Origin of the sequence: Aquabacterium sp., assembly GCF_044226965.1 — a bacterium.
GTDB lineage: Bacteria > Pseudomonadota > Gammaproteobacteria > Burkholderiales > Burkholderiaceae_C > Pseudaquabacterium.
Genome location: NZ_JBGAGA010000031.1, coordinates 1 through 54919 on the forward strand (window position 1 = coordinate 1; position 54919 = coordinate 54919).

The 54919-nt window shown below is 68.9% G+C and carries 55 protein-coding genes, 1 rRNA gene and 1 pseudogene (1 of these 57 cut by a window edge); 20 read left to right on the top strand and 37 right to left on the bottom strand.

The genetic code is table 11. The annotated features are described in order from the left end of the window. Together ACILR4_RS15120 and ptsP are read right to left on the bottom strand one after the other, a co-directional pair. Positions 1-397: ribosomal RNA gene (locus ACILR4_RS15120) — 16S ribosomal RNA — on the bottom strand; the annotation flags it as partial. Between the two features lie 449 nt (positions 398-846). Next, positions 847-2616 (bottom strand): phosphoenolpyruvate--protein phosphotransferase, encoded by a 1770-nt coding sequence (gene ptsP, locus ACILR4_RS15125; protein WP_395701678.1) that lies wholly within the window; start codon positions 2614-2616, stop codon positions 847-849. 134 nt (positions 2617-2750) lie between these two features. On the opposite strand from ptsP, the gene ACILR4_RS15130 reads away from it, so the two are divergent. Beyond that, a complete protein-coding gene (locus ACILR4_RS15130; protein WP_395701679.1) occupies positions 2751-3551 on the top strand; it encodes a GNAT family N-acetyltransferase in 801 nt (266 codons plus the stop codon). Between the two features lie 38 nt (positions 3552-3589). Here the strand turns inward: ACILR4_RS15130 and ACILR4_RS15135 are convergent, their stop codons facing one another. From ACILR4_RS15135 to ACILR4_RS15150, 4 genes are read right to left on the bottom strand one after another with little or no spacing between them, the layout of a single operon-like run. Then, on the bottom strand, positions 3590-3859 hold the full coding sequence (locus tag ACILR4_RS15135) for an HPr family phosphocarrier protein (RefSeq protein ID WP_395701680.1): 270 nt from the start codon (positions 3857-3859) through the stop codon (positions 3590-3592). Continuing rightward, positions 3828-4277, bottom strand: a complete 450-nt coding sequence (locus tag ACILR4_RS15140; protein WP_395701681.1) for a PTS sugar transporter subunit IIA — start codon at positions 4275-4277, stop codon at positions 3828-3830. The genes ACILR4_RS15135 and ACILR4_RS15140 overlap by 32 nt, the downstream gene beginning before the upstream one ends. A gap of 24 nt (positions 4278-4301) precedes the next feature. After that, the gene (locus ACILR4_RS15145) at positions 4302-5570 is read right to left on the bottom strand and encodes an MFS transporter (RefSeq protein ID WP_395701682.1); all 1269 of its coding nucleotides are present in this window, start codon (positions 5568-5570) and stop codon (positions 4302-4304) included. Next, positions 5567-6136, bottom strand: coding sequence for a hypothetical protein (locus ACILR4_RS15150; RefSeq protein WP_395701683.1), 570 nt, complete (start codon positions 6134-6136; stop codon positions 5567-5569). The genes ACILR4_RS15145 and ACILR4_RS15150 overlap by 4 nt, the downstream gene beginning before the upstream one ends. Positions 6137-6304: 168 nt before the next feature. Here ACILR4_RS15150 and ACILR4_RS15155 point away from each other — a divergent pair, with 168 nt between their 5' ends. Then, a complete protein-coding gene (locus tag ACILR4_RS15155; protein ID WP_395701684.1) occupies positions 6305-7351 on the top strand; it encodes a hypothetical protein in 1047 nt (348 codons plus the stop codon). 26 nt (positions 7352-7377) lie between these two features. Here the strand turns inward: ACILR4_RS15155 and ACILR4_RS15160 are convergent, their stop codons facing one another. Continuing rightward, complete coding sequence (locus ACILR4_RS15160; protein WP_395701745.1) at positions 7378-8055, bottom strand: DUF4197 domain-containing protein; 678 nt, start codon at positions 8053-8055, stop codon at positions 7378-7380. 15 nt (positions 8056-8070) lie between these two features. Here ACILR4_RS15160 and ACILR4_RS15165 point away from each other — a divergent pair, with 15 nt between their 5' ends. After that, entirely contained in the window at positions 8071-8586 is a 516-nt protein-coding gene (locus tag ACILR4_RS15165) for a TlpA family protein disulfide reductase (protein ID WP_395701685.1), read from the top strand. Between the two features lie 16 nt (positions 8587-8602). Here the strand turns inward: ACILR4_RS15165 and lipA are convergent, their stop codons facing one another. The 11 genes from lipA to ACILR4_RS15220 form a co-directional block, all read right to left on the bottom strand. Further along, entirely contained in the window at positions 8603-9595 is a 993-nt protein-coding gene (lipA, locus tag ACILR4_RS15170; protein ID WP_395701686.1) for a lipoyl synthase, read from the bottom strand. Between the two features lie 28 nt (positions 9596-9623). Next, positions 9624-10313, bottom strand: coding sequence for a lipoyl(octanoyl) transferase LipB (gene lipB, locus ACILR4_RS15175; RefSeq protein ID WP_395701687.1), 690 nt, complete (start codon positions 10311-10313; stop codon positions 9624-9626). A 43-nt stretch (positions 10314-10356) separates the two neighbouring features. Further along, positions 10357-11193 carry a cupin domain-containing protein gene (locus ACILR4_RS15180; protein ID WP_395701688.1) on the bottom strand — a complete coding sequence of 279 codons (837 nt, stop codon included), beginning with the start codon at positions 11191-11193 and terminating at the stop codon, positions 10357-10359. Positions 11194-11221: 28 nt separating this feature from the next. Further along, entirely contained in the window at positions 11222-11929 is a 708-nt protein-coding gene (locus ACILR4_RS15185; protein ID WP_395701689.1) for a sigma-70 family RNA polymerase sigma factor, read from the bottom strand. Positions 11930-12195: 266 nt separating this feature from the next. Beyond that, complete coding sequence (locus ACILR4_RS15190; RefSeq protein ID WP_395701690.1) at positions 12196-12471, bottom strand: DUF493 family protein; 276 nt, start codon at positions 12469-12471, stop codon at positions 12196-12198. A gap of 19 nt (positions 12472-12490) precedes the next feature. Continuing rightward, entirely contained in the window at positions 12491-13366 is an 876-nt protein-coding gene (locus ACILR4_RS15195; protein ID WP_395701691.1) for a D-amino acid aminotransferase, read from the bottom strand. Between the two features lie 98 nt (positions 13367-13464). Further along, on the bottom strand, positions 13465-14616 hold the full coding sequence (locus ACILR4_RS15200; RefSeq protein ID WP_395701692.1) for a D-alanyl-D-alanine carboxypeptidase family protein: 1152 nt from the start codon (positions 14614-14616) through the stop codon (positions 13465-13467). A 6-nt stretch (positions 14617-14622) separates the two neighbouring features. After that, entirely contained in the window at positions 14623-15240 is a 618-nt protein-coding gene (locus ACILR4_RS15205) for an alpha/beta hydrolase (RefSeq protein WP_395701693.1), read from the bottom strand. A 15-nt stretch (positions 15241-15255) separates the two neighbouring features. Next, positions 15256-15582 (bottom strand): (2Fe-2S) ferredoxin domain-containing protein, encoded by a 327-nt coding sequence (locus tag ACILR4_RS15210; RefSeq protein WP_395701694.1) that lies wholly within the window; start codon positions 15580-15582, stop codon positions 15256-15258. Positions 15583-15619: 37 nt separating this feature from the next. Further along, the gene (locus ACILR4_RS15215; RefSeq protein WP_395701695.1) at positions 15620-16738 is read right to left on the bottom strand and encodes a VanZ family protein; all 1119 of its coding nucleotides are present in this window, start codon (positions 16736-16738) and stop codon (positions 15620-15622) included. Between the two features lie 30 nt (positions 16739-16768). After that, complete coding sequence (locus ACILR4_RS15220) at positions 16769-17209, bottom strand: CopD family protein (protein WP_395701696.1); 441 nt, start codon at positions 17207-17209, stop codon at positions 16769-16771. Between the two features lie 292 nt (positions 17210-17501). Between ACILR4_RS15220 and hemB the strand changes: the two genes are divergently transcribed. Further along, entirely contained in the window at positions 17502-18506 is a 1005-nt protein-coding gene (hemB, locus tag ACILR4_RS15225) for a porphobilinogen synthase (protein WP_395701697.1), read from the top strand. A gap of 19 nt (positions 18507-18525) precedes the next feature. Here hemB and ybeY read toward each other — a convergent pair whose 3' ends face one another. Together ybeY and ACILR4_RS15235 are read right to left on the bottom strand one after the other, a co-directional pair. After that, entirely contained in the window at positions 18526-18984 is a 459-nt protein-coding gene (gene ybeY / locus ACILR4_RS15230; RefSeq protein WP_395701698.1) for an rRNA maturation RNase YbeY, read from the bottom strand. Continuing rightward, positions 18981-19940 carry a PhoH family protein gene (locus ACILR4_RS15235; protein WP_395701699.1) on the bottom strand — a complete coding sequence of 320 codons (960 nt, stop codon included), beginning with the start codon at positions 19938-19940 and terminating at the stop codon, positions 18981-18983. The genes ybeY and ACILR4_RS15235 overlap by 4 nt, the downstream gene beginning before the upstream one ends. 107 nt (positions 19941-20047) lie before the next feature. Here ACILR4_RS15235 and ACILR4_RS15240 point away from each other — a divergent pair, with 107 nt between their 5' ends. From ACILR4_RS15240 to ruvB, 4 genes are read left to right on the top strand one after another with little or no spacing between them, the layout of a single operon-like run. Further along, complete coding sequence (locus ACILR4_RS15240; RefSeq protein WP_395701700.1) at positions 20048-21919, top strand: ATP-binding protein; 1872 nt, start codon at positions 20048-20050, stop codon at positions 21917-21919. 41 nt (positions 21920-21960) lie between these two features. Beyond that, on the top strand, positions 21961-22608 hold the full coding sequence (locus ACILR4_RS15245; protein ID WP_395701701.1) for a response regulator: 648 nt from the start codon (positions 21961-21963) through the stop codon (positions 22606-22608). 52 nt (positions 22609-22660) lie between these two features. After that, positions 22661-23236: a Holliday junction branch migration protein RuvA gene (gene ruvA, locus ACILR4_RS15250; RefSeq protein WP_395701702.1), complete on the top strand. Its 576-nt coding sequence runs from the start codon at positions 22661-22663 to the stop codon at positions 23234-23236. A gap of 53 nt (positions 23237-23289) precedes the next feature. Then, positions 23290-24357 carry a Holliday junction branch migration DNA helicase RuvB gene (gene ruvB, locus ACILR4_RS15255; RefSeq protein WP_395701703.1) on the top strand — a complete coding sequence of 356 codons (1068 nt, stop codon included), beginning with the start codon at positions 23290-23292 and terminating at the stop codon, positions 24355-24357. Here the strand turns inward: ruvB and ACILR4_RS15260 are convergent. From ACILR4_RS15260 to ACILR4_RS15300, 9 genes are all read right to left on the bottom strand, one after another. After that, positions 24354-24758: a hypothetical protein gene (locus tag ACILR4_RS15260; RefSeq protein ID WP_395701704.1), complete on the bottom strand. Its 405-nt coding sequence runs from the start codon at positions 24756-24758 to the stop codon at positions 24354-24356. The two genes, ruvB and ACILR4_RS15260, sit on opposite strands and share 4 nt — an antisense overlap. Before the next feature lie 97 nt (positions 24759-24855). Beyond that, complete coding sequence (locus ACILR4_RS15265; protein WP_395701705.1) at positions 24856-26133, bottom strand: GNAT family N-acetyltransferase; 1278 nt, start codon at positions 26131-26133, stop codon at positions 24856-24858. Positions 26134-26155: 22 nt separating this feature from the next. Beyond that, a complete protein-coding gene (locus ACILR4_RS15270; RefSeq protein WP_395701706.1) occupies positions 26156-27115 on the bottom strand; it encodes a branched-chain amino acid ABC transporter permease in 960 nt (319 codons plus the stop codon). After that, a complete protein-coding gene (locus ACILR4_RS15275) occupies positions 27115-27999 on the bottom strand; it encodes a branched-chain amino acid ABC transporter permease (RefSeq protein WP_395701707.1) in 885 nt (294 codons plus the stop codon). The genes ACILR4_RS15270 and ACILR4_RS15275 overlap by 1 nt, the downstream gene beginning before the upstream one ends. 101 nt (positions 28000-28100) lie before the next feature. After that, positions 28101-29315, bottom strand: coding sequence for an ABC transporter substrate-binding protein (locus ACILR4_RS15280; RefSeq protein ID WP_395701708.1), 1215 nt, complete (start codon positions 29313-29315; stop codon positions 28101-28103). 43 nt (positions 29316-29358) lie between these two features. After that, on the bottom strand, positions 29359-30063 hold the full coding sequence (locus ACILR4_RS15285; RefSeq protein ID WP_395701709.1) for an ABC transporter ATP-binding protein: 705 nt from the start codon (positions 30061-30063) through the stop codon (positions 29359-29361). Positions 30064-30065: 2 nt separating this feature from the next. Beyond that, positions 30066-30842 (bottom strand): ABC transporter ATP-binding protein, encoded by a 777-nt coding sequence (locus tag ACILR4_RS15290; RefSeq protein ID WP_395701710.1) that lies wholly within the window; start codon positions 30840-30842, stop codon positions 30066-30068. After that, positions 30839-31663, bottom strand: a complete 825-nt coding sequence (locus tag ACILR4_RS15295) for an IclR family transcriptional regulator (RefSeq protein ID WP_395701711.1) — start codon at positions 31661-31663, stop codon at positions 30839-30841. Before ACILR4_RS15295 ends, ACILR4_RS15290 begins: the two co-directional genes overlap by 4 nt. Before the next feature lie 127 nt (positions 31664-31790). Next, positions 31791-32885 carry a sterol desaturase family protein gene (locus ACILR4_RS15300; protein ID WP_395701712.1) on the bottom strand — a complete coding sequence of 365 codons (1095 nt, stop codon included), beginning with the start codon at positions 32883-32885 and terminating at the stop codon, positions 31791-31793. A 317-nt stretch (positions 32886-33202) separates the two neighbouring features. Here ACILR4_RS15300 and ACILR4_RS15305 point away from each other — a divergent pair, with 317 nt between their 5' ends. From ACILR4_RS15305 to ACILR4_RS15330, 6 genes are read left to right on the top strand one after another with little or no spacing between them, the layout of a single operon-like run. Then, positions 33203-33634 carry a type IV pilin protein gene (locus ACILR4_RS15305; protein ID WP_395701713.1) on the top strand — a complete coding sequence of 144 codons (432 nt, stop codon included), beginning with the start codon at positions 33203-33205 and terminating at the stop codon, positions 33632-33634. Then, positions 33622-34098, top strand: coding sequence for a GspH/FimT family pseudopilin (locus tag ACILR4_RS15310; RefSeq protein WP_395701714.1), 477 nt, complete (start codon positions 33622-33624; stop codon positions 34096-34098). The genes ACILR4_RS15305 and ACILR4_RS15310 overlap by 13 nt, the downstream gene beginning before the upstream one ends. Then, positions 34095-34541, top strand: a complete 447-nt coding sequence (locus ACILR4_RS15315; protein WP_395701715.1) for a pilus assembly protein PilV — start codon at positions 34095-34097, stop codon at positions 34539-34541. Before ACILR4_RS15310 ends, ACILR4_RS15315 begins: the two co-directional genes overlap by 4 nt. A gap of 7 nt (positions 34542-34548) precedes the next feature. Next, on the top strand, positions 34549-35628 hold the full coding sequence (locus ACILR4_RS15320; RefSeq protein ID WP_395701716.1) for a PilW family protein: 1080 nt from the start codon (positions 34549-34551) through the stop codon (positions 35626-35628). A 10-nt stretch (positions 35629-35638) separates the two neighbouring features. Then, positions 35639-36199 carry a hypothetical protein gene (locus ACILR4_RS15325; RefSeq protein WP_395701717.1) on the top strand — a complete coding sequence of 187 codons (561 nt, stop codon included), beginning with the start codon at positions 35639-35641 and terminating at the stop codon, positions 36197-36199. A gap of 46 nt (positions 36200-36245) precedes the next feature. Next, on the top strand, positions 36246-39674 hold the full coding sequence (locus tag ACILR4_RS15330) for a pilus assembly protein (RefSeq protein WP_395701718.1): 3429 nt from the start codon (positions 36246-36248) through the stop codon (positions 39672-39674). A gap of 31 nt (positions 39675-39705) precedes the next feature. Here the strand turns inward: ACILR4_RS15330 and ACILR4_RS15335 are convergent, their stop codons facing one another. The 6 genes from ACILR4_RS15335 to ACILR4_RS15360 all read right to left on the bottom strand — a co-directional run bounded on the left by ACILR4_RS15335 (position 39706) and on the right by ACILR4_RS15360 (position 46086). Continuing rightward, on the bottom strand, positions 39706-40347 hold the full coding sequence (locus tag ACILR4_RS15335; protein WP_395701719.1) for a histidine phosphatase family protein: 642 nt from the start codon (positions 40345-40347) through the stop codon (positions 39706-39708). Then, positions 40344-40970, bottom strand: a complete 627-nt coding sequence (locus ACILR4_RS15340) for a YbhB/YbcL family Raf kinase inhibitor-like protein (RefSeq protein ID WP_395701720.1) — start codon at positions 40968-40970, stop codon at positions 40344-40346. Before ACILR4_RS15340 ends, ACILR4_RS15335 begins: the two co-directional genes overlap by 4 nt. Positions 40971-40987: 17 nt before the next feature. After that, positions 40988-41311, bottom strand: coding sequence for a DUF1840 domain-containing protein (locus ACILR4_RS15345; RefSeq protein ID WP_395701721.1), 324 nt, complete (start codon positions 41309-41311; stop codon positions 40988-40990). Continuing rightward, a complete protein-coding gene (locus ACILR4_RS15350) occupies positions 41308-42561 on the bottom strand; it encodes a class I SAM-dependent methyltransferase (RefSeq protein ID WP_395701722.1) in 1254 nt (417 codons plus the stop codon). Before ACILR4_RS15350 ends, ACILR4_RS15345 begins: the two co-directional genes overlap by 4 nt. A gap of 97 nt (positions 42562-42658) precedes the next feature. Next, positions 42659-44773 (bottom strand): putative bifunctional diguanylate cyclase/phosphodiesterase, encoded by a 2115-nt coding sequence (locus tag ACILR4_RS15355; RefSeq protein ID WP_395701723.1) that lies wholly within the window; start codon positions 44771-44773, stop codon positions 42659-42661. After that, entirely contained in the window at positions 44770-46086 is a 1317-nt protein-coding gene (locus tag ACILR4_RS15360) for an HD-GYP domain-containing protein (protein WP_395701724.1), read from the bottom strand. Before ACILR4_RS15360 ends, ACILR4_RS15355 begins: the two co-directional genes overlap by 4 nt. A 176-nt stretch (positions 46087-46262) precedes the next feature. Here ACILR4_RS15360 and ACILR4_RS15365 point away from each other — a divergent pair, with 176 nt between their 5' ends. The 4 genes from ACILR4_RS15365 to ACILR4_RS15380 all read left to right on the top strand — a co-directional run bounded on the left by ACILR4_RS15365 (position 46263) and on the right by ACILR4_RS15380 (position 50909). After that, entirely contained in the window at positions 46263-46958 is a 696-nt protein-coding gene (locus ACILR4_RS15365) for a 3-oxoacid CoA-transferase subunit A (RefSeq protein WP_395701725.1), read from the top strand. Beyond that, the gene (locus ACILR4_RS15370; RefSeq protein WP_395701726.1) at positions 46955-47614 is read left to right on the top strand and encodes a 3-oxoacid CoA-transferase subunit B; all 660 of its coding nucleotides are present in this window, start codon (positions 46955-46957) and stop codon (positions 47612-47614) included. Before ACILR4_RS15365 ends, ACILR4_RS15370 begins: the two co-directional genes overlap by 4 nt. A gap of 28 nt (positions 47615-47642) precedes the next feature. Continuing rightward, complete coding sequence (pcaF, locus tag ACILR4_RS15375; RefSeq protein WP_395701727.1) at positions 47643-48851, top strand: 3-oxoadipyl-CoA thiolase; 1209 nt, start codon at positions 47643-47645, stop codon at positions 48849-48851. Positions 48852-49241: 390 nt separating this feature from the next. Beyond that, positions 49242-50909, top strand: coding sequence for a PEP-CTERM sorting domain-containing protein (locus ACILR4_RS15380; protein ID WP_395701728.1), 1668 nt, complete (start codon positions 49242-49244; stop codon positions 50907-50909). A 116-nt stretch (positions 50910-51025) separates the two neighbouring features. Here the strand turns inward: ACILR4_RS15380 and ACILR4_RS15385 are convergent, their stop codons facing one another. Further along, a complete protein-coding gene (locus ACILR4_RS15385; RefSeq protein ID WP_395701729.1) occupies positions 51026-51925 on the bottom strand; it encodes a helix-turn-helix domain-containing protein in 900 nt (299 codons plus the stop codon). Between the two features lie 99 nt (positions 51926-52024). Between ACILR4_RS15385 and pobA the strand changes: the two genes are divergently transcribed. Together pobA and ACILR4_RS15395 are read left to right on the top strand one after the other, a co-directional pair. Then, positions 52025-53200 carry a 4-hydroxybenzoate 3-monooxygenase gene (gene pobA, locus ACILR4_RS15390; RefSeq protein ID WP_395701730.1) on the top strand — a complete coding sequence of 392 codons (1176 nt, stop codon included), beginning with the start codon at positions 52025-52027 and terminating at the stop codon, positions 53198-53200. A gap of 90 nt (positions 53201-53290) precedes the next feature. Then, complete coding sequence (locus tag ACILR4_RS15395; RefSeq protein ID WP_395701731.1) at positions 53291-54451, top strand: ABC transporter substrate-binding protein; 1161 nt, start codon at positions 53291-53293, stop codon at positions 54449-54451. A 20-nt stretch (positions 54452-54471) separates the two neighbouring features. On the opposite strand, the pseudogene ACILR4_RS15400 reads toward ACILR4_RS15395, so the two are convergent. After that, positions 54472-54919, bottom strand: a pseudogene (locus ACILR4_RS15400) (heavy metal translocating P-type ATPase); its annotated part runs 871 nt beyond the window's last position; the annotation flags it as partial.

Consider the following 54919-nt stretch of genomic DNA (forward strand, 5'->3'; position numbering starts at 1 on the left):
ACGCGGCATGGCTGGATCAGGCTTGCGCCCATTGTCCAAAATTCCCCACTGCTGCCTCCCGTAGGAGTCTGGGCCGTGTCTCAGTCCCAGTGTGGCTGGTCGTCCTCTCAGACCAGCTACAGATCGTCGGCTTGGTAGGCCTTTACCCCACCAACTACCTAATCTGACATCGGCCGCTCCAATAGCGCGAGGTCTTGCGATCCCCCGCTTTCACCCTTAGGTCGTATGCGGTATTAATCCGGCTTTCGCCGGGCTATCCCCCACTACTGGGCACGTTCCGATGCTTTACTCACCCGTTCGCCACTCGTCGCCAGGTTGCCCCGCGTTACCGTTCGACTTGCATGTGTAAGGCATGCCGCCAGCGTTCAATCTGAGCCAGGATCAAACTCTTCAGTTCGATCTTGAAATTACTGCTCAAAGAATTGAAGTGAACTTCACTTGCATGAAAATTCAATTCAGTGAGCGTTTAAGGTCCAGAGACCTCGAAGCCCTCATCTCGTTAAAGACTACAGCTTCTTGGCACTCGCCTTCAAACGCCCACGCTTATCGGCTGTTGATTGTTAAAGAGCTTTGCCTTTCGGCGCCGCCGATCAGTGATCAGCAGAGAGATGGGATTATGACTTGAATTTAAAACCCTTGTCAACACTCATCTTTGCTCGTTCTTGCGATCGCCGCTGCGACCGCGTTCTGAGCGAAGCCTTGGATTATGGCACGAAATTCTCGTTGCGCAACACCTTCAGCCCTGGTTTCACTTCTTTGACCTGCCTTGCGGCGCCGGTCGCGGAACAGCGAAGCCCATCATCATAGCAGCAATTTCGTTGGGGGCGACCTATCGGTCTGCGCCGGCTAGTGCACACGCCCGACGCCGCGGCTAACGATGCGCTGCCACTCTGCACAAGGATCGTCGGATGCCAGCGCTGAGTCCAATCCCAAGGCCAGGCGAGTGCTGTCTGCTCTCAGGATGCGTTGCTTGACCGCCGGCAATTGGGACGGGTGCATTGAGAAGCTGCGCAACCCCATGGCGAGCAGGAGTTCGGTGAAGCCAACGTCGCCCGCCATCTCACCGCAGACGCTGACGCTCTTGCCGGCTCGGGAACTGGTGCGGATGACGTCTGCAATCAGCCGCAACACCGCGGGATGCCAAGGGTCATAGAGGTGGGCCACCGCTTCATCCGCGCGGTCTATCGCAAGCGTGTACTGGATCAGGTCATTGGTACCGATGGACACGAAGTCGAAGTGCTTCAGGAGCATGGGCAAGGTCATAGCCGATGCCGGCACCTCGATCATGGCCCCCAATTCCACGTCGTTGAACGGCTGACCTGCCTCCTTCAGCTGCTGTTTTGCGCGGGCCAGTGCCTCGACCGTGGCGAGGATCTCGCTGCGGTGCGCCACCATCGGGATCAACAGACGCACCTTCCCGTAGGCGCTGGCGCGCAGGATGGCGCGCAGTTGCTGCCTGAACATCGCGGGCTCCGACAGGCTCCACCGGATGGCACGCAGGCCCAGCGCCGGATTCAGCGCATGCTCATGCCTCAGCTCGTGCAGGGTCAGTCGATCCAGCGGCTTGTCGGCACCAATGTCCACCGTGCGGATCGTCACCGGCAACCCATTCATCGCTTGGACCGCCGCGCGATAAGCCTCGAACTGCTCGTCCTCGTCCGGCAGGGCACCTTCGCGGTTCATGAACAGGAACTCGCTGCGAAAGAGTCCGACGCCCACCGCCCCGGCTTCGAGTGCTGCCGCAGCGTCATCGGGGAGCTCGATGTTCGCGAGCAGTTCGACGGCCTGGCCATCGACCGTGACCGAAGGCATGTGCCGCAAGCGATTCAGCCGTGCCCGCTCCAGCTCGCTTTGCCGCTGCCGGAATCGATACTCCTCCAGCACGATCGGTGACGGATTGACCACCACCACTCCGGCATCGCCATCGATGATGAGCCAGTCGTCCTGGCGCACCAGGCGGCTTGCCTCGCGCGCGCCCACCACGGCTGGAATGTCCATGCTGCGCGCAACGATGGCAGTGTGCGAAGTACGTCCGCCAACGTCCGTGACAAATCCAGTGAAGACGCCGCCCTTGAAGTGCAGCATGTCCGCCGGTGCGATGTCGTTGGCAACCAGGACCAGGGGATCTTCGCCAGCGAAGTCGCGCGCGCCCCCTTCCAGGCGGATCTTCGGCTGCCGCTTGGCCAGCGCGTCGAGCAGCCGTTCGGCGACCTGCTCGATGTCCGCCTTGCGCTCGCGCAGGTACTCGTCCTCCATCTCGTCGAACTGCCGCACCAGCACCTCGGTCTGGGCGGACACCGCCCATTCGGCGTTGTAGTGACGCTCCTGCACCCAGCGCTTGGTCGCATCGGCCAGCGTTTCGTCGTGCAGGAGCATCAAGTGCACGTCGAGCAGAGCGGCAAGTTCGCCAGGCGCCTCGCTCGGCAGATCGCGCTTCAGCGCATGCAGTTCGCCGGCCACGGCATCGCGCGCCCGGCGCAGCCGGGCGATCTCTTCGTCGGCATGCTCGGGCTCGACGAAGTAGTGGGCTACATCGACCCGGCTGGACGCCACCAGCACCGCCCGGCCAATGGCAATGCCGCGCGAAACCGGCAGGCCAAACACTTGGATGCTCATGTGCCGACTTTAGCGCCTTGGTCACGCGCCACGCACCGATGCCACGACGCGATCACGAATCCGTCATTCGCGCTTCACCGCGACGTCATCGAGCGCTTCGACGATGCGAAGCCTGACCCTTGCATCGACCCACCATGGAACTGCCAGTCCCGACACAAGCGAGCTCCGCTCCCCGCCCAGTACGGTGCGCACCGCAGTCGACCGGACTCGAGGTGATGTGGGCTCGCCATCTCGACGAAGTGCGGTCCGCGCAGCGTCTGCGCTACCAGGTCTTCTTCGAGGAGATGGGGGCAAGGCTCTCACCGACACCGGGTACACCTGCGGGCCATGACGCCGATGGCTTTGACCGCTACTGCGAGCACCTGATCGTGCGCACCCGCCAGGACGGCCAGTCGCCCGGTCGTGTGATTGGTACCTACCGGGTGCTGACACCCTGGGCCGCGCAGCGCGCAGGCGGTCTGTACAGCGACACGGAATTCGACCTGTCGCGCCTGCAAGGCCTGCGCAGTGGCATGGTGGAGCTCGGCCGCTCCTGCATCGACCCCGCCTGGCGCAATGGCGGCGTGATCCTTGCGCTGTGGGCCGCACTCGGCGAGTTCATGCAACGGCATTCACTGCACACGATGGTCGGCTGCGCCAGCATCGGCATGCGTGATGGAGGGCACGTCGCGGCCAGTCTGTGGCAACGGCTGCGCCAGTCGCACCTGGCCGACCTAGCGTTCCAGGTACGACCGCGTCTGCCCCTGCCGGTCGAGCAGTTGGAACAACACCACGAAGTTGAAGCGCCTGCGCTGATCAAGGGCTACCTGCGCTGCGGGGCAAAGCTGCTCGGGCCACCAGCCTGGGACCCTGACTTCAACACGGCCGATTTGCCGATGATGATGCGGCTGACCGACCTTTCCGACCGCTATCGCCGGCACTTCCTCGGCTGCTGATCCCGCGCCCGACGGGCTGCGCGGCGCGGGGCGCTGGGCTACTGCCCTTCGCCGAACTTGTCATCGATGAGTGCGCGCAACGCGGTCATCGCGGCCTGCTCGTCGGGGCCGTCGGTCTCGATCTCGACTTCCGCGCCCATGCCGGCGGCCAGCATCATCACCCCCATGATGCTCTTGGCGTTGATCTTGCGTCCGTTGCGGCTCATGTGGATCTCGCACTGGAAACTGCCGGCCAGCTTGGTGAGCTTGGCCGAGGCGCGCGCATGCAGGCCGAGCTTATTGCTGATGGTGATGTGAGTCCGGATCATGGGAAGCGGGTTTGAGGGCCTGGTTTTGCGGGCGCGAGCCGGCAAGCTGCATCACCCCCTGCGTGGCGCCGGCCGCGGCGACCGCGACGAGCTTGTCCAGCGGCTCATGCAGGTGGCCCAGCGCACGCCACAGCATCGGCACATTGACCCCGACCAGGACCCGGGTCGATGCGCGCTCACCGAGCCGCCGCGCCACATTGCAGGGCGTGGCGCCGAACACGTCGGTCAAGATGAGCAACTCGTCATCGCCGAAATCGGCGACCCGTGCCATCGCAAGCTGTTCGACGACTTCGGGCGATTGGTCGGCCTGCACGTCACACACGGCCATCGCAGCCGCGGCATCGGGAAAGATGTGCGCCGCCACGGCCTGCAGGGCGCTGGCCAGGGGTGCATGGGCAATCACGAGCAGGCGGGACATGATCGTCGGGAGGGCGGGCCAGGATTATCCGCGCGCAGCGGTGGACCGCCGAGACGGAGCGAGGGCATTGCGTCCGCGCCACCACATCCAGGCGAAGGACAGGGCGCATGCTGCGAGAAACAGGCCGAAGGCCATGCGGTAGGCCTCGAGCACGGACCAGCCCGCCTGCCGCAGGCCGTCGATCAACAGTCCGATGCCCCACTGCAGCGTGAACACGCCCGCAAAGATCACCAGGTTGAATGCAGACAACGCGCGGCCGGCCAACCTTGCCGGAAAGGCTTGCGCCACGGCGGGCTGGCTGAGGGAGACCACGCTGGTCAGCACGCACCACAAGGCCCAGTGACCCGCACCGGCGGCCGGCCCCGCTGCGACGATCCAGCCGAGCGCCAGCACGCCGCCTGGCCAGGCCGTGGCAATGATGCGCTCGGCGCGCCAGCCTGCCCGGTCGAGCCGCGGCATCGCCAGCCCCCAGCACAGGAAGGCCAGCAGCATGCAGAAGTTGACCAGGAACAACCCTTGCGCCGATTCTGCGGGGCTGCGCTGCGCCACCTGTGTGAGCCAGGGGCCGATCCACAGCGACTGCATTGCCACCATGCCGCCGTAGCAGCAGAAGGCCAGCGGCGCCATGCTCTGGAATCCCGGATGGCCGAAGACCTCGCGGTAGCCGCCCGCGGCCGAGGTGGCATGCGTCGCTGCTGGCGCATCGACCGGCACCGCGGCCTGGATCAGCAGTTGCGACAGCAGCAGCAGCATCGCCAGGGCCGCGAACAGGCCGCGCCAGCCGAGCAGCGGCAACAGCCACTGCACTGGCAAGGTGGAGGCCAGCATGCCGAGCGATCCTGTCATCAGCATCCACGAGTTGGCACGCAGCTGGACGCTGGGACCGAAGCGGTGCCGAAAACTCGTCAGCGGCGCCATCAGGCAGGCCGAGACCCCCAGGCCGATCAGCAGCCGTGCCAGCAACATCTGCCCAAAGTTGCGGGCGGCAGCAAAGCCCACGCAGCCGAGTACCGCCAGCGTCAGCAAGGCCAGCAGCACGCGCTTCGGACCGTAGCGGTCCAGGGCGCTGCCCAGCGGCAGCTGCGTGGCCGCAAAGCCGAGAAAGTAGGCACCGGCCATCAGGCCCAGGTCGCCTGCGCCAAGCCCAAGCTCGCCGCTGAAGGTCGGCGCCAGGGTCGCCGTGATCGCCCTCAGCAGCGCCGAGAAGAAGTAGGTGAACGCGAAGGCCAGGAACATCTGCACCGCCAGTCGCCGGCCCACGCCTCCCGCCCCGGGCGTCGGAGACCCGGTCACGGCAGCACCGCCAGCCCGTCGAAGAAGCTTCGCGCGGCATCCTCGCTGGTGGATTCGCTGACGATCGTGGCCTGATAGACCGTGGTGCCGTGCGCGAACACCAGACCCTGCGACACGATCGCCCGGCCATCCGGCAGCCGGCCCTGCATGCGCCAGCGCTGAGCCTGCGGCTGCGGCGTCATGCCCGGTACCTGTGCCGGCACCAGGACCTGGCCCTGCCCCTGCACGTTCGCCCGCGCCGCCTCGACAAGCGCGGACAAGGCTGGCGCGACACGCGCGGGGTCGGCGACATCGGCATAGGCCAAGGCGAAGGTCGCCGAGCCCACCGGGCACGCCAGCAGCCGCATCGTGACGGGAGTGCCGGCCAGCGGCACCTGGCGCTCGTGACTGGCGGGTCGACAGGGCATGGCCACGCGCACATGGGTGCCTTCGGGCCGCATCTCGCGCCAGTCCAAGGCCGGGCCGCAGGCCGCCACCAGCGACACCGCCAGCAGCGCCAGCCCCAACGGCCGCGGTACCCGTCGACGGGCTGATCGGTGCTGGCAGGTCACGAGGTACAGGGGCATGGCGCGGCATTATGGGCAGCAGCCCGCGGCGGCGCGATTCGTGACATATTTCACAAGCACAAACGGTGACGAATTGGGCCCCCGGACGCACGGGGTCGACATCCCTCGGCGGCGCGCAGAGCATCCAGCCCCACCCGCCCCTGACCCGCGCCCTGCCTGGAGCCCGGCATGAAGACCACTGCAACACCCCCTCGGACCGCCTCGCTGCACGACATCGTCGGCCAGGTTGCTGCCGAGGTGGCGGCCCCGCTGACCCGCGCGCTGGAACGTGTGCACCTGCTGGCCGCGGGCGAAACCCTGCCGCCCCAGGAGTTGCAGGCCTTGAGCGAAGAGGTAGCCCATGCGCGCCGCATCGGCATCCTCGGCCAGCAGATTGCCCGCCTGGCCGGTGGCCTGGTCCGCCAGACGCAGGAACCACTGGACCTGACCCGCACGGTGCTGGAACTGCTGGACGAGCACCGCCAGGACGCCGGTGCGGCTGGCAGCGAGATACGGGACAGCCTGTCGAATGCCACGGTCATGGGCGATGTCAGCCTGGCCGGCACCCTGCTGCGGGCGATGCTGGACTGGGCCAGCGAATGCGCCCTGACCGCGATCGACCTGCGGCTGGATGCACGGCCGGCCGCGGCGCAGGCGGTGCTGCTGTGCCGCTTCACGCCCCGCCCCCACGCCGGCGACGAGCGCGAACCGCTGTCCTGGCACCTGATGCAGTTTGCCGCCCGTGCGATGGACGTGAAAATTCAGCTGGACACCACGCCAACGCAGACACTGCTGACGATGCAGTTCGAGCGCCTGGTCGCGATGCCGGCCACCCATACCCAGGCCGCGGGCTCCGACGCCCGGCTGCTCGCCGGCCGACAGGTGCTGGTGATGGCGCCGGACCGCGACATCCGCAACCAGGTTCGGCTGGCGGTGCAGGGCCTGGACCTGATGGTCGACTACGTGACCTCGGTGGACGCCGCGCGCGACTACTGCGCCGACGGTCTGCCGCATGCGGTGGTCTATGCCTCGACCCTGGCCGGCGCGCCACTGGATCGCCTGCGCCGCTCGCTGCTGGACGAGGCCGGCGCGCCGCCGTTCATCGAGATCGCCGCGCAAGGCCACGGCTTCGAGCCCGTGGCGCCAGGCGAGACGGCCATCGCCAAGGTCGGCCTCGACGGCCTGGCCCAGGCGCTGCCGGCGGCGCTGGTGATCGAGCTGTCGCGTCGGCGCTGATAACAACCTAAAGAAGCGGCATCCCTTCAGCGGCCAAAGACCTTGCGCAGCAGCGCGCTGCCGGTACCGACCGGATCCTGGCGGATGCGGCGCTCTTCCTCGCCGATCATGAGGTAGAGACCGTCGAGCGACTTGCCGGTCACATAGCGCTGGATGTTCGCGTCGTCGCCCTTCAGCAGCCCCAGGCGCGCCGCCTTGCCGGCCACGGCGTTGAACTTGTCGGCCAGGGCCACTCGCTCGGTGGCGCGGGTGACGATGGGCAGGAACTTCTCGCCCAGCGGCTGGCGCGTCTTGCCTTCGAAGAAGCGTGTGACCGCATCGTCGGGACCGCGCACGATCTTCAACGCGTCCTCCACCGACATCGCCTTCACCGCCTGCACCAGCAAGGTCTTGGCTTCGGGTACCGCGGCCTCGGCGGCGCGGTTCATCGCCACCACGAGGTCATCCACCTTCTTTTTCTGGCCGGTGGCGCGCAGCAGCTTGGCGGCGTCCTCCAGCACGCCGGGCAGCGGGATGTGCACCTTGGGGTTGCCGAGGAAGCCATCCTTGCGCCCCAGCGACGCCACGGCCGCGATCGCGCCGCGCTCCAGCGCCTCTCGCACGCCACCCGCGGCGTCGGCTTCGCTCAGGCTGAATGCCCATGACGGCATCGACATCGAAACCAGCATGCCCGGAACCAGCGGCGTAAACTGCCTGCGCCTCATCGTGCACCCCCGATCATGAAGCTGACACGCCGCCATCTTGCCACCGCCGTCGCTGCTGCACTGGTCGTGGGCGCCGGCGGCAGCTGGTTCGCGCTGGCCGGCACGACCCGGGCCGCGGCGCCCTTGGTCGACTACACGGTGCTGGACGGCAGCCAGCACAACACCGGGCAGCTGAAAGGCAAGGTGGTGCTGGTGAACTTCTGGGCCACCAGCTGCACGACCTGCATGCACGAGATGCCGCAGGTCATCGCCACCCACGAGCAGTTCAAGTCCCGCGGCTACGACACGCTCGCGGTAGCGATGGAATACGACGCGCCGGCCGCCGTGGCCGACTATGCCGAGAGCCGCAAGCTGCCCTTCGCGGTGGCGATCGACAACACCGGCGATATCGCGCAGAGCTTCGGCGAGGTGCGGCTGACGCCGACCTCGGTGCTGATCGACAAGCGCGGCAGGATCGTCAAGCGCTTCGTTGGCGAACCGGACTTCGCCGAACTGCGTGTGCTGGTAGAGAAGCTGCTGGCCGAAGCCTGATCAGGCCTCGGCGCATTCAGACCGCGCCGCTCAGGCCCGCCTCGGCGGCCTGCTTGTCCGCGTGGTAGCTGGAACGCACCATCGCGCCGACGGCGGCATGCGTGAAGCCCATCTTGATGGCCTCGGCCTCGAACATCTTGAAGGTGTCCGGGTGCACATAGCGTCGCACCGGCAGATGGTGGCCTGAAGGCGCGAGGTACTGGCCGATGGTCAGCATGTCGATGTCGTGCGCGCGCATCTCGCGCATTACCGCCAGGATCTCGTCGTCGGTCTCGCCCAGGCCGACCATCAGGCCGCTCTTGGTCGGCACCCCGGGGTGCAGGGCCTTGAACTTCTTCAACAGGCTCAGCGAGAACTGGTAGTCGCTGCCCGGGCGCGCTTCCTTGTACAGACGCGGCACGGTTTCGAGGTTGTGGTTCATCACATCGGGCGGCGCGGCCTTCAGGATCTCGAGCGCGCGGTCGTCGCGGCCGCGGAAGTCGGGGGTCAGGATCTCGATGCGGGTGGCGGGTGACAGCGCGCGCACGCGCTCGATGCAGGCAACGAAATGGCCCGCGCCACCATCGCGCAGGTCATCGCGGTCGACGCTGGTGATGACCACGTACTTCAGCTTCAGCGCCGCGATGGTCTTGGCCAGGTTCTCGGGCTCGTTCGGGTCCAGCGGATCGGGACGGCCATGGCCGACATCGCAGAACGGGCAGCGCCGCGTGCACTTGTCGCCCATGATCATGAAGGTGGCCGTGCCATGGCCGAAGCATTCGCCGATGTTCGGGCACGAGGCCTCTTCGCACACCGTGTGCAGCTTGTGCTCGCGCAGGATCTGCTTGATCTCGTAGAAGCGCGTGGTCGGCGAGCCGGCCTTGACGCGGATCCACTCCGGCTTCTTCAGCGTCTCCGCCGCCACCACCTTGATCGGGATGCGTGCGGTCTTGGCCTGGGCCTTCTGCTTGGCGCTGGCGTCGTAGGACGCGCCGGTCTGGGCCTGGTGGACGACGTTTTCGGTGGCCATCGCGCTGCTGCTCGGGTGGTGGGGTGGATCAGGGGCTGAGGTGCTCGGCCAGCCTGTGGCCGAGTTGCCGGGCGATGCTCGCCCACTCAGTGGAAACCCCGAGTGTAGCGAGGTCGATCGTGCGCAGCCCGGGGTAACCGCAAGGGTTGATGCGCGCAAAGGGTTCGAGATCCATCGCGACGTTCAGGGCCACGCCGTGGTACGTGCAATGGCGGCTGACCTTGATGCCCAGCGCGGCGATCTTGCCCAGGCCGCGGAACGGGTCGCCCGCCGGCGCCGGGCCGGCCAGCGCCGCATGGCCCTGCGGGTCGTCCAGCCGCACGTAGATGCCGGGCGCGCCGGCGACGCGATGCCCGGTGATGCCCTGCGCCTCCAGCACCTTCAGCACGCAGTGCTCCAGGCGGTAGACGTACTCCTTCACGTAGATGCCCAGCCGTCGCAGGTCGATCAACGGATAGGCCACCACCTGGCCAGGCCCGTGGTACGTGACCTGGCCACCGCGGTTGGTGGCCACCACCGGGATGCCGGCAGCATCGAGCACATGCTCGGCCTTGCCGGCCAGACCCTGCGTGAACACCGGCTCGTGTTCGACCAGCCAGATCTCGTCAGGGGTGTCGTCGTCGCGCGCGGCGGTGAACGCACGCATCGCCTGCTCGGTGTCTGCATAGGGCCGACGGCCCAGCATCAGCACACGGGGGGCGGCGGTCGCGGTCTCCATGCCGGCACTGTAGCGCCGACGCCCTCACCGGCTGCAGCGCCGATCATTCGGGCCGCAGGTCAAGCGCCAGGTCGCCATGCGCGAACAGCAGCAGGCCGGTGTCGGTGCTGACGCCACCGTGGACCGTGCCGGCGGGCGCCAGCTGGTACTCGCCCTGGCGCAGCAGCAGGTCGTCGAGGAAGACCTCCCCCTCCAGCATCAGGCATTCCTCGTCGTGGCCGTGGCCATGGCGCGGCACCGTGGCGCCCGGCAGCGCGTGATACAGCAAGGCGGCCTCGCCCCCCGGGCCAGCCCACAGGACGCGGCGCTTGATGCCCGGCGCGAAATCGTCCCAGCCGGCCTCGGCGTCGCGCACGGTCACGGCATCGGCCGCCGGGCTGCCGGGCGCTTCGCGCAGGTAGAAGCGGGCACCGGTCGGGCTGGTCGCGACGGCCGGACCGGACGCGGCAGGGCGCAGGTGGAAGTCATGCGGCGCCAAGCGCAATTCGCCAAGCTGCAACTCGCCGGCGATGGGCAGCCACGCGGACTGCTCCGCGTCGCGCAGCTCAGGCCGCCAGCAGGCGCCGGCCGCCAGCTCGACGATGCGCACCCGACGCGGCTCGCCCGGGCGCAGCTGGCGGCTGGTGGCCTCATAGAGCGTGCGGGCGTGCACGCCGTCGGCCAGCGCATCGAGCGGCGCATCCTTCTGCCGCACGGTGACGAAGGCGCGGCTCGCGCGTGCGCTGCGGGTCACGCGGTCCAGCACCCGTTCGCGCAGGATCGCCGGACGTCCCGCCGCCTGGCACCAGGCAGCGGCAAACGGCTCGCCGAGCAGTCCGACCCACTCGTCATCCAGCGGATCGGGCGCGGGGCGCGGTGGGGGCAGGCGGTCGTGCGTCATGGTGGGCTTGGTGGCACGTGGGCGGTCGTCAACACGGGCGGCAGAGGTCGTCTTCAAGCAGTGTGCGCAATTGCAGCAGCGCCCGCCGGATCAGGGACTTCACGGTGCCCAAGGGCATCGCGGCCTGGGCAGCGATCTCCTCGTGCGTCAGGCCGCGGAAGAAGGCCAGCGCCACCAGCTGGCGCGCACGTGGCTCCAGCGCGGCGATGGCCTGGTGCACGCGCGCTTCGCCGCGGGTGGCCTCGAGCAGGTCGTGCGCCGGCAGCGCGGTGTCGGCCTCGTCCTCCAGGCTGCCTTCCTCGGGCAGGTCGGCATGCCGGAATCGCTCGTCGCGTCGCAGCGCATCGATGGCGCGCGAACGGGCCATGGCCAGCAGCCAGGTCATCACCTTGCCGCGGGCGGCCTCGAAGCGTGGCGCCTGGCGCCAGGCCTGCCAGAAGGTGTCCTCGACCACTTCCTCGGCCAGTGCGGCGCGGCGCGTGATGCGCAGCACCAGGCCGTAGACGCGGGGACTGGCGGCATCGTAGAGCGCGGCCAGCGCACGCTCGTCGCGATCGATGATGCGCTCGATCAGCGCAACCAGCGCCGTCTCGTCAAGCTCGGACACCGCGGCGCGGCGACGGGGTGGGTCATCGACCGCCGCCGGACAGCCGTCCTCGGCGCCCTCGTCGACCGTGAGCGCCTCCTCCGGCGCCGGCGCGATGAAGGACTCGAACAGCGGCAGCGCCTGCCTCATGGCGCGACCCGATGCGCCAGGCCTGGCGTCAGCTTCGTCACACGGCTCACAGCGCTCATCCGGGGATCTCCGTCGTGTTGACGCCACCGCGGCGCGACGCGGCAGTGGCACGACGTTGGGAATACGCCGCGCCGGCACGACCGGATTCAAATCCGGGTGTTGCGCTCGGGAATGCTGCAGGGGCGGCTCCTCGGTCGGCATGGCGGGGGTTCCTTCCCCCTGCCTACGGCAACCGGCCGCCCCGTGGATTCAGCCGATACCGAATCTCACAACACCACCTTCACCATCGGATGCGTGGACAGCGTGCGGTACAGCTCGTCGAGCTGCTCGCGGCTGGTGGCGGTGATGGTGATGGTCAGCCCGAGGTAGCGGCCGGCGCTGCTGGGCCGCCGCTCGATCGTCGCCGCATCGAAATCGGGGTCGAACTGCAGCGCCACTGCCGCGATGGCCTCGACGAACCCCTCCACCTGCGCGCCCATCACCTTGATCGGGAAGGCACTCGGGTAGACGATCAACGATTCTTCGGGCGGGATGTCGGGCATGGGGGGTCCGTCGGGCGGATCAGATCGATTGTTCGCGCTTGGCGCGCTGGTAGGCCTCGTACAGCCGGGCATACACCGGCCCCGGCTTGCCGCGCAGCGCGCCATGGCCCACCTGCTCGCCGTCGAGCCGGGTGACGGGCAGCACTTCCTTGCTGGCCGAGCTGAGCAGCAGTTCGTCGGCGGCCAGCACGTCGGCTTCGCTCAGGGGGCGCAGGTTGTAGGCAATGCCGCAGTCCTCGCACAGCTCGGCGAGCAGGTCGACGCGAATGCCCTCGAGCTGGTACTCGCTCTTCGGCGGGCCCAGCAGGGCGCCTTCATGCACCACCCAGACGTTGCTGGCCGAGGCCTCGGTCAGCCAGCCGTCGCGGAACAGGATGGTCTCGACCGCGCCGCGGTCGGCGGACATCTGCCGCGCCATCACGTTGCCCAACAGCGAGACGCTCTTGATGTCGCACCGCTCCCAGCGAAAGTCGCGCGCGGTGATGCAGGCCACGCCCTGGTGGCGCTGCTCGGCGGTGGGCGGCTTGGACGGGTTGCTCATCACGAAGACGGTGGGTGCGAGCCCCTCGACCATCACGTGCTCGCGCGGGGCCACGCCGCGCGTGACCTCGATGTAGAGCATCTGGTCATCGGCCGGCTGCGCGGCAACCAGCTCGCGCGCAATGGCGAGCCATTCCTCGCGGCGATGCGGATTGGCGATGCGCAGCTTGGCCAGGCTGCGTTCGAGCCGGGCCATGTGCTCGTCGAAGCGGAACAGGCGACGGCCGTAGACCGGCACCACCTCGTAGACCCCGTCGCCGAACAGGAAGCCGCGGTCCAGCACCGACACCTTGGCATCGCACAAGGGCAGGGTCCGGCCGTTCAGGTGGCACAGGGTGTCGGGCAGGCTGGGCATGGGATGCCTTTCGCGAAAGAGGGGCGACGCGGACAGCGGCTGTCGAGCTTAGCCCAACGGCGGGGGCCCCGCGCGCCTGCCGGGCACTTCGATCAGCTTCACTTGATCCAGAGCCGGATCGAGTCCCAGGCCCGGCCCAGCAGCCCGGCCTGCTCGACCGACTCCAGCACCACCAATGGCACCGCGGCCACCTGCAGGCCGCCCTGGGTACTGACCTTCAGCGTGCCGACACGCTGGCCCTTGGCGAGCGGCGCCACCAGCGGATCGGTGCGCTCCAGCGTGGTCTTGAGCTTGTCGCCTTCGCCCTTCGGCACGGTGACCACCATCGCACTGCCGGCGCCGAGCGCGGCGGTGGGCGTCTTGCCCTTCCACACCGGCACGGTGGCGGCGGGCTTGTCGGCGGCGAACAAGCGCACACCGTCCCAGGCGCTGTAGCCCCAGTTCAGCAGCTTCTGGCTCTCGCTGGCGCGCGCCTCGCGCGATCCGGTGCCGAGCACCACGCTCAGCAGCCGGCGCTTGCCATTGGGCATGTCGCGCACGGCGCTGGCGACCAGGCAGTAGCCGGCCGCGTCGGTGTAGCCGGTCTTCATGCCATCGACGCTGGGGTCGCGCCCGAGCAGCATGTTGCGGTTGTCCTGCTTGATGTTGTTGAAGGTGTAGTGGCGGATCGAGTAGTAGTTCGCGTAGTACTCGGGGAAGTCCCGCACGATGTGCGCGGCGATCACCGAGAGATCGCGGGCGCTGCTGTAGTGCCCGGCCTCGGTCAGGCCGGTGACGTTCTTGAACTGCGTGTTCTTCAGGCCCCAGGCCTGGGCCTGGCGGTTCATCTGCGCGACGAATGCGTCCAGCGAACCGGCAACGCCTTCGGCCAGCGCCACCGCCGCATCATTGCCCGAGACGGCGATCATGCCGCGCAGCAGCTCGTCGACCTTCGGCGTCATCTTCGGGTCGATGAACATCAGCGAGCCGCCGCCTTCACGCTCGGCCCAGGCGCGCAGCGAGACGGGCATCGTCTGCTCGAGCGTGATCTTCCTGGCCTTCAGCGCATCGAACACCAGCCAGGCCGTCATCAGCTTGGTCAGCGAAGCGGGGTCGGTCTGGGCGTCGGCCTGGCGCTCGGCCAGCACCTGGTTGCTGGTCTCGTCGAGCAGCAGGTAGGACTTGGACGCCACCTCGGGGGGTTGCGGCGCCTGGGCCAAGGCAGCGGCCATGCCGGCCACGGCCAGCACGAATGTCAACAGTCTTTTCATGTCGGTTCAGCGATGCCAGGCCTGCACGACCTGGTTCTTCAATAACGTCAATTGTCCGTGGAAGAAATGACCCACGCCCGGCAGCACGATCACCGGCAATGCCTGGGGCCGGGCCCAGTCCAGCGTGGCGGTGAGCGGCACCACGTCGTCCGCCTCGCCATGCACGACCACAGTGTCGGCCGGCACGGCGGGCACCTGGAAACGGCTGGTAGCCGGCGCCACCAGTGCCAGGCGCTCCACCGGCGTGCCGGCGGCGGCCAGGCGCTGCGCCGCGGTTGCCGCGACATAGCCGCCAAACGAAAAGCCGGCCAGCGCCAGCGGCAATGCCGCATCACGCTGGGCGGCCAGCACGGCCAGCGCATCGTCCACCTCGCCACGGCCTTCGTCCCAGCTGCCGGCCGAGGCACCGATGCCGCGGAAGTTGAAACGCACCGCGCGGTAGCCCCGTTGCAGGAAGGCGCGCGCCAGGGTCTGCACGACCTTGTTGTCCATGGTGCCGCCGAACTGCGGGTGCGGGTGGCAGATCACCACCACGCCGCGCGCCGCGTCTGCGGGCTCGTCGATCGCGCACTCGATCGCGCCGGCCGGACCGTCGACCAGCAGGCGCCGGGTTTCACGGTTCATCGCGGCAGGCCTTCGTCAGCGACCGACGCTCGGCGGCAGCAGCAGGCGCTCGACGACGCGGCCCTGCTTCAGGTGCGAGTCGACGATTTCGTCGATGTCGCTGCTGTCGACGAAGGTGTACCAGGTGGCCTCGGGGTAGACCACCGCCACCGGCCCGCCGGCGCAGCGGTCCAGGCAGCCGGCCTTGTTGACGCGCACGCCGCCAGGGCCGGCCAGGCCCTCGGCCTTGACGCGGGCCTTGCAGTGGTCGAACGCGGCCTGCGCATCGTGCTGGGCACAGCAGGCCTCGCCATTGCTGCGCTGGTTCAGGCAGAAGAACAGGTGGTGCTTGTAGTAGCTCATCGGGGCGGGATTGTAGAGAGCGCCCTCTGCCGGCCCTTCAATCCCGCTGCCCCAACCGTGCCAGCAGCCAGGCCATGGCCGCATAGGGCCACAGCCAGCCGACCCAGCGCGCCAGGCCGTGGAAGCGGATGAAGCGTCCCTGTTCCCAGCCCTGCAGGCTCTGTGCGAAGTAGGGATCGGTGGGCGCCTGGTGCACCAGCACGACCAGCCCCGTCAACGCCACCAGCGCCAGGCCCCCTGCCAGGCGCGGGCCGACCCACACCAGCGCCAGCGCCAAGCCGCTGGCCACCCCCAGCGTCACGGCCACCGAGGGGGTCAGCCACGCCCAGCCATGGCTCGGCCCGAAATTGAGCACGGTCGACAAGGTGGTGGCCACCACCGCGATCAGCGGCGCGCCGATCGCCAGCAGCGCACGCCGCCAGCCGGCCCGCGAGGCCGCGTACACCAGCAGGCATGGCGCGAGCAGCCCGAGGCCTGTGGCCAGCCCCTCCGAAACCACCGACAGGCGCAGTGCCGACGGGCCGGGCTCCAGCCAGGCCACGGCCGTATCGGCCCAGGGCACGTCGACCAGCGCGGCCATTGCCAGATCGCGCAGCCGGCCGCCGATCTGCCCCAGGCCCAGCGGCACCGGCGTCGGGAACAGCAGCGCCACCGGCCACAGCATCAGCAGCACGACGGCGCCGGCCCCGCCGCTGTCCAGCCACCGGTCGTGCGTGCGCGACCAGCGCTGCGGCAGCCCGGTGGCGCCCAGCAGCACGGCGGCCAGTCCGCCCAGCAGCGCGCCGCCGGCATTGAGCACCCAGTCCATCAGCGAAGGCACGCGCTGCGGCAGCAACTGCTGCGTGACCTCCATCGCGAACGACACCGTCGCGCCGGCCGCCGCAGCCTGCAACAAGGCGCGGGGCCATGGCCGACCGGCATGCAGCGTGCCCAGCGCCACCAGCAGGCCGAGCGGCAGGTAGCCCAACAGATTGGCCACCACGTCGAACACATCCCACCAGCGCGGCCAGCGCAGGTGCATCAGGTCGATCAGGCCGGCACCGGGCGGCCAGCGCCAGCCGTCGAACGGAAACAGGCTGGCATAGACGACCAACACCAGCCACAGCCATGCCAGCGGCACCGCCGCGCTGCGCTGCTGGGAACCGGACCGGGCCATCGCGCGCGCCTCGTGGTCAGGCGGCCAGCGTCAGAACGGCTTGACGACCACCAGCACCACGATGGCCGCAAACAGCAGCACGCTGACCTCGTTGAACACGCGGAACCAGCGGTCGCTGCGCTGGTTGGCCAGTTGCTCGAAACGGCGCAGCGCAGCCCGGCACATGTGCTGGTAGCCGATCACCAGCACCACCAGGGCCAGCTTGGCATGCAGCCAGTACTGCCCGGGACCGCGGCCGATGCCGTAGCCCAGCCAGAGCCAGAAGCCCAGCAGCAGCGCCACCACCATCAGGAGGTTGGCGAAGCGGTACAGCTTGCGCGCCATCAGCAGCAGGCGTTCGCGTTCGGCATGGCTGTCCTTGGGCACCATCGCCAGGTTCACGAACAGCCGCGGCAGGTAGAACAGGCCGGCGAACCAGCTGGCCACGAAGACGATGTGGAAGGCCTTGACCCAGAGGTATCCGCTGTTCATGAAAACGATTATCAGCGGGCGACCTGCGGCGCCAGAACGGCACAAAAAAAGAACCCCGGCCACGGGCCGGGGTCGCAAGCCTTATCGCTGTCATCACGGTAAGGCACCTGCTCAGGGAGGAAAAGCAGGGAATGACACCTCTTGCGAGATATCATTCGCTGTCAATATTAGCAGATCGAGCCGGTTTGCGCATCCATCAACGGTCAGGGCAAACGAGGATTTGTTCTCCTCGGAACGGCCTCTCCGACCCTGCGCCGGCCGCCGTCCGCCCCCTGCCCGTGGAGCCCTGACGATGACCCGCCTGCCCCCGTTTCCCGCCAGCCGGCCGCGCCGGTTGCGCCGCGACGCCTTCACCCGTGAACTGGTGCGTGAGCACCGGCTTCACGCCTCGGACTTGATTTATCCGGTATTCGTGCTCGACGGCCACAACCAGGTCCAGGACGTGGCCAGCATGCCGGGCGTGCAGCGCCTGTCCATCGACCGCCTGCTGCCGCAGGCCGAACAGTGCGTGGCGCTGGGCGTGCCGGTGATGGCGCTGTTCCCGGTGATCGACCCGGCGCTGAAAACCCCTGATGGCCGTGAGGCCACCAACCCCGACGGCCTGGTGCCGCGCACGGTGCGGGCGCTGAAGGACAGGTTCCCGACGCTGGGCGTGCTGACCGACGTGGCGCTGGACCCCTACACCTCGCACGGCCAGGATGGACTGCTCGACGATACCGGCTACATCCTGAACGACCCCACCGTGGCCGTGCTGCGCGCGCAGGCGCTGGCGCAGGCCGAGGCGGGCGTGGACATCGTCGCCCCCAGCGACATGATGGACGGCCGCATCGGTGCGATCCGCCAGGCGCTCGAGGAGGCCGGCCGCATCCACACCCGCATCATGGCCTACAGCGCGAAGTACGCGTCCGCGTTCTACGGCCCGTTCCGCGACGCGGTGGGCAGCAAGGGCAACCTCGGCAAGAGCGACAAGAAGGTCTACCAGATGGACCCTGGCAACAGCGACGAGGCGCTGCGCGAGGTGGGCTTGGACATCGCCGAAGGTGCCGACATGGTGATGGTCAAGCCCGGCATGCCCTACCTCGACATCGTGCGCCGGGTGAAGGACGAGTTCCGCATGCCGACCTTCGTCTACCAGGTCAGCGGCGAATACGCGATGCTGAAGGCCGCCGCCGCCAATGGCTGGCTCGACCACGATGCGGTGATGATGGAGTCTCTGCTGGCCTTCAAGCGGGCCGGTGCCGACGGCATCCTGAGCTACTTCGCGCTCGACGCCGCGCGCAAGCTGCGCGAGGCCTGACCCGGCCGCCCCGTCCCGCTCAGCGGGCGTAGGGGTCGTGCAGCCCCAGGCCGAGCATCAGCTCGGTCTCGCGCGCCTCCATCGCGGCGGCCTCGTCCTCGTGCTCGTGGTCGTAGCCCTGGGCATGCAGCGCGCCGTGCACCAGCAAATGCGCATAGTGAGCGGCCAGCGGAATGCCCAGTTCGGCCGCCTCGCGCTCGACCACCGGCGCGGCCAGCACCAGGTCGGCCACCACCACCGGCTCGTGCTGGTAGTCGAAGGTCAGCACGTTGGTCGCGTAGTCCTTGCCGCGGAAGTCGCGATTCAGCGCCTGGCCCTCGTCGGCGTCGACGATGCGCACCGTGAGCTCCGCCGGCGCCTCCAGCGCGGCGCGCAGCCAGCGCTGCACCTTGTGGCGCGGCAGCTGGTCGCGGTGCCGCGCATCGGCGAACTGCAGTGACAGCTGCAGCGTGGGCTTCGGCAGCTGACCGCGGGTCATGCCGGCCTCTTCGCCGCGGCGGCGTCGTAGGCCTCGACGATGCGCGCCACCAGCGGGTGCCGCACCACGTCGGCCGCGGTGAAGCGGCTGAAGGCAATGCCGCGCACCTTGGCCAGCACGCGTTCGGCATCGACCAGGCCGCTGGTCGTGCCGCGCGGCAGGTCGACCTGGCTCACGTCGCCGGTGATCACCGCGCGCGAGCCGAAGCCGATGCGCGTGAGGAACATCTTCATCTGCTCGCTGGTGGTGTTCTGCGCCTCGTCGAGGATCACGAACGCGTGGTTCAGCGTGCGGCCACGCATGAAGGCCAGCGGGGCGATCTCCAGCGCGCCCTTCTCGAACGCCGCGCTGACACGGTCGAAGCCCATCAGGTCGTACAGCGCGTCGTACAGCGGGCGCAAGTAGGGGTCGACCTTCTGCGTCAGGTCGCCGGGCAGGAAGCCCAGCCGCTCGCCGGCCTCCACTGCCGGCCGTGTCAGCACGATGCGCTGCACGCTGCTGCGCTCCAGCGCGTCGACCGCGCAGGCCACCGCGAGGTAGGTCTTGCCGGTGCCGGCCGGGCCGATGCCGAACGTGATGTCGTGGCCCAGGATGTTCTGCAGGTAGCCCAGCTGGTTGGGCGTGCGGCCGCGCAGGTCGGCGCGCCGGGTGTGCAGCACGATGCCGTGATCGTCGGGCCGCGCAGCGGCGGCCTCCGCCGGCGCGCTGCGGGCCTCGACCAGCGCCAGCTGCAGCGCCTCGGCCGGAATGGGCCGCGCGGCGCGCTGGTACAACACCTTCAGCAAGGCCAGCGTGCGTTCGGCCGCGGCCCGATCGCCATCGACCGAGAAACTGGCCTCGCGGCGCGCGATGCGCACGTCCAGTGCAATCTCGATCGTGCGCAGGTGCTCGTCCAGCGCACCGCAGAGGTGGGCCAGGCGCGGGTTGTCGATCGGTTCGAAGGTGTGGCGCAGCATCGGGGCGGCCCTGCGAAGCGAGGGCCCGGCAATAGTCGGCAAAGGCGCGAATTGTCCAACGATCGCCACCACGGCGCGCGCAGGGCCTTCCGGCAGAATCGCGCGCCATGTCCGAGCTGCCGATCCCCCGGGCCTGGCTGCGCTGGCTGCTCGGCACGCTGCTGCTGTGCGGCTGGCTCGCCGCCGCCAGCGCCCAGACGCTGGTGTTCCAGCAGGCCCAGGTGGCGCCGGCCGGCAACGGCGTGGTCGATTGGACCCAGGCGCGCACCTTGTCGCTGCCCGACGACTGGTCGGCCACCCGCCCCCACTTCAGCGGCACGGTGGGCTACCGCCTGAACTTCGACGCCGAGGTGCCGGGCAATGCCGGCAGCACGCTGTACGCGCTGTACATCGAGCGCGCCTGCAGCACGCTGGAGGTGGTGGTCAACGGCCAGCTGGTGTATCGCGGCGGCCGCATGAGCGAGCCGGTGTCGCGCAACTGCCAGCAGCCGCAGCTGGTGCCGGTGCCGGCCGGCCTGCTGGTGGCCAAGGGCAATGCGGTGGACCTGCTGGTGCGCGGCTTCGCGCTCGACGAGGTGGGCTCGGCCCAGCGCGCGGGCGGCCTGTCGCGGGTGGAGCTGGGCGCCCACGAGGCGCTCGCGCGGCGTCACCAGATGCGCATGGCGCTGGCCATCCGCCTGCCCGAGATCGTCAGCGGCACGCTGATCCTGATGGGCAGCTTCATGTTCATGATGGGCTGGCGCAACCGCAAGCAGAGCTACCTGGCCTACTTCGGCGCGGTGATGATGGGCTGGGCCCTGGTGCTCTCGCGCCTGTGGTTGACCGACCTGCCCTGGCCGCACCGCACGAGCGAACTGATGCTCGCGGTGCTGATGAGCCTGATCACGATGGCCGCCGTGCAGTTCCTGGTGCGCTATGCGGGCCGACGCCTGCGCTGGCTGGACCTTGGCCTGCCGGTGCAATGCGGCCTGGTGGCCGCCAGCCTGGTCGCGACGCCGCCGGACTGGCTGCACGGCCTGTCCTCGGCCTGGTCCGCGCTGCTGTCGATGGAGATCGCCGCCGCCGCGGTGTTCTACATGCTGGACAGCCACCGCCGCCGCCAGCAGCAGCTGTGGCTGATGGGGCCGCTGCTGGCGGTGGTGGGCCTGGCGCTGGCCACCGAATTCCTCGCACTGCAGACGCAGGCCGACGCGCGCATCGGCTTCGTCGCGCAACTGGTGGCTTCGCTGGTGTTCCTGTCGCTGGGGCTGCGCATGGTGCAGCGCTACGGCCAGGCGCTCGAGTCGGCCGAGCAGGGCCGCGCCGAGCTGGAGGTGCGCATCCGCGAAGCCACCGCGCAGATTGAGCGCAACTTCGCGCAGCTGTCGGAGCTGAAGGTCGAGCAGGTCACCGACCGCGAGCGCAAGCGCATCGCCGCCGACCTGCACGACGACCTGGGCGCCAAGCTGCTGACCATCGTGCACACCAGCAACGACGAGCGCATCTCGACCCTGGCGCGCGAGGCGCTGGAGGAAATGCGGCTGTCGGTGCGCGGCCTCACCGGCAAGCCGGTGCGCCTGTCGGACGCGCTGGGCGACTGGCGCGCCGAGGTGGTGTCACGCCTGACGCAATCGGGCGTCGAAGGCGAATGGGACTCGCCGCCCGACGAGGAAGTGACCGGTACGCTGTCGGCCCGCGCCTTCGTGCAGACCACGCGCATCCTGCGCGAGGCGGTGAGCAACATCATCAAGCACAGCGGCGCCTCGCACTGCTCGGTGCGCTGCTCGATCGCCGAAGGCGACTTCCAGCTGGTGATCCAGGACAACGGCAACGGCATCCCGCTGGAGCTCGACGGCAAGCTCGACAAGGGGCACGGCATGGCCAGCATGAAGGGTCGCGCCAAGCAACTGCAGGGGCAGTGCCTGGTCGAGTCCGGTCCGGGCTATGGAACCGTGATACGTCTCACGCTGCCGCTCGATAGGCATGTCACGGCGACGTAAGCGACTGCTACCATGCCGCGCAAAGTCGTTGGGACCTCCGCATGAACAACATCCTGCTGCTCGAAGACCTGCCCGAGATACGCGCATGGCTCAAGAGCCTGGTGCTGCAGGTGTTCCCGAACGCGACCATCACCGAGTGCTCACGCGTGCATGACGCGTTAGCGCACGTGTCGGCCATGCGCTTCCAGCTGGCCCTGATCGACCTCGGCCTGCCCGACGGCAGCGGCACCGACGTGGTTGCCGCGCTGCGCGAGGCGCAGCCCGACGCACAGTCGGTGGTGGTGACGATCCACGACGACGACGATCACCTGTTCCCCGCGCTGCAGGCCGGCGCCTACGGCTACATCCTGAAGGAACAGTCGCGCGAACTGATCACCGAGCAGCTGCAGCGCATCAGCCAGGGCGAGCCGCCGCTGTCGCCGTCGATCGCGCGCAAGGTCATCAAGTATTTCGCGTCGCAGCCCAAGCAGCAGGCGCCGACGATGCCCGATGTCTCGCTGACCGAACGCGAGAGCGAAGTGCTGCTGCGCGTGGCCAAGGGCTTCACGCTGCCCGAGATCGGCGTGCAGCTGGGCCTGTCGCGCCACACCATCGCCGACTACGTCAAGCAGATCTACCGCAAGCTCAATGTCAGCTCGCGTGCCGAGGCCGCGCTGGAAGCGCAGCGCCTCGGACTGTTCCGCCGCTGATTTCATGCGTTAGAAACTCGGCGGCTGCAGCGGCCGCCGATAATCGCCGCCCATGATCGGACGGCTCACGGGCGTCATCGCGGAGAAATCGCCCCCGCAGGTGCTCATCGATGTCGGCGGCGTCGGCTACGAGGTCGACGTGCCGATGTCCAGCTTCTACAACCTGCCGGGCCTGGGCGAGCGCACCACGCTGCTCACGCATTTCGTCGTGCGCGAGGACGCGCAGCTGCTCTACGGCTTCCTCACACACGAGGAGCGCGCCACCTTCCGCCAGCTGATCCGCATCTCGGGCATCGGACCGCGCACCGCGCTGTCCATCCTGTCCGGCCTGTCGGTCGGCGAGCTCAGCCAGGCCGTCACGCAGCAGCAGGCCGGGCGGCTGGTCAAGGTGCCCGGCATCGGCAAGAAGACCGCGGAGCGCCTGCTGCTGGAGTTGAAGGGCAAGCTCGGGCCCGACCTCGGCCAGCCCGGCGCGGCAGTGGCCAACGACACGCAGGGCGACATCGTGCAGGCGCTGATCGCGCTCGGCTACAACGAACGCGAGGCCGCCGCGGCCTTGAAGGCGCTGCCGCCGGACATCGGCGTGGCCGAGGGCATCAAGCTCGCGCTGAAGGCGCTGTCCAAGTAGGTTGACGATCCCGCAGGTAGGCAAGCCGGCGCCGGCAGTGGACAATCGGCTGTATGGGCATACAGACCGATGACTTCGCCGCCCCGCCCGCGCCGCGGGTGGTGAGCGCCGCGCGGCAATCGCCGCAGGAAGAAGCGCTGGAGCGCGCGCTGCGGCCCAAGCAGCTGCAGGAGTACGTCGGCCAGGCCAAGGCACGCGAGCAGCTGGAGATCTTCATCGGCGCGGCGCGCAAGCGTGCCGAGGCGCTCGACCATGTGCTGCTGTTCGGCCCACCCGGCCTGGGCAAGACCACGCTCAGCCACATCATCGCCGCCGAGCTGGGCGTGAACCTGCGCCAGACCTCGGGCCCGGTGCTGGAGAAGCCCAAGGACCTGGCCGCGATCCTGACCAACCTCGAGAAGAACGACGTACTCTTCATCGACGAGATCCACCGCCTGAGCCCGGTGGTCGAGGAAATCCTGTACCCGGCGCTGGAGGACTACCAGATCGACATCATGATCGGCGACGGCCCGGCCGCGCGCTCGATCAAGCTCGATCTGCAGCCCTTCACGCTGGTGGGCGCCACCACACGCGCCGGCATGCTGACCAATCCGCTGCGCGACCGCTTCGGCATCGTCGCGCGGCTGGAGTTCTACACGCCGGCCGAGCTGGGCACCATCGTCAAGCGCTCTGCCGGCCTGATGAACGTGCCGATCCAGGCCGAGGGCGCGTTCGAGATCGCGCGCCGCTCGCGCGGCACGCCGCGCATCGCCAACCGGCTGCTGCGACGGGTGCGCGACTATGCCGAGGTCAAGGGCCAGGGCGTGATCACCCGCGAGATGGCCGACAAGGCGCTGAAGATGCTGGACGTCGACCCCGAGGGCTTCGACCTGATGGACCGCAAGCTGCTCGAAGCCGTGGTGCAGCGCTTCGACGGCGGCCCGGTGGGCCTGGACAACGTGGCCGCGGCCATCGGCGAGGAGCCGGGCACCATTGAAGACGTGATCGAGCCCTACCTGATCATGCAGGGCTTTCTGCAGCGCACGCCGCGCGGCCGCGTGGCCACGCTGGCGGCCTACCGCCACCTCGGCCTGGCGCCGCCTGCGTCGGCTGGCAGCGGCGACCTGTTCACGGGCAGCTAGATCAGGTCTTCGATCAGCAGCCGGTGATAGCGCTCGGCCAGCCGGGCGCCAAAGCGCTGCGCGACGGCCGCCACGCGCTGGGCATGGTCGTCGTCCGGCGCATACACCACCAGCCAGCCGCAGCCTTCGTGGGCCAGTTCCTGGTAGCGCCGCATCAAGGTCACCTCGTAGCCGAAGCCGGCCACGCCGCTGGTGTGGTCCAGCATCGTCGACATCAGGCTGCCTTCCTCGTCGGCGCTGTACTGCAGCACGTCCTCGGCATCGAAGCCCTGCGCGCGCAGCAGCGCAGCAGCCTCGGCGGCAATGGCATCGCTCTGGAACGCCACCACCACATGCCCGATCGGCCGGAACACGCCGAAGGACATCGGCGCATCGGACTTGCTCAAACGACGGATGGCCATGACCACCTCCGCTGCTCGACCCGAAGCCCGCAGCATAGGCCTGGCAGCCGGCGCTGGAAAGCCCGCGTTGGCAGCGCGGTGAGCGGGGCGGCGCGTTTCAGCCGTCAGCCGGCCTGGTCGCGCCGCCGCCCTTGAACGGACTGCGTTCGGGCGGCTCGTCGTGCGTGGCGGTGCGCGTCAGCGCGCCCACCAGCCCGTTCACGGCCGAGACGCGGTGCCGCGCCGCGCAGGCCAGCGGCTCTGGCTTGCAGCCCATGCGCGCCTTCGGTTCCAGCGCAGTGCGGCCGAGCGACAGCCGCCGCGCGCCGAAGCGCAGCGCGTCCTCGATCGTCGATTGCAGCAGGGTCAGGTAGATCGGCGCGGCCGCGTTGGCCTCGCGGTCGTAGCCGATGTAGTAGCCCAGCGCCGTGTCACCGTCGTTCACCGCGGTGACGAAGCCGAGCAGCCTGCCATCCCGTTCGGCCACGCGGCAGGCGAAGCGCTGCGGGCCCAGCGCCTGCGCCATCGCCGGCAGGTAACCCGGCTGCAGCGAGGCCAGGCGCAGGCCCTGGGCCTGGTGCACCTGCCCATACAGCGCGTGCAGCTCGTGCTGGCGCGCGGCCATCTCGGCTGCGTCGATGCCGCGCAGCGCGATGCCGGCGGCCGCGCAGTCCTTCAGCAGCTTCTTCGCGCTGCTGCGGTAGCCCGAGGTCAGGCTGGCGAGGTAGTCGTCGAAGTGGCGCCAGCCGGGTGCGAGGCTCAGCACCATGTCGGGCTCGGTGTCGACACTGCGGTAGCCCAGCAGGCGCAGCGATTCACGCACCACCGGCGCCTCGCCACCGAAGTCCTTGACCAGCGCGATGTCCGACTCGCCCAGCAGCTTGTTGCCGCGGCGCAGCCGGTACATCGCTTCCCCCACCCCATGCCACAGCTGCGCGGCGTCCACCTCCGGCGCGAAGGCCACGCCGCGTGCGCCCCACACCAGCAGGTTGCCGCACACCAGCAGCCGCTCCTGCAGCCGCGCCACCGGCTTGTCGAGCAGCGACCGCTTCGGCGGCGGCTTGCGCAGCCGGTCGCCGCCGACCAGCACGCGCTGGAACAGCATCGCCGCCACCGGCTCGCCCTCGGCAAAGGCCAGGGCATAACGTGGTTCGACGTTCACCGGTGCATGCTGCTCCAGCACCGCGAGGTACTCGCGCGAGAGGAACACGGTCTGCCGCGCCAGCGCATCCCAGTGCGCCGGGTTCATGAAGCCGATGCGGTCGGCCAGCACGAAGTCCAGCCCGCTCGGGCTGCGTCGCGCGCGGCGCTTGTCGCCGAGGCTGGCGATTGCGCGCTTCAGGCGCTGGCGGGGTGAACGTGAAGGGGTGGCAGCAAGGGGCGCAGCATCACTCATGCCGCGCAATGTACCCGGCCATTCAACCGGCGCTGCGGCGCTGGCGCCAGGCGATCAGCTCGCCGATGAAGCCGCGGCGGAAGGCGATGACGCAGACCACGAAGATCACGCCGATGATCACCGTGACCCAGGCGCCGACGCGGTCGGCCAGGTAGTCCTGCAGCCCGATGATGGTGAACGCGCCGATGACCGGTCCGGCGAAGGTGCCCATCCCGCCGAGCAAGGTCATCAGCACCACTTCGCCGGACAGCGACCAGTGCGCGTCACTCAAGGTGGCGAAGCCCAGCACCAGCGTCTTCAGCGAGCCCGCCAGCCCGGCCAGCGCGGTGGACAGCACGAAGGCCAGCAGCTTGTAGCGGTCGACCTCATAGCCCAGCGACACGGCGCGCGGTTCGTTCTCGCGGATGGCCTTCAGCACCTGGCCGTAAGGCGAATGCACGACGCGCACGACGAACAGGAATACCGCGACGAAGATGGCCAGCACCACGAAGTACAGCACCAGGTCGCTTTCCAGCGACAGCAGGCCGAACAGCTTGCCGCGCGGCACGCCCTGCAGGCCGTCCTCGCCGCCGGTGAACGGCGCCTGCAGCCAGACGAAATAGATCATCTGCGCCATCGCCAGCGTGATCATCGCGAAGTAGATGCCCTGGCGGCGGATCGCGATGGCACCGACCACCAGCCCGAGCACGGCGGCGAACAGCGTGCCGGCGACGAGCCCCAGTTCGGGCGACCAGCCCGCCGAGCGCACCAGCCAGCCGGTGACGTAGGCCGCGGCGCCCAGGTAGGCCGCGTGGCCGAAGGACAGCAGGCCGGTGAAGCCCAGCAACAGGTTGAACGCGCAGGCGAAGATCGCGTAGCACAGCGCCTTCATCACGAACACCGGGTACAGGCCGATGAAGGGCGCCACGATCAGCAAGGCCAGCGCCGCACCCCAGGCCCAGCGGCCCTGGCGCGACAGCACGTCCGCGGTGTCGGCGCCCATCATTTTTCCTTCCCGAACAGGCCTGCGGGCCGCACCATCAGCACGATGGCCATGATCACGAACACCACGATGCTGGAGGCTTCCGGATAGAACACCTTGGTCAGGCCTTCGACCAGCCCCAAGGCCAGGCCGGTGAGGATGGAGCCGAGGATCGAGCCCATGCCGCCGATCACCACCACCGCGAACACGATGATGATGAGGTTGCTGCCCATCAGCGGCGTGATCTGGATCACCGGCGCGGCCAGCACGCCGGCCAGTGCGGCCAGGCCCGCGCCAGCGGCGTAGGTGAGCATCACCATCAGCGGCACGTTGATGCCGAAGGCCTGCACCAGCGCCGGGTTCTCGGTGCCGGCGCGCAGGTAGGCGCCCAGCCGCGTGCGCTCGATCAGGAACCAGGTGCCCAGGCACACGGTGAGCGAGGCCAGCACCACCCAGGCACGGTAGTTCGGCAGCACCATGAAGCCCAGGTTGGTGGCACCCTGCAGGGCTTCCGGCACCGAATACTGCTGACCGGAGACACCGTACTGGTCACGGAAGATGCCTTCGAAGATGAGCGCCAGGCCGAAGGTGAGCAGCAGGCCGTAGATCGGGTCCAGCTTGTACAGCCGCTTGAGCAGCGTGCGCTCGATCACCACGCCCAGGGCGCCCACCACCAGCGGCGCGGCCACCAGCGCCAGCCAGTAGTTCATGCCCAGCTTCTCGGCGCCGATCCAGGCCACGTAGGCCCCGATCATGTACAGCGCGCCATGCGCGAAGTTCACGATGCCCAGCAAGCCGAAGATCACCGCCAGGCCCAGGCTCAGCATCGCGTAGAACGAGCCGTTGACCAGGCCCAGCAGCAGCTGGCCCAGAAAGGCCTGCAGCGGGATGCCAAAGATTTCCATCGGGAGTCAGCCGCTCCAAGCAGACGCCGCGGAACCGGCTCCGCCGGGCCGCTGGCGTCGCCCCCTCGAGGGGGAAGCGCCGAAGGCGCTCCGGGGGTGGGTCACTTCCACAACGGGCACTTGCTCTCGGCCTTGGTCGTCCAAGCCGCCTCGCCCTTGAAGGTCTCGACCACGTTGTAGTAGTCCCAGGGCTCGTTGGACTTGTCCGGGCTCTTCACCTGCATCAGGTACATGTCGTGCACCATGCGGCCGTCGCCGCGGATGTAGCCGCCCTTGGCGAAGATGTCGTTGACCTTGGTCTTCTTCATCTGGGCCAGCACCTTGTCCGGGTCGTCCGAACCAGTGGCCTTCACCGCCTGCAGGTAGTTCAGCGTGGCCGAGTAGTCCGCCGCCTGGATCGACGACGGCATGCGCTTGATCTTCTCGAAGAACTTGCGGCTCCACGCGCGTGTCTCGGCATCGCGGTTCCAGTACCAGCTGTCGGTCAGGTACATGCCCTGCGTGGTCTTCAGGCCCAGCGAGTGGATGTCGTTGATGAACACCAGCAGGCCGGCCAGCTTCATGGTCTTGGTGATGCCGAACTCGTTGGCGGCCTTGATCGAGTTGATCGTGTCGCCACCGGCATTGGCCAGGCCCAGGATCTGCGCCTTGCTCGACTGCGCCTGCAGCAGGAACGAGGAGAAGTCGCTGGCCGACAGCGGATGCTTGACCGAGCCGACGATGGTGCCGCCCGCGGCCTTCACCACCGCCGAGGTGTCGGCCTGCAATTGCGCGCCGAAGGCGTAGTCGGCGGTCAGGAAGTACCAGCTCTTGCCGCCGGCCTTGACCACTGCATTACCGGTGCCCTTGGCCAGCGCCACGGTGTCGTAGGCCCAGTGCACGGTGTAGGGGTTGCACTGCTCGTTGGTCAGCGCCGAGGTGGCTGCGCCAATGGCGATGAACAGCTTCTTCTTCTCGGCCGCCACCTTGGCCATCGCCAGGTTGGTGCCCGAGTTGGTGCCACCGATCAGCATGTCCACGCCCTGCGTGTCGAACCACTCGCGCGCCTTGCCGGCAGCCACGTCCGCCTTGTTCTGGTGGTCGGCCACCAGGACCTCGACCTTCTTGCCGTTGATCGCGCCGCCCAGGTCGGCCACCGCCATCTTGATGGCTTCGGCACCGGCCGAGCCGTCGATGTCCGAGTACAGGCCGGACATGTCGGTGATGATGCCGATCTTGATCACGTCGCCGGAGATCTGCGCCTGCGCAGCAGCGCCGAAGGTCATCGTGGCGGCCAGCGCGCAGGCGGCGCCGATCTTGCTGAGTTTGAATGCCATGGTCATTGCTCCTGTCGGGTTGTGCGGCGTCGGTGCAGGATGGCTAGACGCCAAGGTACTCGTGCAGCCGCTCCATGCGAGCGGGCAGTTCGGCCTGGTTGAATTGCTGGATCACCTGGCCGTGCTCCATCACCAGGAAACGGTCGGCCAGCGGGGCGGCAAAGCGGAAGTTCTGCTCCACCATCACGATGGTGTAGCCCTGGCGGCGCAGCGCCTGCACCATCTCGGCAAGCTTCTGCACGATCACCGGTGCCAGGCCTTCGGAGATCTCGTCCAGCAGCAGCAGCTTGGCGCCGGTGCGCAGGATGCGCGCCACCGCCAGCATCTGCTGCTCGCCGCCGGACAGCCGCGTCCCCTGGGAGCCGGCCCGCTCCTTCAGGTTCGGGAACATCGCGTAGATCTGCTCCACGCTCATGCCGCCCGGGCCCAGCGTGGGTGGCAGCATCAGGTTCTCCTCGGCCGAGAGGCTGGAGAAGATGCCGCGCTCTTCCGGGCAGTAGCCCAGCCCCAGGCGGGCGATGCGGTGCGTGGGCAGCGTGGTGGTCTCGGTGCCCCTGACCTTGATCGACCCCTTGCGGCTGCCGATCAGGCCCATGATGGCGCGCAAGGTGCTCGTCCGTCCGGCGCCGTTGCGGCCGAGCAGCGTGACGACCTCGCCTTCGTCGACCTGGAAGTTCACGCCGTGCAGCACGTGCGACTCGCCGTACCAGCCGTGCAGGTCCTTGACTTCGAGAAACGGGGTCGCCATGGTCAGTGCGCGCCTTGGAGTTCGGTCTGCGCGCTGCCCATGTAGGCCTCGATCACCGCCGGGTTCTTCGACACCTGCTCGTACGGCCCCTCGGCCAGCGTGGCGCCGCGCTGCAGCACGGTGATGGTGTCGGCAATGCTCGACACCACGCTCATGTTGTGCTCGACCATCAGCACCGTGCGCGAGGCCGCCACCTGCTTGATCAGCCGGCGGATGCGGTCCACGTCTTCCAGGCCCATGCCCTGCGTGGGTTCGTCCAGCAGCATCAGCGTGGGCTCCATCGCCAGCGTGGTGGCAATCTCCAGCGCGCGCTTGCGGCCGTAGCTCAGCTCCACCGCCTTCAGCGGTGCGTACTGGGCCAGGTCCACCTCGCGCAGCAGCGCCAGCGCGCGCTCGTCCAGCACGTTCAGGCTGGCCTCGGAGCGCCAGAAGTGGAAAGAGCTGCCGAGCCGGCGCTGCAGCGCGACGCGCACGTTCTCCAGCACCGTGAGGTGCGGAAACACCGAGGAGATCTGGAACGAGCGGATGACGCCGCGGCGGGCGATGTGCGCGGGCGACTCGTGCGTGATGTCGTGACCGTCGAACAGGATCTGGCCCGAGCTGGGCGTCAGGAACTTGGTCAGCAGGTTGAAACAGGTGGTCTTGCCCGCGCCGTTGGGGCCGATCAGCGCGTGGATGCTGCCGCGCCGGACCTTCAGGTTGACCTTGCTGACGGCGACGAAGCCCTTGAACTCCTTCGTCAGCTCGCGCGTCTCGAGCAGGATGTCGGCATCACTCATGCAGCGCTGTCCTCGTGCGGCAGGGCGGGCAACCGGCCTCCCAGGCGCTGCGACAACGCATGCGCCGTCGCCAGCACATGCTGGCGCTCGCGGGTGGCATCGTCCTGCTCCAGCATGGCCTTGTTCAGGCAGATGCCGACACCGGCCACCGGGCGGCCGGCGGCGTCGAACACCGGCGCGGCGATGCAGTACACGCCCAGGCGCACGCCCTCGTCGTCGACGCTGTAGCCGCGTGCCCGCGTCAGCGCCAGTTCCCGGTCCAGCATCGCCAGGTCGGCCGCGCCGCGGCCGGTCAGCTGCGGCAGCGGCCCGGGCCCCAGGCGCTGGCGCACCTGCGCCGGATCGAGGAAGGCCAGCATCGCCTTGCCGGTGGCCGCCAGGTGCGCCGGCAGGCGCATGCCCACCGTGAACGCCAGGCCCAGCGGCCGGCTGCCATTGCGGGCGGCCAGGTACACCACCTCGGCACCATCCAGCACCGAGAGCAGCACGGTCTCTTCCGGGCCCTGCGCGGCCTGCTGCCACAGCGCGTCGAATTCGCGCGTCACGTCGGTGCCGGCCAGGAAGGCCTCGGCCAGGCCCATCACCTTCGGCCCGATCTGCACCTGGCCATCCGCGCGGCGCCGCAGGTAGCCCAGCGTCAGCAGGGTGTTGCACAGGCCGTGCACGCTGCTCTTGGGCAGCGAGAGGTCGGCCGCCAGCCGCGCCATCGTCATCGGCTGGCGCTGGCGAGCCAGGTGGTCGAGCACCGCCACGGCACGCACCACTGCCGGCACCAGCGGTGGGCTGGCGTCGGACCGGGCAGGTTGCGGCACGCTGAACATGGGCGGAGGGGGTTCAGCCCGTTGATGCAGATTCAATGGGCTGGACGGGCAGTCTAGAAGCGCCGCGGCGCGCCGGCGCCGCCCGCCTCGCGTATTCCCTGCGGGGACTAACCCGCAGGCCGACGCGTCAAGCTGTCGCGGCCGCCTCGATGGCCGGCCCGCGACCGGCGCCGAGCCAGCCAACGATGCTCAGGCCCGCCACGATGCCGGCCGCGCACAGCCCCAGCTGCGCGAGCGACAAGGTGTGCGCCACCCACAGCAGCCACACGGTGGCCCCCAGCACGCCGATGAACAGCAGCAGCGCCAGGCCCTGCTGCAGGCGGCCGGTGGGCGGGTCGAAGCGCTGCATGCGGCGGATGTCGAAGGCCGGCCTCGGAAAGCGCGCGGCCACATCCGCCGGCCGCCAGCCCGGCGGCTTGAACCACACGCGCAGCTTGTCGGCCCAGCGGCGGGCATGCCAGGCATCGCGCGCCAGCGCTGCATACACCTCGAGGTTGGCCCACAGCGGGTTGTAGCTGCGCAGCGGGGAGCGCGTGCCGTAGACGCAGGGGTCGTCGTCGCGCTCCTCGGTGAAGGTGCCGAACAGCCGGTCCCAGACGATCAGGATGCCGCCGTAGTTCCGGTCGACATAGGCATCGTTCACCGCATGGTGCACGCGGTGGTTGGACGGGGCGCAGAACCAGCGGTCGAACCAGCCGAGCTTGCCGATCTGCTGCGTGTGCACCCAGTACTGGTACAGCAGGTCGACCAGCGCGACCACCGCAAACACCAGCGGCGGAAAGCCCAGCAGCGCCATCGGCAGGTAGAACGCCCAGTTGGCGATCCAGTCGGTGGAGGTCTGCCGCAGCGCGGTGGAGAGGTTGTAGTCCTCGCTCTGGTGGTGCACCACGTGCGCGGCCCAGCCCAGGGCCACGCGGTGGCCGAAGCGGTGCTTCCAGTAATAGAGCAGGTCGTACAGCAGCAGCGCCGCCAGCCACACCCAGGGTGAATCCACCGGCAGCGCGAAGAGCGCCACGCTGCCGAACACCGCCGCGTACAGGCCGATGTTCAGGAACTTCACGAACAGGCTGATCACCTGGCTCATCATGCCCAGGCCGATGCTGGCCATCGCATCGTGCAGCCGGTAGGTGTTGCGCCCGCGCGCAAAACCCACTGCCAGCTCCAGCGCGATCAGCCCGAGAAACACCGGCGTGGCCAGAACGATGATTTGCGCGTCCTTCATCTTGCTTTTGCCCCCAATGGGTGAAGGTCGGCACCGCGACACTGAACGCCTGGCTGGGCCTTCGGCCCGTCTGCCGGCGCGACGAGCGGCAGGATAGGAAGGCCCTGCGCGGCTGTCAACGCGCACGCCGACGCCACTCAGGCACCTGTTCCCGACCGTTCGTCGCCCAGGAAACATCTGATTGCCAGTGCGGGCTCAAGCCCAGCGCGCCGGATGCCGATGCCCTTGCCAGAAGCCGGTTCAGGCGTCCGCCACGGACACCCGGACCGCACCAATGTCGCCTTGGGATGCAGGCGGCGCGGGACTGGAAGCAAGTGATGTCTGCACACCGACAGCGCGGGTTCACATTGATCGAGATCATGATCGTGGTGGCCATCCTCGCGATCATCGCGGCAGTCGCCCTGCCCTCCTATCGGGCCTACGTCATGCGTTCGCGCGTGCCGGTGGCCTTCGACATGCTGACCTCGTACGCGGCCCGCATGGAGCAGGCCTACCAGGACACCGGGCGCTACGACTCCGCCGGCGCCCCTGGCACGTGTGTGCCCGCCGTGCCCACCGGCAACAACTTCACGCTGACCTGCGTGGCCGCCAACGCGGGCCAGAGCTACATCGCCACGGCCACCGGCAGCGGCACGATGAACGGCTACACCTTCACGATCGACAACACCGGCGTCCGCGCCACCACGGCGCACCCCAACGGCACCAACGCGGGCTGCTGGAGCATGAAGGGATCGGTATGCGACTCGTGAACGTCCCGCGCGGCCTGACGCTGATCGAACTGATGATCGGCATGGTCATCACCGCGATCCTGCTCGGCATGGCGGCGCCCTACCTGGGCGACTACATCACCAACTCGCGGCTGCGCGAGAACGGCAACTCGCTGATGGCCGATGCGCTGTTCGCACAGAGCGAGGCGCTCAAGCGCAACGGCGTCGTGCGCTTGAGCGTGACCAGCGGCGCGGTGCAGATCCTCGACATGGCCCCGGCCACGCCGGTGGTGATCCGCAGCCGCAACTTCACCGACGGCATCAGCGCCACGGTGACCACGCTGGACTTCGGCAGCGACGGCATGACCCGCCCGCGCGGCACCGAGGCCAGCATCGACACCACGTTTGCCGGCGTCACCTGCTCGGCCGAGCAGCGCTGCCCGCGCGTGCTGGTCGAGGCCGGCGGCAACGTGCGCCTGTGCGGCAACAAGCTGAGCTGCTCATGATGAGCACGCCTCGCCATGCCCAACGCGGCGTCGGCCTGTTCGACGCGCTGGTGGCCCTGGCCATCCTGGCCTTCGGCCTGCTCGCGCTGACGGGCTTCCAGAGCCGCCTGGTCAGCCAGGGCACCGAAGCGCAGCAGCGCATGGTGGCCTCGCAACTCGCCGACGAACTGCTCAACACCGCGCTGGTCGATGCGGCAAGCAACACCACCTGCTACATGCTGCCCGTCAGCGGCAGCTGCACCGCCGCCGGCGCCACCGCGCTGAGCTACACCAGCGGCTGGAAGACCCGGGTGATGAGCGCGCTGCCCAATGCCGCCACGCCCACCGTGAGCACCGATGCCAGCGGCCGCCTGACCGTGACCCTGCAATGGACCTGGACGTCCAAGGACGGCAACACCTCGCCCGGCACGCGCACCCACACCGTGATCAGCGATCCCCGGTGAGACAGCCATGAACAAACACCCCTCCACACCCGCCCGCGGCCTGTCGATCATCGAGCTGATGGTCGGTCTGGTCGTCGGCCTGCTCGTCAGCATGGCCGCGGTCAACAGCGCCCAGCTTTTCGGCGCGCTGCAGCGCCAGGGCATCGGCACCGGCAGCGGCGGCGCCAACACCGCCTCGGTGCTGGCCGCGATCAAGAACGACGTCGCCAATGGCGGACTCGGCTTCTTCGGCAACCTGAACTACCTGTGCACCACGGTGAACATGAGCGTCGCCGGTGCCCTGGTCAGCGACAACGCGGCCTTCGCGCCGGTGCAGGTCACCCGCGTCGGCAACAACGACCGCATCGACATCGCCTACGGCAGCGAGGTGGCTGCCGGTGCGGCCGTGAAGACCTCGGGCACCTCGGACGGCACCTCGGTGGCGCTGAAGACCTACCTGCCGGTCACCGCCAACCAGGCCGTGCTGCTGGCCGCGCCCACCGTCGGCACGCCCTGCCTGCTGCGCACGGTCACCGCCACGCCCGCGAACCCCACCGCCGCCGCGAAGGAAACCCTGACCTTCGCCAACACCGGTACCTACAACCAGGCCACCTTCACGACCAACGCGACCTACCCGGAGAACTCGCTGGTCACGCTGATCGGCACGCCGCAGTGGAACCGCTACGCCCTCAACGGCACCGACCTGCAGCTCACCCGCATGCTCGACGGCACCACCGTCACGCTGCTGCGCAATGTGATCGGCCTGCGCGTGATGTACGGCGTGGCGTCGGCCACGGCGCCGGTGCAGACCGATGGCAGCCGCGCACCGCTGGCGGCCTGGCAGAAGTCCACCGATGCCGGCTGGACCAGCGTCGACAACACCAACATCGGCCGCATCAAGGCGGTGCAGATCGGCATCGTGATCCGCAGCGCGCAGAAGGAAAAGGTCAACAAGGAGTCCGGCGTCTGCGAAGCGACCCCCCTTGCCGCCGGGAAGCCGAAGCTCTTCAACGACGTCATCGAGCCCGACGTCACGGACTGGACCTGCTACCGCTACCGCACCCAGATCGTGGTCGCGCCGCTGCGCAACGTCATCTACGGCCTGTGAGCCGACGACCATGATGAACAGACCCTTCTCCCCGAAGCGCCAGCAGGGCATGACCATGCTGATGGTGCTGATCCTGATCGCCGTGATGCTGCTGGGCAGCCTGGCGCTGGCGCGCATGACCGAGGCCAGCTACCTGATCAGCGGCAACGTGGCCGGCAAGGACGCCTCGGTGCACGCCGCCGAGGTGGGCTGGAACGCGGCCTACAACCAGATCAAGGCGCTGACCGACGAGAACACGACCAACGGCACCTGGTACTGGGCCAACCAGCAGCCCACCGATGCCACCACCGGCATCCCCACCAGCATCAACTTCGACGCCACGCCCACCGTGGCCGGCGGCGTCGGCCGCTACACGGTGACCTATGCGGTCGATCGCCTGTGCAGCGTGGCGGCGATGACGGTGGCCTCGCGCGAATGCCTGGTCAAGCAGGCCGACGTGCTGGAAGACCGCAGCTTCGACGCGCCGGACTACCAACCGAAGAACTCGCGCCAGTTCCGCATCACCGTGCGCGTGACCGACCAGCGCGGCACCCAGACCTGGACCCAGTCGCTGGTCACCAAGGGCGGCTGACCGGCCGACTGCTCTGCCGCTCACGTCATCCGCTAGGAGATTCACCATGAAAATCGCGCTGCAGCTGGCCACTTCGCTGCTGGCCCTCGGAGGCCTGCTGTTCCAGGCAACCTCGCACGCCACGGACCTGGCCGAGCTGCCGTTGAAGGCATCGGTGCTGGCCAAGCCCAACGTGATCTTCGGCATGGACGATTCCGGGTCGATGGACTCGGAGCTGATGATGTACAACAACGACGGGGCCTTCTGGTGGCGCTACGACACCGCCAGTGGCTGGGGCGTGGACGCCGCGCACCCGAACCCTTCGCTGCGCACCATCACCAGCACCTGGTTCAACGCCGCCGGCAACGCGGATGCCACCTGGCGCAAGCTGGTGTACCTGTTCCCCAACGGGCAAAGCACGGGCAACCGGGTCTACGCCGACGCGTCCTACGACCACTTCGCGATCATGCCGACCACGCAGTTCGCGTTCCTGCGCTGGTCGGGCGCCTACAAGGACACCGCAGGCGTCTACCAGATGCCGCCGTCCGACCCCGCTGTCTCGCCGGTCCATAACCCGATCTACTACAACCCGCTGGTCACCTACAAGCCCTGGGCGCCGGCGCAGCTGAGCTCGGGCGCCATCACGCCGGCCGATGCCACGCCCAGCGCCACCAAGTCGCACCTGGTGCTGGGCGGAACGACCTTCGACCTGACGACCTCCATCGCCTCCAACACCAACGCGAACACCGTCTTCACCGCGCTGCCGGGCATGAAGATCCCCAGCGGTGCGAAGAAGATGCTGTGCAACTCCACCAACGGCAGCTGCGGGTCGTGGAGTGCGGCGCTCACGGCCGACGAAAACGCGTCGACCTCCAACGTCACGCGGGTCGCGATGTCCTACTACCCGGCGACCTACTGGGTGAAGGAGTCGTGCACCGTGCCAAGCACGGTCAGCGTCGGCACCGACGACTGCACGACGGCGCCGGACGGTTCGACCCTGAAGCGCTACGAGATCAAGAGCGGCAACACCTTCCCGTCGGGCCGCAGCTATGCGGCCGAGCTGCAGAACTTCGCCAACTGGTTCCAGTACTACCGCAAGCGCAAGCTGATGCTGGCCGCGGCCATGGGCGAGACGATGGAAACGCTGACCGGCATGCGCCTGGGCGTGATCGCGTTCAACAGCCTGTCGGGCAACGTCGCGATGTACGACGCGGACTCCACCGTGGACACGTCGAACCGCAAGCGCGTGGCCGGCATCTTCTACGAGGCCAACGGCAGCGGCGGCACGCCTACGCGCGAGACGCTGAACTACATCGGCCAGCAGTACAAGCGCACCGACCAGACCTCGGGCAAGTACAACGTGGTGCAGTACTCCTGCCAGCGCAACAACGCGTTCATCGTGACCGACGGCTTCGCCAATGCCTCGGCGGTCAGCGTGCCCTCGTGGGACAGCGGCAAGTCGGCCGCCACCTGGGGCACCGGCGCGCCTTACGAGACGATGTACGCCAGCTCGCTGGCCGACCTGGCGCTGCGCTACTACACCAACAACCCGCGCAGCGACCTGGGCAGCGGCGCCGTACCGGCCACCACGCGCGACCTGAACACCGACCTGCACATCAACACCTACGGGCTGGCGCTGGGCGCGCGCGGCACCTTGTTCCTCAGCGAGTCCACGCCCCAGCCCACCACGGCCTCGGCCTGGCCCAACCCCTCGGCCAACCGCAGCCCGACCTCGGTGGACGACCTGTGGCATGCCACGATCAACGGCCGCGGGCGCATGTACCTGGCCAACACGCCGGAAGAAACCGCCGTGCGCATCCGCTCCGGTCTGGACGACATGAAGAACCAGGTCGGCGCGCAAACCTCGGTGGCCGTCAGCAGCTTCAACCTGCTGGCCAGTGACGGGCAGGCCTATGAAGCCAGCTACAACCCGGCCGGCTGGACCGGCGACCTGACCGCCAGCGCGGTGAACAACACCAACGGCACGATCGCGGGGACGCCCACCTGGTCGGCCAGCACGGTGCTGACCGCCCGCAACTGGTCGACGCGGGTGGTCTTCACCTCCAACGGCACCAGCGGCGGCGGCATCGGCTTCACCAGCGCCAACGTCGGCAGCACCGTGAACCCGGACAGCGCCACCTACAGCAGCAGCGGCGTCATCGATTACCTGCGCGGCAACCGTGCCGGCGAAGGCACCACCTACCGCACGCGCACCAGCCTGCTGGGCGCGGTGATCAACGCCGAGCCGGTGGTGGACATCGGCACCGGCGTGGTCTACCTGGCCTCCGGCGAAGGCATGCTGCATGCGTTCAACACCACCACCGGTGCCGAGGAATGGGCCTACGTGCCGTATGCGGGCCTGACCAGCATCGGCCAGACCATCGACCGCGGCTACACCTTCAAGACCAAGCTCGACGGCACGCCGACGATCGGCACCTACGCGGGCGGCAAGCTGCTGGTGGCCGGCATGGGCGCCGCGGCGCGCAGCTACTACGCGCTGGACGTCACCAGCCCGAAGGGCCTGGACGAGACCTCGGCCGCGGCCCAGGTGAAGTGGACCTTCCCGTCGCCCTCGCAGGGCAGCTACGCGCCCTATGTCGGCTACACCACGGGCCGGCCGCTGGTGGTGAAGACGCTGAACGACGGCTATGTCGCGCTCGTCACCTCGGGCTATGACAACGGCAATTCCATCGGCGACGGCAAGGGCCGCATGTGGATGCTCAACGCCAGCACCGGCGCGGTGATCCGCGAGTTCGTCACCACCGCCGGCGCCGTGGGCGCCGAGGCGGGCCTGGCGCAGATCGCGGCCTACCGCAACGACGATGGCACCGCGCGCTACGTGTACGGCGGCGACCTGCTCGGCAACCTGTGGAAGTTCGACCTCAACACCGGCACGACGACCCTGCTGGCCGTGCTGAAGAACGGTTCCGGCGCCACGCAGCCGATCACCACGCGGCCGCAGCTGACCAAGATCAACAACACCCCGGTCGTGATGGTCGGCACCGGCCGCATGCTGGACATCACCGATTTCGGCAGCTCCAGCGTGCAGTCGATCTACGCGATCGCCGATGGCACCTACCTGGCGAACGCGCGCACGGCGCTGACGCCGCTGCAGATCACCTCCGGCACCGTGTCGGCCAGCGTGACGATGAACTGGAACACCAGCCGCGGCTGGTACCTGGACCTGCCGGCCGGCCAGCAGGTGAACGTCGACCCGAAGTTCGTGCTGGGCTGGCTGCATGTGAATGCGAACACGGCCGGCGGCTCGAACTGCACCCAGTCGTCCAACAACTACCGCATCGGCGTGCTCAATGCATCGGGCGACACCACGCTGCTGTCGACCACCGCGAACTCGACCTCGCCGGTGGTGGTGCAGGCGAATGACAACCTGTACCGCTGGGTGCGGCTGAACGACGGCACGATCATCAACACCCAGATCAACGACACCACGCCGATCACGGCACGCAAGAACGCCTGGCGCGAGATCGCGCGCTGACAGCGTTGCTGACGCACGAAAGACGCGGCACCTAGTGTGCCGCGTCGTCCTTCGCCAGCGCCAGCAGGTGCTGGTGGTCGTTCCAGCCGACCAGCGTGAAGCCCTCGGGCGTGTGCAGCAGCCGGTTGATCGCCGCATTGCCCAGCTGCCAGGTGCGCGAAGCCTGCAGCTCGATGCGGGTGGCCGCGCGGTACAGGCAATCCAGCACGCCGCCATGGGTGACCAGCGCGATCGTGCGCCCGGCATGCGCCTGGGCCAGCCGCTCGGCCGCGGCGATGCTGCGGGCGTAGAAATCGATCAGGCGCTCGCCGCCCGGCGGCCCGAAATCGGGGTCGCGCCGGCGCCAGCGCAGCGCGTACTCGGGCGCGTGGGCGTCGATCTCCTGGAAGGTACGTCCCTCCATCGCGCCGAAGCCGCGCTCGCGCAGCCCGGCATCGAAGTGCAGCGGCAGGCCCAGCGGCTCGGCCAGCGCCCGGGCGGTGTCGGCGGCGCGACCCAGGTCGCTGCTGATCACCAGTGCCAGGCCTTCTTCGCGCAGCGCCTCGGCCAGTTGCGCGGCCTGGGCCCGGCCCCGCGCATTCAGCGGGATGTCGAGCTGGCCTTGCAGCCGCGATTCGGCGTTCCAGGCGGTTTCGCCATGGCGGATCGCGATGATGCGGGTGGCCTCGCTCAACCGCGCAACCTGCGGTTCAGCGTGTAGGTGCCCGAATGCGTGGCGGTGCCCAGCACGCGCTCGGCCAGCGCCTGGCGCACATCGGCACCGGTGAACACCCCCTCCACCGGCAGGCGCGGCACGCTCAGCGCGTACAGCGTGAACACGTAGTGGTGCACCAGCGAATCGTTGAAGGGCGGGAACGGGCCGTCATAGCCAAAGTACTGGCCGGCCATCTCGGCATTGCCGGCGAACCAGCCGGTGTAGTCGTTCAGGCCCTGCCGCGCGCCATGCAGCGCAGCCGGCCCGGGCTTGCCACGGGCGGTGAAGCCGCGGCTGAACTCGCCCTCGGCCAGGCCGCTCACCTGCGGCGGCAGGTCCACCAGCACCCAGTGGAAGAAATCCACCCGCGGCAGGTCGGCGGGCACCTCGCGGTCGGGCTGGTTCACGTCGTCGCCGCGGCTGGGCACGTCGAAGTCGTGGCAGATCAGCACCAGCGATTGCGTGCCCGCCGGCAGCCCGCTCCAGGCCAGGTGCGGGCTCAGGTTGTCGGAGAAGCCCACGCCGTCGGCCGTGAGCTTGCCGGCGGCAAAGCGTTCGGGAATCGGCTCGCCGTTGGGCCAGCTGTCGCTCCAGAGTTTCATGGTCTCGCCCTTTTTTCTCAAACGCCCCAGACGATGGGCTGCTCTGCGGCCTGCGCGCGGCGCAGCATCTCTGCCATCGGCCACAGGCGCTGGCGCAAGCCGATGCCCTCGGCCGGCTTCAGCGTGCGGCCTTCGGCGGCCGCTTCGCGCTCGGCCTCGGCCCGCGCGGCTTCGTCTTCGGCGATCGCGCGCTCGATGCCGCTGATCGCCGCGGCCATCGCCGCCGGCTCGATGATGCCCTTGGGCTCCGGCTCGCGGCCGATGGCGCGCAGCATCGCGTCGCCATTCGGGCCCAGCATGATCAGGTCGCCCGCGGCCTTGCTCTTGAACTTGTAGATCATGGTCGGTACATGTAGGCGCGCTGGAACGGGAAGCTCGATTGTGCCCCCCGCATCGGCCCGTCCCCGGCCGCGCCGGTGGGCCGCGAGGCCAGCACCTGGTGCAGTGAGATCCAGCCCTGCTCGAAGCTCATCGCGCAGCCGGCCAGGTACAGGCGGTAGGCGCGCACCACCTTCTCGGCGGTGATCTCGCGCGCGCGGCCGAGCTGAGACTCCAGCCCGTCGGACCAGGCCCAGAGCGTGCGCGCGTAGTGCGGCCGCAGGTTCTCGACATCCAGCGCCTCGAGCCGGGCTTCGGACAGGTCGCGCAACACGTGCGACAGGTGCAGCAGTTCGCCGCCGGGGAAGATGTAGCGCTCGATGAAATCGCCGATGCCCGCGCCCAGCTGCGCATTGCGCGTGCCGCCGGCGGTGATGCCATGGTTCATCAGCAGGCCGCCGGGCTTGAGCAGCCGGTACAGCTTGCCGAAGTAGGTCGGCAGCATCGCCGCGCCCACATGCTCGAACATGCCGATCGAGGCGATCTTGTCCCAGGGCTGGTCTTCCGGCAGCGCGCGGTAGTCCAGCAGTTCCATCGTCACGCGGCCGGAGAGCCCGCGCTCCTGGATCAGTCGGTTCACGTGGGCATGCTGGTTCTTCGACAACGTGATGCCGGTGCCGCGCACGCCATAGTGCTCGGCCGCCCACAGCAGCAGCCCGCCCCAGCCGGCGCCGATGTCCAGGAAGCGCTCGCCCTCGCGCAGCATCAGCTTGCGGCAGATGTGGTCGAGCTTGGACTCCTGGGCGCGCGCCAGCGTCATCGACGGCTCGCTGTAGTAGGCGCAGGAATAGACGCGCCGCGGGTCCAGCCACAGCGCGTAGAAGTCGTCCGACACGTCGTAGTGGAACTGCACCTGCCGTGCATCGGTCTCGGCGCTGTGCTTGGCCAGCGACTTGCCGCGCCGCATCAGCCCGCGCCACCAGGCCCAGGGTCCGGCCTCGGTGCCGCGGGTGGGGTCGTCCCCCATCAGGCCGGTGGCGCTGGCCATCAGGTCGCGCATGCTGCCGTCGATCTCGACCCGGCCTTCGACATAGTCTTCGGCCAGCTTGCCGACCTGGCCGGCGGCCACGTGGGCCAGCGAGCGCATGTCGTTGAGCTGCACGATGAGCCGTGCGGACTCGGGCCCGATGCGCCGGCCGCCGGGGAGGATCAGCGCGGCGGGGGTGTCGAGGGCGGTGAACTTGTCGCGGACGATGGCTTCTAGGGGCTGCATGGGACGCGCGAGGAGGATCCGCGGTCCATTCTGGGCAGATTCGCCATGCGCTGCAAGGCGCCACGGCCGGCCCGCGGCGGGCGCGGCCTGAGGACGCTCAACGTCCGACCAGGCTCAGCTGCGGCCGGGCGCCGCCGCGCGGGCGGCCGCGCACGCGCTCGTCGAAGCTCAGCGCGTCCAGCGCCGGGGCGTACAGGAAGCCCTGGAACTGGTCGCAGCCGGCTTCGAGCAGGAACGCGCGCTGCGGCTCGGTCTCGACGCCTTCGGCGATGACCTTCATGCCCAGCGCGGTGGACATCTGGATGATCGCGCGCACGATGCCGGCGTCGCTGTCGTCCTGCGGCACACCTTCGATGAAGCTGCGGTCGATCTTCAGCCGCTCGATCGGGAAGCGCTTCAGGTAGGCCAGGCTCGAGTAGCCGGTGCCGAAGTCGTCGATCGCCAGGCGCACGCCCAGCTGCGACAGCTGCGACAGGCGCTGCAGCGCCTCGTCGGCGTCGTGCACCAGGATCGATTCGGTCAGCTCGAGTTCGAGCAGCGAGCCGGGCAGTTCGTTGTCGCGCAGCACCGCGGCGACGCGGTCGATGAAGTCGGCCTGCTGGAACTGCAGCGCCGAGACGTTCACCGACACCGGCATCAACAAGCCCTCGGCGCGCCAGCGTGCGGCCTGGCGCACCGCCTGCGCGAGCACCCAGTCGCCGACGGCGACGATGAAACCGGAGTCCTCGGCCACGGGGATGAATTCGGCCGGCGAGACTTCACCGAGCTCGGGGTCGCGCCAGCGGATCAGGGCCTCGGCACCGACCACCGCGCCGCTGGCCAGGTCCAGCTGCGGCTGGTACTTCAGCCGAAAGCGGTTGGAGGCCAGCGCCTGGCGCATGGCATGGTCCAGGCGCATGCGCTGGCGCAGGTCGGCATCGTGGTGCGGCTGGTGGAAGCGAAAGCCCGCGCGGCCGCCCTGCTTGGCGCGCTGCATCGCGGTCTCGGCATGGCGCACCAGTTGGTCGGCATCGTCGCCATCCACCGGGAACAGCGCCACGCCCACCGAACAGGTCATCGTGAACTGCAGGCCATCCACCGCGCAGGGGCGCGAGATGGCTTCGAGCACGCGCCGCGCGGCGGCCTCGGCGCCGCGGCTGTCGACATGCTGCACCAGCAGCGCGAACTGGTCGCCGCCGATGCGCGCCACCTGGTCACCCTGGCGCAGGCAGGTCTTCAGCCGCTCGGCGGTGTCCAGCAGCACGCGGTCGCCGATCTCATGGCCCAGGCTGTCGTTGATCTGCTTGAAGCGGTCCAGGTCCAGGATCAGCAACGCCAGCGTGCCGTTACTGCGCCGCGCCTGGTGGATCGAATCGGCCAGCGCCTCGCCGATCTGGCGGCGGTTGAACAGGCCGGTGAGCCCATCGGTCACCGTCAGCGCGGCGATGCGCTGGCTGGCCTGCTCGAGCTCGGTCTGGTCGCGGAAGGCCCAGACGCGGCCGGTCGGCCGGCCCTGCCAATTCTGCGGCTGCGTCACGCGGTCGATCACCTGGCCCGACAGCAGCGTGAGCCGCTCGTTGGCCTGCATCAGCGTGGCGTCCTGGATCGCGGCCAGGCGGCGCTGGTAGGCCTCGGGGTCGACGACGCTGCGGCGCATCCAGTCGTACACCGCCTCGTCGTTGCGCTGGGTCAGCAGCGCCTCGGGGATGCCCCAGATCTGCGCGAAGCGGCGGTTGAAGGCGGTGATGCGACCGGCCAGGTCGGTGACCAGGATGCCGTCGGCGGTGGATTCGAGCGTGGCCTGGAGCTCGGCGAGCAGGGCCTCGCGTTCGTCCTGCTGGCGCTGCTGCTCGGTGCGGTCCTGCAGCGTCACGAGGAAATGGCTGGGCGCCGCGCCGGCTTCGGCCAGCGGCTGGATGCGGCGCTGCACGCGCACCAGGCGCCCGCTGGCGCTGACCAGCGTGGTCTCGGAGTCCAGCCAGGCATGGCCGGCCACGGGGCCCTGGGCCAGCTGGTCCCAGAACGCCTGGTCTTCCGGCGTCGCGATCAGCCGCGGCGCGGCCATGTCGCACAGCTGTTCGGCCGGCCGGCCGAGCAGGTCGCAGGCGGCGTCGTTGACGGCGCAGACCCGCAGGCCGTGCGCATCCACCAGCCAGGCGGCATCGGCCATCGCGGCGAGCAGCTGCGACCAGGCGGCAAGCCTGGGGGCGGTGGAAGGATCGGGGAAGGTCACGCGGCCAGTTCCTCGTGCGCGGCGAAGGCCGGCATCACGGCGGGCTCGAAAAAGTACACCACCCGCTGCCGCGGCGACAGGTAGTTCTGCACGGCCACCGGCAGTTGCGATGGTTTCAGGCTGCGGCGGATGCCGAGATCGGCGGTTTCTTCCAGGTTCAGCAGCAGCGCTTCCTCCACCGGCACACTGGGCTCGCACACCAGCACGCGCGGCTTCAGCGGCCGCGAGGAATTGACGCTGATCACCGTGGCATAGCGGTCGTCGGTGAGCTGCACCATCGAGCCCGGCGGGTACACGCCCATCATGCGGATGAAGGCATTGAGCATCGTCGTGTCGAACTTGCTCTTGGCCTGCGCGAAGATCAGCGACAGCGCCTCATGCGGCGTGAGTGCATGCGAAGGCACCGCCGGGTTGCACAGGTTGTCGTAGCGGTTGACCAGCGCGACGATGCGCGCCAGCGCCGACATGCGCTCGGTGTTCAGCCGGTTCGGGAAGCCCGAGCCGTCGGCCATCTCGTGGTGCTGGGCCAGCACGGCCAGCGCCGCTGGGCTCAGGTTCATGCGCTGGCCGTGGGCGATGCCATGCGCCACGTGCTCGCGGTACTGGGTGTTCTCGGCGGCGCTGAACTGGCCATCGGGCAGGCGCAGGCGTTCGGGGATGTCGAGCTTGCCCACGTCATGCAGCAGCGCGCCGACACCCATGTCCAGCATCTCGGTCTCGCTGAAGCCGAACACGCGGCCCATCAGCAGCGAGATCACCGCCACGTTCAGCGCATGCGCGCAGTTGCGGTCGCCCGGGCTGTCGGCCAGCACGCGGATGCACAGCTCGCCGTCGATCATCATCTTGTCGAGCAGCGAGCGGGTCAGCCATTCGGTCGATTCGCGGCCGGCCAGCGGCAGGGTCTGCACCTGCTCGATCGCGGCCTTCCAGGCCTGGCCGGCCTCGGCATATTGCTGGGCGCACACCCGCTCGGCCTCGCGCTGCGCGGCCAGCGCGGCGCGGTGGCGTTCGGCGGCGGCCTCGGCCGCCGCCGCGGCGCCCGGGGCTTCGGCCGGCGTGCCGTCGGCCGGCGTGGCCTCGTTCTCGTCCGCGCCCGGCAGGGTCTGCCACTGGCCCGAAGGCGTCTCGGCCAGGCGGCTCTTGTCCGGGCTCCAGCGCACGCGCTTCAGGCCCAGTCCGCGGATGGTCGCGATCTGGTCCGGCGACGACAGCAGAAAGCTCGACAGCGCGAACGGATGCGCCCACCATCCCAGGTCGAGGTGAACGAACATGCCTACGCGCAGGTTGTCGATGTCAATGGTCGATGCCGCCATGGTCCTGTCCCTATTGCAGTCCTGAGGATTGCCTGTGGAGAACTTCGGCAGCCCGCCACCCGAACTTGACCCTCGGCCTGTTTCAACGCCAAGAAATGGGCAGCTTGGGCCTACAATGTTCGCAATCGGAACGCATGTTCGATATACGAACTTTCCGTCCACCTCTCCGCACAACCGTGATCAATAAATTCCGGTCTTCCGCGGCCAGTGCCCTGGCCGATGTGCCCGATGGCGCCACGGTGATGATCGGCGGCTTCGGCAGCGCCGGGCAGCCGCACGAGCTGATCGACGCGCTGATCGCGCAGGGCGCGCGCGGGCTCACCGTGATCAACAACAACGCCGGCAACGGCGACACCGGCCTGGCCGCGCTGCTGGCCGCGGGCCGCGTGCGCAAGATCGTCTGCTCGTTCCCGCGCCAGGCCGACAGCCACCATTTCGACGCGCTGTACCGCGCCGGCAAGATCGAGCTCGAACTGGTGCCGCAGGGCAACCTGGCCGAGCGCATCCGCGCCGCCGGTGCCGGCATCGGCGCCTTCTTCACGCCCACCGGCTATGGCACGGCGCTGGCCGAAGGCAAGGAGACGCGCATGCTCCAGGGCCGCGGCCAGGTGCTGGAGCACGCGCTGCATGCCGACTACGCGCTGATCCAGGCCGAGCGCGGCGACCGCTGGGGCAACCTGGTCTACAACAAGACCGCGCGCAACTTCGGGCCGATCATGGCGGCAGCCGCGCGCATCACGGTGGCCACGGTGTTCGAGCAGGTCGAACTCGGCGCGCTCGATCCCGAAGCGGTGGTCACGCCGGGGCTGTACGTGCAGCGCCTGGTGCAGATCCCGCGCCGGGCCGCCACAGCGCCGCAGGAGGCCGCATGACGACAGCTGCCCGCCGCTGGAGCCGCGCCGATATGGCGCAGCGCATCGCGCGCGACATCCCCGACGGCGCGGTGGTCAACCTCGGCATCGGCCTGCCCACGCTGGTGGCCAGCCACCTGCCGCCCGAGCGCGAGGTGCTGCTGCACAGCGAGAACGGCGTGCTGGGCTTCGGCCCGCCGCCGCCGGCCGGTGCGGAAGACTGGGACCTGATCAATGCCGGCAAGCAGGCGGTCACCTTGCGGCCCGGCGGCTGCTACTTCCACCATGCCGACAGCTTCGCGATGATGCGCGGCGGCCACCTCGACATCTGCGTGCTCGGCGCGTTCCAGGTGGCGCTGAACGGCGACCTGGCGAACTGGCACACCGGCGCGCCCGATGCGATTCCGGCCGTCGGCGGCGCGATGGACCTGGCCATCGGCGCCCAGGCCACCTGGGTCGTGATGGAACACCACACGCGGCAGGGCGAGAGCAAACTGGTGCCGCGCTGCAGCTACCCGCTGACCGGCCTGGCCTGCGTCAAGCGCGTCTACACCGACCTGGCGATCATCGAGCTCGCGGCCGGCGTGGCCCGTGTGCGCGAGATCGTCGAAGGCCTGGCTTTCGACGACCTGCAGGCCCTCACCGCCGTCCCGCTGCAGCCGCCCGCCGCGGCCTGAATCCGATCCACCGAGGAGACCCGAGTCCATGAGCACCCCCCAAGCCTTCATCTGCGACGCCGTGCGCACCCCCATCGGCCGCTACGGCGGCAGCCTGTCCTCGGTGCGCACCGACGACCTCGGCGCCATCCCGCTGGCCGCGCTGATGGCGCGCAACCAGGCCGTCGACTGGGAAGCGGTGACCGATGTGCTCTTCGGCTGCGCCAACCAGGCCGGCGAGGACAACCGCAACGTCGCGCGCATGGCCGCGCTGCTGGCCGGCCTGCCGGCGGGCGTGCCGGGCGCGACGATCAACCGCCTGTGCGGCTCGGGCCTGGACGCGCTGGGCACGGCCGCGCGCGCCATCAAGAGCGGCGAAGCGCAGCTGATGATCGCCGGCGGCGTCGAGAGCATGAGCCGCGCGCCCTTCGTGATGCCGAAGGCCGAGAGCGCGTTCTCGCGCAGCAACGCGGTCTACGACACCACCATCGGCTGGCGCTTCGTCAACAAGCTGATGAAGGAGCGCTACGGCGTCGACTCGATGCCCGAGACGGCCGAGAACGTGGCGGTGGAGTTCGGCATCGAGCGCGCGGCCCAGGACCGCATGGCGCTGGCCTCGCAGCTGAAGGCCGTGGCCGCGCAGAAGGCCGGCTTCTTCGATGCCGAGATCGTGCCGGTGACGATCCCGCAGAAGAAGGGCGAGGCGATAGTCGTCACGAAGGACGAGCATCCGCGCGAGACTTCGCTGGAAGCGCTGGCCAAGCTCAAGGGCGTGGTCAGGCCCGACGGCAGCGTGACCGCGGGCAATGCCTCCGGCGTCAACGACGGCGCCTGCGCGCTGCTGCTGGCCAGCGAGGCCGCCGCGGCGAAGCACGGGCTGACCCCGCGCGCCCGGGTGGTCGGCATGGCGACCGCCGGCGTGCCGCCGCGCATCATGGGCATCGGCCCGGCGCCGGCGACGCAGAAGGTGCTGGCCCTCACCGGCCTGAGCCTGGCGCAGATGGACGTGATCGAGCTCAACGAAGCCTTCGCCGCGCAGGGCCTCGCGGTGCTGCGCCAACTGGGCCTGGCCGACGACGATGCGCGCGTCAACCCCAACGGCGGCGCCATTGCGCTGGGCCATCCGCTGGGTGCCAGCGGTGCCCGCCTGGCCACCACCGCGGTGAACCAGCTGCAGCGCAGCGGCGGCCGTTACGCGCTGTGCACGATGTGCATCGGCGTCGGCCAGGGCATCGCGGTGATCCTCGAGCGGGCTTGACGACGGCTCGACCGACCCGTCAAACGATGGGCGATGACGCCCGACGGGAGTCGACGAACTCCGTCACCGCCGCGGCGAGCCCCCCTGCGGCCACCGGCGCGCCGCCGCGCCATTCGGATCGGCGTCAGCGGATCGCTGGGCAGTGAATCCCGGGGCAACCGGTGGCCGCCAACGGCCTGCCTCAAGGACGAAAAACAGCATCCGTTGAGCACGCTCAATCCAAGGCGTCCCGGACCCCCGCGCCCCGGGGGGAGCGCGCTGTTGACCCCCTCGGACCCGTAAATATCATTAATTGCGAATTCTCCACTAACGCACAGCAGCAGTCGATTCCCGGCTTGCCGCAGGCGCGGTGGCAACGGGTGCTGGGTCGTCTTGACGTTGGGGTTCAACATGAAGCAAATGAAACTGGGGTTCATTCCGGCGTGCTCGCTCGCCATCTTCGGAAATGGCAGTGCGATCGCGGCGCCGGCTCTGCAATGGTCGACCGTGGTCAACAATGCCACGCTCGCGCCGGATGCAAACGACCTGCGCTTCTTCAGCTACAACCAGCCGTCGGTGAATGACAGCGGGCTCGTCGTTTTTCGGGGGCGCGCACGTGCCCCGACCGGTAACGGCGGCGGCGAACCGCTGCGCGGCGTGTTCACCCGCGACATGTCCGTCGCGGATGCAGCCGTATCCACCATCGCCAGCAACATGTCGTCGGCCAGCACGGTCCCGCCGCCGAACAACCTGGCCGCCACATTCACCGAGTTCCCTGCCTTCCCACGCATCGACGCAAGGTCGAACACGGTGGCCTTCCGGGGTCAGTCGAACCCAGTCTTCGAGTACGAGACCAGCCCGGGCGTCACGACACGGGCTGGCACATCGGGTATCTACACGAACCCTCAGGGAACCCTCGTCACCGGTGCCAGCCTGCTGGGCAATGTCGCCAATCCGGACCTCAGCCATTTCCAGGTGCCGGGCACGGTGGCCGCCACCCGCTTCGACCAATTTCCCGGCGCCCCTTCCGTCACTGGCAGCACCGTTGTCTTCAAGGGGAACTGGACCGACGGCTCTGCTATCGGCCAGACGGGCATCTATTACCGGGACACCATCGCCAATGGCGGTCTATCCCCGGTGCAGAAGATCGCGGCGAGCGGCGACCAGTTCGACAGCAATGGCCATGGCGCCATGGCCACCTTCGGCTCGACAGCGCCGCCCAGCGCTTCCGATGGCCGGGTGGTGTTCACGGGCCTGGACAACGAAGCGGCCCCGACCGCGGGCGGCATCTTCGTCACATCGTTGTCAGACTCCTTGCACCAACTCAAGGGCCTGGTTCGCATTGGTGTTTCGGCCGTGGGCAACGGCATCACGGAGACATTCAAGACCATCGGCGAAGCCCTGTCGTTCGATGGCAGCAAGGTCGGATTCTGGGGATCCTGGGGGAGCCAGACGAAGGCCGTCACCGTCACCTGCCCGACCGACGGGAATGCCTCTCTGATCGCATCCTGCAAGAGCCAGGACACCAGCGGCGTGGCAGGTGATGGCATCTACACCTTCGAGGTGCCCTTGCATCAAGGCATCTTCGTCGTCGACGTGGACACCGGTGCCATCACGATGAAGGCCCAGACAGACGCGCAGTTCGACGATTTCCTGTTCTGGACCTTTTCGGGCGCCCCGGAAGATGCGGGGGACCCGACAGCGGACCAGGAAGCGCCGCGCTGGCGGTCATCGGCATTCGTGGCGCTGGACGATGATCGCGCGGTGTTCAAGGGGCTGACGACCGCCGGTGCAACCGGCTTGTATGGCAACTTCAGCGACGAGATCTTCACGATTCTCGAAACCGGCATGGATGGCGCGCTGGTTGACCCCGCGGCCGCTGGCATGCAGATCACCTCGCTGGGCATTGAGCGCGATGGATTCCGCAACGGCTGGCTGGCCATCAATGCCGGCATGGCGAATGCCGATGAAAGCTGGTCCGGCGTGTACGTGACGAGGATTCCCGAACCCGGAACCGTTGGCCTCGTCGCCGCGGCCGTGGCTGCCCTGGGTTGGTCGCGGCGGCGGCGCAAAGGCTGAGGCGGCATCCCGGCCGGCTTGCCTGGCATTCGCCCCCGCATGGCCTGCGGGGCGCCGAAGCGGGTCGAGCCAGTCCCGCGACGGACGGGAACGCTGGTCGACGTCAGCCGCTGACTTCAGCGCACCGCCTGCGCCCGCCACGCGCTGGGCGTGTGGCCGGTCTCGCGCTGGAAGAAGCGGGTGAAGTAGCCGGCATCGCCGAACCCCAAGCCCAGGGCGATCTGCTTGACGCTGAGCGTGGTGTAGGCCAGGTCGCGCTGCGCTTCCAGCACCAGCCGGCCATGCAGCACGCCCAGCGCCGAATGGCCCAGCACCTGGTGGCACACGCGGTTCAGCTGCGTCGGCGTGATGCCCAGCGGCGCGGCCAGCGCGGCCAGCGTCGGCTGCTCGCGGAAGCGCTGCTCCACCAGTTCGCGGAAGCGCCGCACATGCGCCAGCGCGCGCTCGCCGGCCGCGGCCGGCTGCTCGGCGCTGTCTTCCGGCAGATGCCGGCCCAAGGCCACCACCAGGCTCAGCAGCGCGGCGTCCAACGCCACGTCACGCCAGGGCGCGGTGCCGAAGAATTCGGCGCGCAGCTGCATCACCGCCTGCGCCAGCGCGCGCGCCGGTGCCGCGCCGCGCGGCCAAGCGAGCGTCTGCGCCCGCATCACGCGCGTGGCCAGCGTGCCGGCACCCGAGAGCAGCTGCACCAGGTGCCGTTCGAGCACGGTGATCACGCTGCCGTCGATGTCCGGCGCGAAGCGGAAGCCGTGCGGCGCCAGCGCCGGCACCGTCAGCACGCAGGGGCCGCGCAGCGCGGTCTGCGCGCCGTCGAGCAGGACCTCGGCCTGGCCGCCGTGGATGTGCAGAATTTGAAAGAGCGACTCGTGCCGATGCGGGCGGATCTCCCAGTCGTGACGCTGGCTGCGCTCGCGGATGGTCTCACAGTGCAGCCAGTCGGTGGCCTGAGTGCGGCCGGCCTCGCCGTAGAGCGCGTAGGCGGGCAGGCTGGGGGTCGCGGCAAGGGCTCGGCTCATGTTCGAATTGTCCAAGTGGTCGCGCTTTCTGTCCATTGAGCCGGCGCCGCCGCGGGCCTAACCTTGACGGCTCGACAAACTGCCGCTGGAGACAAGCGCATGAGCCGGAAGACCCAAGTCGCGATCATCGGTGCCGGCCCCTCGGGCCTGCTGCTGGGGCAGCTGCTGGCCAGGAACGGCATCGACAACATCGTGCTCGAGCAGCGCAGCGCCGAGTACGTGCTGGGCCGCATCCGTGCCGGCGTGCTGGAGCAGGTGGCGGTGGACATGCTGGAGCAGGCCGGCGTCGCCGAACGCATGCACCGCGAGGGCCTGCCGCACGACGGCATCGAGCTGTGCTTCAACGACCAGCGCCACCGCATCGACCTGCATGGCCTGACTGGCAAGCGCGTGATGGTCTACGGCCAGACCGAGGTCACGCGCGACCTGATGGACGCACGCCGCGCCGCCGCGCTGCCCACGGTGTACGAGGCCGAGAACGTGCGCATCGAGGGTTTCGACACGGCCCGGCCCCGCGTTCACTACGAGCATGGCGGCCGCCGCGAGACCATCGAATGCGACTTCATCGCCGGCTGCGACGGCTTCCACGGCGTGTGCCGCGCCAGCGTGCCGGCCGGCGCGATCACGCAGCACGAGAAGGTCTACCCCTTCGGCTGGCTGGGCCTGCTGTCGGACACGCCGCCGGTGAACCCCGAGCTGATCTACGTGAATCACGAGCGCGGCTTCGCGCTGTGCAGCCAGCGCAGCCTGACCCGCAGCCGCTACTACCTGCAGTGCTCGCTGGACGACAAGGTCGAGAACTGGTCGGACGAGGCCTTCTGGCAGGAACTGCGGCGCCGGCTGCCCGCGGCCACTGCGGCCGAGCTGGTCACCGGCCCGTCGCTGGAGAAGAGCATCGCGCCGCTGCGCAGTTTCGTCGCCGAGCCGCTGCGCTTCGGCTCGCTGTTCCTGGCCGGGGATGCGGCGCACATCGTGCCGCCCACCGGGGCCAAGGGCCTGAACCTCGCGGCCAGCGACGTGGGCTACCTGTGGCAGGCGCTGACCGACCACTACCGCGGCGACGCCAAGGGCCTGGACCACTACTCGCAGCGCGCGCTGGCCCGCATCTGGAAGGCCGAGCGCTTCTCGTGGTCGATGACCATGCTGATGCACAAGTTCCCCGAGAACGGCAGCTTCGGCGCCCGCATGCAGCAGGCCGAGCTGGAGTACCTGTTCAGCTCGCAGGCGGCGATGACCGCGCTGGCCGAGAACTACGTCGGCCTGCCGATGGCCTGATCCGCCATTGGCCCGGGGCAGATACCGAGGGCCGCCGCTGGGGCGGCCCTCCACAATGCGTCTCCCGATTCTACGCTGGAGACTAGTCCGATGCCCCCGATCCTGAAGCTCACGCTGGCCGCCATCGCAGCGACCACCACGCTGGCCACCCAGGCCCAGCAGGCGCCCTTGAAGGTCGGCCTGATGCTGCCCTACACCGGCACCTTCGCCGCACTAGGCGACAACATCGAGAAGGGCTTCCGGCTCTACATCAACGAGCAGGGCGGCAAGCTCGCGGGCCGCGAGATCCAGTTCTTCAAGGTCGACGACGAGTCCGAGCCGTCCAAGGCCACCGACAACGTCAACAAGCTGATCAAGCGCGACAACGTCGACGTGATCGTCGGCACCGTGCACTCCGGCGTCGCGCTGGCGATGGCGCGCGCAGCCAAGGAAAGCAACACGCTGCTGATCGTCCCCAATGCCGGCGCCGACGGCATCACCGGCCCGCAATGCGCGCCGAACATCTTCCGCAGCTCGTTCTCGAACTGGCAGCCGGGCTACGCCACCGGCGTGGTGGCGGCGCAGAAGGGCTACAAGAAGGCGATGACCATCACCTGGAACTACGCCGCCGGCACCGAGACGGTGAAGGGCTTCACCGAAGCCTTCGAGAAGGCCGGTGGCAAGGTGGTGAAGGACCTGACCCTGCCGTTCCCCAACGTCGAGTTCCAGGCGCTGCTGACCGAGATCGCCGCGCAGAAGCCCGACGTGGTGTTCGCCTTCTTCGCCGGCGGCGGCGCGGTGAAGTTCGTCAAGGACTACGACGCCGCGGGCCTGAAGAAGACCGTGCCGCTGATGGGCTCGGGCTTCCTGACCGATGGCACGCTCGAAGCGCAGGGCGCCTCGGCGCAGGGCCTGATCACCACGCTGCACTACGCCGACAACATCGAGACCCCGCGCAACAACGACTTCCGCAACAAGTTCGCGGTGGCCTACCGCAGCAACCCCGACGTCTATGCGGTGCAGGGCTACGACGCCGCACAGCTGCTGGCCGCCGGCCTGAACGCCGTGAAGGGCGACATGGCCAAGCGCCCCGCGATGCTGGCCGCGATGAACAAGGCCACGATCGACAGCCCGCGCGGCCGGTTCACGCTCTCGCCGCAGCGCAACCCGGTGCAGGACTTCTACATCCGCGAGGTCAAGGGCCTCTACAACGTCAACAGCGGCATCGCGGTGAAGGCACTGGCCGACCCCGGGCGCGGCTGCAAGGGCTGAACGGCGGCCGCAACAGCGCGCTACGCGCCGGGCCCGGCCGGTTGACGGGCCCGCTGCCGCCCCTGGCCCAGCAGGCGAAGCCCGTTGGCCACCACCAGCAGGCTCGCGCCCATGTCGGCGAAGACGGCCATCCACATCGTCGCGTGGCCGAAGACGGCCAGGACCAGGAACACCAGCTTGATGCCCAGGGCCAGCGCGATGTTCTGCCACAGCACCGCATGGGTCTTGTGCGAGAGCCGCACCGTTTCGGCAATGCGCCGCAGGTCGTCGCTCATCACCACGACGTCGGCCGCTTCCATCGCGGTGTCGGTGCCCGCCGCGCCCATCGCCACGCCGATGTCGGCCTGGGCCAGTGCGGGCGCGTCGTTGATGCCGTCGCCGGTCATCGCGGTGGGGCCGAATTCGCGCTGCAATGCCTTCACCGCGTCGAGCTTGTCCTCGGGCAGCAGGTTGCCGTGGGCCCGCACG

Coding starts and splice junctions, on each gene's coding strand:
- ACILR4_RS15310 (WP_395701714.1), top strand. CDS start 33,622: ATGCGACTCGTGAACGTCCCGCGCGGCCTGACGCTGATCGAACTGATG.
- ACILR4_RS15380 (WP_395701728.1), top strand. CDS start 49,242: ATGAAGCAAATGAAACTGGGGTTCATTCCGGCGTGCTCGCTCGCCATC.
- ACILR4_RS15315 (WP_395701715.1), top strand. CDS start 34,095: ATGATGAGCACGCCTCGCCATGCCCAACGCGGCGTCGGCCTGTTCGAC.
- ACILR4_RS15130 (WP_395701679.1), top strand. CDS start 2,751: ATGGAACTGCCAGTCCCGACACAAGCGAGCTCCGCTCCCCGCCCAGTA.
- ACILR4_RS15190 (WP_395701690.1), bottom strand. CDS start 12,471: ATGCCCGACATCCCGCCCGAAGAATCGTTGATCGTCTACCCGAGTGCC.
- ACILR4_RS15385 (WP_395701729.1), bottom strand. CDS start 51,925: ATGAGCCGAGCCCTTGCCGCGACCCCCAGCCTGCCCGCCTACGCGCTC.
- ACILR4_RS15295 (WP_395701711.1), bottom strand. CDS start 31,663: ATGTTCAGCGTGCCGCAACCTGCCCGGTCCGACGCCAGCCCACCGCTG.
- ACILR4_RS15395 (WP_395701731.1), top strand. CDS start 53,291: ATGCCCCCGATCCTGAAGCTCACGCTGGCCGCCATCGCAGCGACCACC.
- ACILR4_RS15290 (WP_395701710.1), bottom strand. CDS start 30,842: ATGAGTGATGCCGACATCCTGCTCGAGACGCGCGAGCTGACGAAGGAG.
- ACILR4_RS15360 (WP_395701724.1), bottom strand. CDS start 46,086: ATGGCGGCATCGACCATTGACATCGACAACCTGCGCGTAGGCATGTTC.
- ruvA (WP_395701702.1), top strand. CDS start 22,661: ATGATCGGACGGCTCACGGGCGTCATCGCGGAGAAATCGCCCCCGCAG.
- ACILR4_RS15300 (WP_395701712.1), bottom strand. CDS start 32,885: ATGAAGGACGCGCAAATCATCGTTCTGGCCACGCCGGTGTTTCTCGGG.
- ACILR4_RS15275 (WP_395701707.1), bottom strand. CDS start 27,999: ATGGAAATCTTTGGCATCCCGCTGCAGGCCTTTCTGGGCCAGCTGCTG.
- hemB (WP_395701697.1), top strand. CDS start 17,502: ATGACCCGCCTGCCCCCGTTTCCCGCCAGCCGGCCGCGCCGGTTGCGC.
- ACILR4_RS15345 (WP_395701721.1), bottom strand. CDS start 41,311: ATGATCTACAAGTTCAAGAGCAAGGCCGCGGGCGACCTGATCATGCTG.
- ACILR4_RS15150 (WP_395701683.1), bottom strand. CDS start 6,136: ATGCCCCTGTACCTCGTGACCTGCCAGCACCGATCAGCCCGTCGACGG.
- pcaF (WP_395701727.1), top strand. CDS start 47,643: ATGAGCACCCCCCAAGCCTTCATCTGCGACGCCGTGCGCACCCCCATC.
- ACILR4_RS15180 (WP_395701688.1), bottom strand. CDS start 11,193: ATGACGCACGACCGCCTGCCCCCACCGCGCCCCGCGCCCGATCCGCTG.
- ACILR4_RS15245 (WP_395701701.1), top strand. CDS start 21,961: ATGAACAACATCCTGCTGCTCGAAGACCTGCCCGAGATACGCGCATGG.
- ACILR4_RS15165 (WP_395701685.1), top strand. CDS start 8,071: ATGAAGCTGACACGCCGCCATCTTGCCACCGCCGTCGCTGCTGCACTG.
- ACILR4_RS15285 (WP_395701709.1), bottom strand. CDS start 30,063: ATGGCGACCCCGTTTCTCGAAGTCAAGGACCTGCACGGCTGGTACGGC.
- ACILR4_RS15320 (WP_395701716.1), top strand. CDS start 34,549: ATGAACAAACACCCCTCCACACCCGCCCGCGGCCTGTCGATCATCGAG.
- ACILR4_RS15370 (WP_395701726.1), top strand. CDS start 46,955: ATGACGACAGCTGCCCGCCGCTGGAGCCGCGCCGATATGGCGCAGCGC.
- ptsP (WP_395701678.1), bottom strand. CDS start 2,616: ATGAGCATCCAAGTGTTTGGCCTGCCGGTTTCGCGCGGCATTGCCATT.
- ACILR4_RS15160 (WP_395701745.1), bottom strand. CDS start 8,055: ATGAGGCGCAGGCAGTTTACGCCGCTGGTTCCGGGCATGCTGGTTTCG.
- ruvB (WP_395701703.1), top strand. CDS start 23,290: ATGGGCATACAGACCGATGACTTCGCCGCCCCGCCCGCGCCGCGGGTG.
- ACILR4_RS15340 (WP_395701720.1), bottom strand. CDS start 40,970: ATGAAACTCTGGAGCGACAGCTGGCCCAACGGCGAGCCGATTCCCGAA.
- ACILR4_RS15265 (WP_395701705.1), bottom strand. CDS start 26,133: ATGAGTGATGCTGCGCCCCTTGCTGCCACCCCTTCACGTTCACCCCGC.
- ACILR4_RS15220 (WP_395701696.1), bottom strand. CDS start 17,209: ATGAACAGCGGATACCTCTGGGTCAAGGCCTTCCACATCGTCTTCGTG.
- ACILR4_RS15215 (WP_395701695.1), bottom strand. CDS start 16,738: ATGGCCCGGTCCGGTTCCCAGCAGCGCAGCGCGGCGGTGCCGCTGGCA.
- ACILR4_RS15185 (WP_395701689.1), bottom strand. CDS start 11,929: ATGAGGCAGGCGCTGCCGCTGTTCGAGTCCTTCATCGCGCCGGCGCCG.
- ACILR4_RS15350 (WP_395701722.1), bottom strand. CDS start 42,561: ATGCAGCCCCTAGAAGCCATCGTCCGCGACAAGTTCACCGCCCTCGAC.
- ACILR4_RS15195 (WP_395701691.1), bottom strand. CDS start 13,366: ATGCCCAGCCTGCCCGACACCCTGTGCCACCTGAACGGCCGGACCCTG.
- ybeY (WP_395701698.1), bottom strand. CDS start 18,984: ATGACCCGCGGTCAGCTGCCGAAGCCCACGCTGCAGCTGTCACTGCAG.
- ACILR4_RS15305 (WP_395701713.1), top strand. CDS start 33,203: ATGTCTGCACACCGACAGCGCGGGTTCACATTGATCGAGATCATGATC.
- ACILR4_RS15330 (WP_395701718.1), top strand. CDS start 36,246: ATGAAAATCGCGCTGCAGCTGGCCACTTCGCTGCTGGCCCTCGGAGGC.
- ACILR4_RS15135 (WP_395701680.1), bottom strand. CDS start 3,859: ATGATCCGGACTCACATCACCATCAGCAATAAGCTCGGCCTGCATGCG.
- ACILR4_RS15210 (WP_395701694.1), bottom strand. CDS start 15,582: ATGAGCTACTACAAGCACCACCTGTTCTTCTGCCTGAACCAGCGCAGC.
- ACILR4_RS15155 (WP_395701684.1), top strand. CDS start 6,305: ATGAAGACCACTGCAACACCCCCTCGGACCGCCTCGCTGCACGACATC.
- pobA (WP_395701730.1), top strand. CDS start 52,025: ATGAGCCGGAAGACCCAAGTCGCGATCATCGGTGCCGGCCCCTCGGGC.
- ACILR4_RS15280 (WP_395701708.1), bottom strand. CDS start 29,315: ATGGCATTCAAACTCAGCAAGATCGGCGCCGCCTGCGCGCTGGCCGCC.
- ACILR4_RS15270 (WP_395701706.1), bottom strand. CDS start 27,115: ATGGGCGCCGACACCGCGGACGTGCTGTCGCGCCAGGGCCGCTGGGCC.
- lipB (WP_395701687.1), bottom strand. CDS start 10,313: ATGGAGACCGCGACCGCCGCCCCCCGTGTGCTGATGCTGGGCCGTCGG.
- ACILR4_RS15205 (WP_395701693.1), bottom strand. CDS start 15,240: ATGAACCGTGAAACCCGGCGCCTGCTGGTCGACGGTCCGGCCGGCGCG.
- ACILR4_RS15240 (WP_395701700.1), top strand. CDS start 20,048: ATGTCCGAGCTGCCGATCCCCCGGGCCTGGCTGCGCTGGCTGCTCGGC.
- ACILR4_RS15235 (WP_395701699.1), bottom strand. CDS start 19,940: ATGCTGCGCCACACCTTCGAACCGATCGACAACCCGCGCCTGGCCCAC.
- ACILR4_RS15325 (WP_395701717.1), top strand. CDS start 35,639: ATGATGAACAGACCCTTCTCCCCGAAGCGCCAGCAGGGCATGACCATG.
- ACILR4_RS15200 (WP_395701692.1), bottom strand. CDS start 14,616: ATGAAAAGACTGTTGACATTCGTGCTGGCCGTGGCCGGCATGGCCGCT.
- ACILR4_RS15260 (WP_395701704.1), bottom strand. CDS start 24,758: ATGGCCATCCGTCGTTTGAGCAAGTCCGATGCGCCGATGTCCTTCGGC.
- lipA (WP_395701686.1), bottom strand. CDS start 9,595: ATGGCCACCGAAAACGTCGTCCACCAGGCCCAGACCGGCGCGTCCTAC.
- ACILR4_RS15140 (WP_395701681.1), bottom strand. CDS start 4,277: ATGTCCCGCCTGCTCGTGATTGCCCATGCACCCCTGGCCAGCGCCCTG.